The organism is Pseudomonas lactucae, assembly GCF_016937615.1.
Classification (GTDB): domain Bacteria; phylum Pseudomonadota; class Gammaproteobacteria; order Pseudomonadales; family Pseudomonadaceae; genus Aquipseudomonas; species Aquipseudomonas lactucae.
Window position 1 is genome coordinate 1 of sequence record NZ_JAFHKI010000132.1, and the last position, 56614, is coordinate 56614.

General features: G+C 60.7%; 46 protein-coding genes, 4 tRNA genes, 11 pseudogenes and 1 riboswitch (1 of these 62 cut by a window edge). Of the genes and pseudogenes, 39 read left to right on the forward strand and 22 right to left on the reverse strand.

Features of this window, described 5'->3' with window-relative positions; translation table 11 throughout:
• From JWR98_RS22250 to gbdR, 6 genes and pseudogenes are all read left to right on the forward strand, one after another.
• A pseudogene (locus JWR98_RS22250) lies at positions 1 to 830 on the forward strand (flavin reductase family protein); the annotation flags it as partial.
• Positions 831 to 974: 144 nt separating this feature from the next.
• The gene (locus tag JWR98_RS22255; RefSeq protein ID WP_078733970.1) at positions 975 to 1604 is read left to right on the forward strand and encodes a glutathione S-transferase family protein; all 630 of its coding nucleotides are present in this window, start codon (positions 975 to 977) and stop codon (positions 1602 to 1604) included.
• 25 nt (positions 1605 to 1629) lie between these two features.
• Positions 1630 to 2549 (forward strand): annotated as a pseudogene (locus tag JWR98_RS22260) (LysR family transcriptional regulator).
• Positions 2549 to 3448: a LysR substrate-binding domain-containing protein gene (locus JWR98_RS22265; RefSeq protein ID WP_205491214.1), complete on the forward strand. Its 900-nt coding sequence runs from the start codon at positions 2549 to 2551 to the stop codon at positions 3446 to 3448. Before JWR98_RS22260 ends, JWR98_RS22265 begins: the two are co-directional and overlap by 1 nt.
• 166 nt (positions 3449 to 3614) lie before the next feature.
• A complete protein-coding gene (gabP, locus tag JWR98_RS22270; RefSeq protein ID WP_078825479.1) occupies positions 3615 to 5021 on the forward strand; it encodes a GABA permease in 1407 nt (468 codons plus the stop codon).
• Positions 5022 to 5044: 23 nt separating this feature from the next.
• Positions 5045 to 6129 (forward strand): annotated as a pseudogene (gene gbdR / locus JWR98_RS22275) (choline metabolism transcriptional regulator GbdR).
• 98 nt (positions 6130 to 6227) lie between these two features.
• Here gbdR and JWR98_RS22280 read toward each other — a convergent pair.
• A complete protein-coding gene (locus JWR98_RS22280; RefSeq protein WP_078733964.1) occupies positions 6228 to 7994 on the reverse strand; it encodes a S8/S53 family peptidase in 1767 nt (588 codons plus the stop codon).
• Positions 7995 to 8123: 129 nt separating this feature from the next.
• On the opposite strand from JWR98_RS22280, the gene JWR98_RS22285 reads away from it, so the two are divergent.
• Positions 8124 to 9599: an MFS transporter gene (locus JWR98_RS22285; RefSeq protein WP_225908820.1), complete on the forward strand. Its 1476-nt coding sequence runs from the start codon at positions 8124 to 8126 to the stop codon at positions 9597 to 9599.
• Between the two features lie 23 nt (positions 9600 to 9622).
• On the opposite strand, the gene JWR98_RS22290 is transcribed toward JWR98_RS22285, so the two are convergent.
• The 3 genes and pseudogenes from JWR98_RS22290 to JWR98_RS22300 all read right to left on the reverse strand — a co-directional run bounded on the left by JWR98_RS22290 (position 9623) and on the right by JWR98_RS22300 (position 11003).
• On the reverse strand, positions 9623 to 10042 hold the full coding sequence (locus JWR98_RS22290) for a DUF6691 family protein (protein ID WP_003175147.1): 420 nt from the start codon (positions 10040 to 10042) through the stop codon (positions 9623 to 9625).
• Positions 10043 to 10044: 2 nt separating this feature from the next.
• Positions 10045 to 10475 (reverse strand): annotated as a pseudogene (locus JWR98_RS22295) (YeeE/YedE family protein).
• Positions 10476 to 10646: 171 nt separating this feature from the next.
• Positions 10647 to 11003, reverse strand: a complete 357-nt coding sequence (locus JWR98_RS22300) for a hypothetical protein (protein WP_205491215.1) — start codon at positions 11001 to 11003, stop codon at positions 10647 to 10649.
• Between the two features lie 420 nt (positions 11004 to 11423).
• Here JWR98_RS22300 and JWR98_RS22305 point away from each other — a divergent pair.
• Positions 11424 to 11534: pseudogene (locus JWR98_RS22305) on the forward strand (chloride channel protein); the annotation flags it as partial.
• 2 nt (positions 11535 to 11536) lie between these two features.
• Here the strand turns inward: JWR98_RS22305 and JWR98_RS22310 are convergent.
• A pseudogene (locus tag JWR98_RS22310) lies at positions 11537 to 13156 on the reverse strand (methyl-accepting chemotaxis protein).
• Positions 13157 to 13358: 202 nt separating this feature from the next.
• Between JWR98_RS22310 and JWR98_RS22315 the strand changes: the two are divergent.
• Positions 13359 to 13640: a hypothetical protein gene (locus JWR98_RS22315; protein WP_205491216.1), complete on the forward strand. Its 282-nt coding sequence runs from the start codon at positions 13359 to 13361 to the stop codon at positions 13638 to 13640.
• 116 nt (positions 13641 to 13756) lie between these two features.
• Here JWR98_RS22315 and JWR98_RS22320 read toward each other — a convergent pair whose 3' ends face one another.
• Positions 13757 to 14071, reverse strand: coding sequence for a hypothetical protein (locus JWR98_RS22320; protein WP_205491217.1), 315 nt, complete (start codon positions 14069 to 14071; stop codon positions 13757 to 13759).
• A 29-nt stretch (positions 14072 to 14100) separates the two neighbouring features.
• Positions 14101 to 14703 (reverse strand): hypothetical protein, encoded by a 603-nt coding sequence (locus JWR98_RS22325; protein ID WP_205491218.1) that lies wholly within the window; start codon positions 14701 to 14703, stop codon positions 14101 to 14103.
• Positions 14704 to 15080: 377 nt separating this feature from the next.
• Here JWR98_RS22325 and JWR98_RS22330 point away from each other — a divergent pair, with 377 nt between their 5' ends.
• Complete coding sequence (locus tag JWR98_RS22330; protein ID WP_143480886.1) at positions 15081 to 15758, forward strand: hypothetical protein; 678 nt, start codon at positions 15081 to 15083, stop codon at positions 15756 to 15758.
• A 141-nt stretch (positions 15759 to 15899) separates the two neighbouring features.
• The gene (locus JWR98_RS22335; RefSeq protein WP_078733956.1) at positions 15900 to 16904 is read left to right on the forward strand and encodes a tetratricopeptide repeat protein; all 1005 of its coding nucleotides are present in this window, start codon (positions 15900 to 15902) and stop codon (positions 16902 to 16904) included.
• A 104-nt stretch (positions 16905 to 17008) separates the two neighbouring features.
• Here the strand turns inward: JWR98_RS22335 and JWR98_RS22340 are convergent, their stop codons facing one another.
• Positions 17009 to 17950, reverse strand: coding sequence for a hypothetical protein (locus JWR98_RS22340; RefSeq protein ID WP_179119939.1), 942 nt, complete (start codon positions 17948 to 17950; stop codon positions 17009 to 17011).
• Between the two features lie 351 nt (positions 17951 to 18301).
• On the opposite strand from JWR98_RS22340, the gene JWR98_RS22345 reads away from it, so the two are divergent.
• Positions 18302 to 18877, forward strand: a complete 576-nt coding sequence (locus tag JWR98_RS22345; protein ID WP_078733954.1) for a hypothetical protein — start codon at positions 18302 to 18304, stop codon at positions 18875 to 18877.
• Between the two features lie 608 nt (positions 18878 to 19485).
• Here the strand turns inward: JWR98_RS22345 and JWR98_RS22350 are convergent.
• Positions 19486 to 19788, reverse strand: coding sequence for a hypothetical protein (locus tag JWR98_RS22350; protein WP_143480885.1), 303 nt, complete (start codon positions 19786 to 19788; stop codon positions 19486 to 19488).
• A gap of 808 nt (positions 19789 to 20596) precedes the next feature.
• On the opposite strand from JWR98_RS22350, the gene JWR98_RS22355 reads away from it, so the two are divergent.
• Entirely contained in the window at positions 20597 to 20830 is a 234-nt protein-coding gene (locus JWR98_RS22355) for a hypothetical protein (RefSeq protein ID WP_003175134.1), read from the forward strand.
• Between the two features lie 3 nt (positions 20831 to 20833).
• Here the strand turns inward: JWR98_RS22355 and JWR98_RS22360 are convergent, their stop codons facing one another.
• A complete protein-coding gene (locus tag JWR98_RS22360) occupies positions 20834 to 21073 on the reverse strand; it encodes a DUF6124 family protein (protein ID WP_017527807.1) in 240 nt (79 codons plus the stop codon).
• 379 nt (positions 21074 to 21452) lie between these two features.
• Between JWR98_RS22360 and JWR98_RS22365 the strand changes: the two genes are divergently transcribed.
• Positions 21453 to 22025 (forward strand): nucleotidyltransferase family protein, encoded by a 573-nt coding sequence (locus JWR98_RS22365; RefSeq protein ID WP_205491219.1) that lies wholly within the window; start codon positions 21453 to 21455, stop codon positions 22023 to 22025.
• A 121-nt stretch (positions 22026 to 22146) separates the two neighbouring features.
• Here the strand turns inward: JWR98_RS22365 and chrA are convergent.
• Positions 22147 to 23357: pseudogene (chrA, locus tag JWR98_RS22370) on the reverse strand (chromate efflux transporter).
• 133 nt (positions 23358 to 23490) lie between these two features.
• On the opposite strand from chrA, the gene tspO reads away from it, so the two are divergent.
• The 4 genes from tspO to JWR98_RS22390 all read left to right on the forward strand — a co-directional run bounded on the left by tspO (position 23491) and on the right by JWR98_RS22390 (position 25846).
• Complete coding sequence (gene tspO / locus JWR98_RS22375) at positions 23491 to 23931, forward strand: tryptophan-rich sensory protein TspO (protein ID WP_078733950.1); 441 nt, start codon at positions 23491 to 23493, stop codon at positions 23929 to 23931.
• The gene (locus JWR98_RS22380) at positions 23931 to 24893 is read left to right on the forward strand and encodes an alpha/beta hydrolase (RefSeq protein WP_205491220.1); all 963 of its coding nucleotides are present in this window, start codon (positions 23931 to 23933) and stop codon (positions 24891 to 24893) included. Before tspO ends, JWR98_RS22380 begins: the two co-directional genes overlap by 1 nt.
• A 103-nt stretch (positions 24894 to 24996) precedes the next feature.
• On the forward strand, positions 24997 to 25536 hold the full coding sequence (locus JWR98_RS22385) for a hypothetical protein (protein WP_205491222.1): 540 nt from the start codon (positions 24997 to 24999) through the stop codon (positions 25534 to 25536).
• Between the two features lie 85 nt (positions 25537 to 25621).
• Complete coding sequence (locus JWR98_RS22390) at positions 25622 to 25846, forward strand: hypothetical protein (protein ID WP_003175127.1); 225 nt, start codon at positions 25622 to 25624, stop codon at positions 25844 to 25846.
• Positions 25847 to 26012: 166 nt separating this feature from the next.
• Here JWR98_RS22390 and JWR98_RS22395 read toward each other — a convergent pair whose 3' ends face one another.
• Together JWR98_RS22395 and JWR98_RS22400 are read right to left on the reverse strand one after the other, a co-directional pair.
• Positions 26013 to 26645 (reverse strand): SMI1/KNR4 family protein, encoded by a 633-nt coding sequence (locus JWR98_RS22395; protein ID WP_205491224.1) that lies wholly within the window; start codon positions 26643 to 26645, stop codon positions 26013 to 26015.
• A complete protein-coding gene (locus JWR98_RS22400) occupies positions 26646 to 27095 on the reverse strand; it encodes a hypothetical protein (RefSeq protein WP_341869787.1) in 450 nt (149 codons plus the stop codon). It lies immediately after the preceding gene.
• 462 nt (positions 27096 to 27557) lie between these two features.
• Between JWR98_RS22400 and JWR98_RS29595 the strand changes: the two genes are divergently transcribed.
• Positions 27558 to 27713 carry an N-acetyltransferase gene (locus tag JWR98_RS29595; protein WP_225908822.1) on the forward strand — a complete coding sequence of 52 codons (156 nt, stop codon included), beginning with the start codon at positions 27558 to 27560 and terminating at the stop codon, positions 27711 to 27713.
• A gap of 79 nt (positions 27714 to 27792) precedes the next feature.
• Here JWR98_RS29595 and JWR98_RS22410 read toward each other — a convergent pair whose 3' ends face one another.
• The 4 genes and pseudogenes from JWR98_RS22410 to JWR98_RS22425 form a co-directional block, all read right to left on the reverse strand.
• The gene (locus JWR98_RS22410; RefSeq protein WP_205491226.1) at positions 27793 to 28557 is read right to left on the reverse strand and encodes an ABC transporter ATP-binding protein; all 765 of its coding nucleotides are present in this window, start codon (positions 28555 to 28557) and stop codon (positions 27793 to 27795) included.
• Positions 28554 to 29558 (reverse strand): FecCD family ABC transporter permease, encoded by a 1005-nt coding sequence (locus tag JWR98_RS22415; RefSeq protein WP_078733946.1) that lies wholly within the window; start codon positions 29556 to 29558, stop codon positions 28554 to 28556. The genes JWR98_RS22410 and JWR98_RS22415 overlap by 4 nt, the downstream gene beginning before the upstream one ends.
• Positions 29555 to 30565, reverse strand: a complete 1011-nt coding sequence (locus JWR98_RS22420; protein ID WP_078733945.1) for an ABC transporter substrate-binding protein — start codon at positions 30563 to 30565, stop codon at positions 29555 to 29557. The genes JWR98_RS22415 and JWR98_RS22420 overlap by 4 nt, the downstream gene beginning before the upstream one ends.
• Positions 30566 to 30679: 114 nt before the next feature.
• Positions 30680 to 30873, reverse strand: a riboswitch (cobalamin riboswitch).
• A 37-nt stretch (positions 30874 to 30910) separates the two neighbouring features.
• Positions 30911 to 31836, reverse strand: a pseudogene (locus JWR98_RS22425) (DNA/RNA non-specific endonuclease).
• 132 nt (positions 31837 to 31968) lie between these two features.
• Between JWR98_RS22425 and JWR98_RS22430 the strand changes: the two are divergent.
• Both JWR98_RS22430 and JWR98_RS22435 read left to right on the forward strand, forming a co-directional pair.
• On the forward strand, positions 31969 to 33030 hold the full coding sequence (locus JWR98_RS22430; protein ID WP_205491228.1) for a M4 family metallopeptidase: 1062 nt from the start codon (positions 31969 to 31971) through the stop codon (positions 33028 to 33030).
• Positions 33031 to 33058: 28 nt separating this feature from the next.
• Entirely contained in the window at positions 33059 to 33364 is a 306-nt protein-coding gene (locus JWR98_RS22435; protein WP_078733942.1) for a protealysin inhibitor emfourin, read from the forward strand.
• A gap of 42 nt (positions 33365 to 33406) precedes the next feature.
• On the opposite strand, the gene JWR98_RS22440 is transcribed toward JWR98_RS22435, so the two are convergent.
• Positions 33407 to 34798: an aldehyde dehydrogenase family protein gene (locus tag JWR98_RS22440; RefSeq protein WP_205491230.1), complete on the reverse strand. Its 1392-nt coding sequence runs from the start codon at positions 34796 to 34798 to the stop codon at positions 33407 to 33409.
• Positions 34799 to 34901: 103 nt separating this feature from the next.
• Here JWR98_RS22440 and ptrR point away from each other — a divergent pair, with 103 nt between their 5' ends.
• Positions 34902 to 35780 (forward strand): putrescine utilization regulator PtrR, encoded by an 879-nt coding sequence (gene ptrR / locus JWR98_RS22445; RefSeq protein ID WP_205491232.1) that lies wholly within the window; start codon positions 34902 to 34904, stop codon positions 35778 to 35780.
• A gap of 38 nt (positions 35781 to 35818) precedes the next feature.
• Here the strand turns inward: ptrR and JWR98_RS22450 are convergent, their stop codons facing one another.
• Together JWR98_RS22450 and JWR98_RS22455 are read right to left on the reverse strand one after the other, a co-directional pair.
• The gene (locus JWR98_RS22450; RefSeq protein WP_003175114.1) at positions 35819 to 36028 is read right to left on the reverse strand and encodes a hypothetical protein; all 210 of its coding nucleotides are present in this window, start codon (positions 36026 to 36028) and stop codon (positions 35819 to 35821) included.
• 99 nt (positions 36029 to 36127) lie between these two features.
• Positions 36128 to 37324 (reverse strand): amino acid aminotransferase, encoded by a 1197-nt coding sequence (locus tag JWR98_RS22455; protein ID WP_078733939.1) that lies wholly within the window; start codon positions 37322 to 37324, stop codon positions 36128 to 36130.
• Positions 37325 to 37667: 343 nt separating this feature from the next.
• On the opposite strand from JWR98_RS22455, the gene uvrB reads away from it, so the two are divergent.
• From uvrB to JWR98_RS22520, 13 genes and pseudogenes are all read left to right on the forward strand, one after another.
• Positions 37668 to 39683 carry an excinuclease ABC subunit UvrB gene (gene uvrB / locus JWR98_RS22460; RefSeq protein ID WP_078733938.1) on the forward strand — a complete coding sequence of 672 codons (2016 nt, stop codon included), beginning with the start codon at positions 37668 to 37670 and terminating at the stop codon, positions 39681 to 39683.
• A gap of 185 nt (positions 39684 to 39868) precedes the next feature.
• A complete protein-coding gene (gene gltX / locus JWR98_RS22465) occupies positions 39869 to 41350 on the forward strand; it encodes a glutamate--tRNA ligase (RefSeq protein ID WP_078733937.1) in 1482 nt (493 codons plus the stop codon).
• Between the two features lie 147 nt (positions 41351 to 41497).
• Positions 41498 to 41573: transfer RNA gene (locus tag JWR98_RS22470), tRNA-Ala, on the forward strand.
• Positions 41574 to 41652: 79 nt separating this feature from the next.
• Positions 41653 to 41728 (forward strand) — tRNA-Glu (locus tag JWR98_RS22475).
• A 50-nt stretch (positions 41729 to 41778) separates the two neighbouring features.
• Positions 41779 to 41854 (forward strand) — tRNA-Ala (locus JWR98_RS22480).
• Positions 41855 to 41932: 78 nt separating this feature from the next.
• Positions 41933 to 42008: transfer RNA gene (locus JWR98_RS22485), tRNA-Glu, on the forward strand.
• Positions 42009 to 42189: 181 nt separating this feature from the next.
• The gene (locus JWR98_RS22490; RefSeq protein ID WP_078733936.1) at positions 42190 to 42729 is read left to right on the forward strand and encodes a TetR/AcrR family transcriptional regulator; all 540 of its coding nucleotides are present in this window, start codon (positions 42190 to 42192) and stop codon (positions 42727 to 42729) included.
• A 14-nt stretch (positions 42730 to 42743) separates the two neighbouring features.
• Positions 42744 to 43575, forward strand: a pseudogene (locus tag JWR98_RS22495) (alpha/beta hydrolase).
• A 39-nt stretch (positions 43576 to 43614) separates the two neighbouring features.
• Positions 43615 to 44049, forward strand: a complete 435-nt coding sequence (locus JWR98_RS22500) for an acyl-CoA thioesterase (RefSeq protein ID WP_003175108.1) — start codon at positions 43615 to 43617, stop codon at positions 44047 to 44049.
• A 55-nt stretch (positions 44050 to 44104) separates the two neighbouring features.
• Positions 44105 to 45064 carry a tRNA dihydrouridine synthase gene (locus JWR98_RS22505; protein WP_205491233.1) on the forward strand — a complete coding sequence of 320 codons (960 nt, stop codon included), beginning with the start codon at positions 44105 to 44107 and terminating at the stop codon, positions 45062 to 45064.
• Between the two features lie 407 nt (positions 45065 to 45471).
• On the forward strand, positions 45472 to 46275 hold the full coding sequence (locus JWR98_RS22510; RefSeq protein ID WP_078733933.1) for a hypothetical protein: 804 nt from the start codon (positions 45472 to 45474) through the stop codon (positions 46273 to 46275).
• Between the two features lie 285 nt (positions 46276 to 46560).
• A pseudogene (locus tag JWR98_RS22515) lies at positions 46561 to 47315 on the forward strand (hypothetical protein).
• A 110-nt stretch (positions 47316 to 47425) separates the two neighbouring features.
• Positions 47426 to 48688, forward strand: a complete 1263-nt coding sequence (locus tag JWR98_RS22520) for a hypothetical protein (protein ID WP_205491234.1) — start codon at positions 47426 to 47428, stop codon at positions 48686 to 48688.
• On the opposite strand, the pseudogene JWR98_RS22525 reads toward JWR98_RS22520, so the two are convergent.
• Together JWR98_RS22525 and JWR98_RS22530 are read right to left on the reverse strand one after the other, a co-directional pair.
• Positions 48685 to 51962 (reverse strand): annotated as a pseudogene (locus JWR98_RS22525) (PAS domain S-box protein). The gene JWR98_RS22520 and the pseudogene JWR98_RS22525 sit on opposite strands and share 4 nt — an antisense overlap.
• 64 nt (positions 51963 to 52026) lie before the next feature.
• The gene (locus JWR98_RS22530) at positions 52027 to 52917 is read right to left on the reverse strand and encodes a LysR family transcriptional regulator (RefSeq protein ID WP_078733930.1); all 891 of its coding nucleotides are present in this window, start codon (positions 52915 to 52917) and stop codon (positions 52027 to 52029) included.
• Between the two features lie 139 nt (positions 52918 to 53056).
• On the opposite strand from JWR98_RS22530, the gene leuC reads away from it, so the two are divergent.
• The 4 genes from leuC to leuB form a co-directional block, all read left to right on the forward strand.
• Positions 53057 to 54475, forward strand: a complete 1419-nt coding sequence (leuC, locus tag JWR98_RS22535) for a 3-isopropylmalate dehydratase large subunit (protein WP_003175100.1) — start codon at positions 53057 to 53059, stop codon at positions 54473 to 54475.
• 10 nt (positions 54476 to 54485) lie between these two features.
• On the forward strand, positions 54486 to 55130 hold the full coding sequence (gene leuD, locus JWR98_RS22540) for a 3-isopropylmalate dehydratase small subunit (RefSeq protein WP_078733929.1): 645 nt from the start codon (positions 54486 to 54488) through the stop codon (positions 55128 to 55130).
• A 136-nt stretch (positions 55131 to 55266) separates the two neighbouring features.
• The gene (locus JWR98_RS22545; protein ID WP_078733928.1) at positions 55267 to 56031 is read left to right on the forward strand and encodes a class I SAM-dependent methyltransferase; all 765 of its coding nucleotides are present in this window, start codon (positions 55267 to 55269) and stop codon (positions 56029 to 56031) included.
• A 51-nt stretch (positions 56032 to 56082) separates the two neighbouring features.
• On the forward strand, positions 56083 to 56614 hold the beginning of the coding sequence (gene leuB / locus JWR98_RS22550) for a 3-isopropylmalate dehydrogenase (protein ID WP_078733927.1). The gene runs 551 nt beyond the window's last position; only the first 532 of its 1083 coding nucleotides appear in the window; its start codon is at positions 56083 to 56085; its stop codon lies off the right edge, out of view.

Genomic DNA, 56614 nt, shown 5'->3' on the forward strand with positions numbered 1-56614 from the left:
GTCGCACTTGCATGCGCAGCTTCAGGTCGGCGATCGGCTGGAGGCGCGGGCGCCCCCAGGGGCACTTCACGGTGCGGCCCGCCGAGCGCCGGCCGTTGGTGCTGCTGGGCGCGGGTGTGGGGATCACGCCGTTGCTGTCGATGCTGCGCGAGGTGGTGTACGAGGGCAAGCGCATCAACCGCATGCGCTCGACCTGGCTGATCCAAAGCGCCCGCACCCCTGAGGAACTGGCGTTCGCCGCTGAGCTAAAGGAGCTGGTGGCGCGGGCCGGCGACACGCTGCGCTGGCTGCGTGTCGTCAGTCAGGCGCCTGGTTCGGGGCCGGGGGAGGGCTACGACGCGGTGGGCAGGATCGACCTCGCGCTGCTCAAGTCAGTCCTGCCGTTGGACGACTACGACTATTACCTGTGCGGCCCCGGTACCTTCACCCAGGCGCTGTACGACGACCTGCGCGGGTTGCGTATCCCGGACGAGCGCATTCATGCGGAAACCTTCGGGCCGTCCACGCTGGTGCGCGATGCTGAGGTCAGCGTGACGGCACCGCCACAGCCGCCGGTGTCCGGCGAACCGGTGAAAGTGCTGTTTGCCACCTCCGGCAAGGAAGCGCGCTGGGAACCCGGTACCGGCACCTTGCTGGAGTTGGCCGAAGCCCGTGGCCTCACCCCGGAATTCAGTTGTCGCGGCGGCTCGTGCGGTACCTGCAAATCCACCTTGAGCCGTGGCCAGGTGCATTACCTCAACACCCCGGCCGAGCCTTTGGCGCACAACGAAGTGCTGATCTGCTGCGCCGTGCCGGCCCAGGGCAGTGAGCCGTTGGTGCTGGAGATCTGAACGCCCGCCGTGGCGAGCACTGTTGCGGATTCTGAAATGCTGAACTGTAAACCCTGGTTATTCCGCTGTTGAACGCCGTAGCTGAACATAGCGCCACCGACGCACAACGCGTCGTCAAACCCAACCTTGGTAATGGAGCACGTCATGTCCCTGAACGCGATCAAACTGTACCGCCACCCCCTGTCCGGCCACGCCCATCGGGTCGAGCTGATGCTGTCGTTGCTGGGCTTGCCCGTCGAGCTGATCTCGGTGGACCTGGCCAACGGCGCGCACAAAGCCCCCGAATTTCTGGCCCTCAATCGCTTCGGCCAGGTGCCGGTGATTGACGACAGCGGCACGGTGCTGGCCGATTCGAATGCGATCCTCGCCTACCTCGCCGTCAAATATGGCAACGGCCAATGGCTGCCCGCCGATGCGCTGGCGCAGGCCAAGGTGCAGCGCTGGTTGTCGGTAGCGGCCGGCCAGATCAGTGCGGGCCCTGCCACGGCGCGGTTGATCACAGTGTTCGGGGCAGCGTATAACGCCGAGGACGCGATCGCGCGCTCCCATGCCTTGCTCAAGGTCATGGAGCAAGAAGTGGGCGACAGTGCGTTCCTGGCCGGCGACAAGCCGACCATCGCCGATATCGCCGCCTACACTTACGTGTCCCACGCGCCGGAAGGCAATGTCGACTTGAGCGACTACCCGCAGGTGCGTGCGTGGCTGAGCAGCATCGAAGCGTTGCCCGGTTTTGTCGGCATGCAGCGCACCGCGATAGGCCTGCAACAGGCGTGATTCACACCACCACAACGGGTTTGCCATGGATCGCTTTCAAGAAATGCAGGTGTTTGTCAGCGTCGCGGAAGAAGAGGGTTTCGCCGCCGCGGCGCGTCGCCTGCATATTTCCGCGCCGAGCGTGACGCGGGCCATTGCGGCCATGGAGGAGCGCATCGGCACGCAGTTGCTGGCGCGAACCACGCGCAGCCTGCACCTGACCGAAGCCGGCCAGCGCTACCTGGAAGATTGTCGGCGTATCCTGAGTGAACTGGACGAGGCGGAGCAATCCGCCTCGGGCGGCTACTCGTTGCCGCGCGTCACCTCACGGTGACCGCGCCGGTGCTGTTCGGCGAACTCTACATCGCACCGTTGCTGACCGATTACCTCGACCTGTTCCCCGCCGTGCAGGTCAACGCCTTGCTGGTCGACCGGCTGGTGAACCTGTCGGATGAAGGGATCGATGTGGCCATCCGCATCGGCCATCTGCACGACAGCCAGCAACAGGCGATCAAGGTGGGCGAGGTGCGCCAGGTGATCTGCGGCGCGCCGGAATATTTCGCACGGCACGGCCGGCCCAGCCATCCACAGGATTTGAGCCGCGCCAACGTGGTGATGTCCAGCGCCAGCACGTTGTTGAGCGACTGGCACTTCAGCAGTGATGCCGGGCCACTGAGCGTGCGCGTGGAGCCGCGCTTGGTGGTCAGCGCCAACCAGGCGGCGATCCATGTCGCCCGTGAGGGCTGGGGGTTGACTCGGGTGTTGTCGTATCAAGTGGCGCAACGCGTGGCCGATGGCGAACTGGACCTGGTGCTCGAAGCGTTCGAGCCTGCCGCGTTGCCGATTCATGTGGTGTACCAGAACACCCCGAGGGTGCCGGCCAAGGTGCGAACCTGCGTGGATTTTCTGGTCGAGCGCCTGCGCGAAGATTTCAGGCTCAAACCTGTGAAGCCTGGCGCCGCTTGATGGACCGCTACCATGAGATGCGGATGTTCCGCGCCTTGTCGCAGCGCCCCAGCCTGGCCTCGGCGGCGCGCTTTCTGAATGTCTCCGGCCCGACGCTGGTGCGCGCCATCGCCCGTCTGGAGTCGCGGCTTGGCGTGCCGCTGGTGGTACGCAGCACACGGGGCGTTGCGCTGACCGAGGCCGGTGCGGCGTTCATGGCCGACTGTTCGCGCATCCTCGATGATATCGAGCAGGCCGAAGTCTGTGCCAAGGGCTTGCACGTGCAGGCACAAGGCAGTCTGCGGGTGCATCTGCCGTTGCTGTTCAGTCGTTATGTCATGGCGCCGATGCTGACACGCTACATGGACCTGTACCCGCAGGTACGGCTCTTTGCGCATTACCATGACCGCGTCGTCAACCTGCATGAGGAAGGCGTTGATGTGGCGGTGGTGATGGGCCATTTGCCCAGTTCCTCCTTGATCGCACGCCCGGTCGGGCAGGTGCGCTCGATCGTCTGCGCCAGCCCGGCGTACCTGGCCATCCATGGCGAGCCCCAGGTTCCGGAGGACCTGCTGCGGCATCGGCTGATCGCCGTGCAGGCCCATCAGGACAAGGTGCAGTGGCCGTTCCAGGCCGGTGCCGAGACCTGCTTGTTCAAGGCGCGCCCCCACCTCGGTTGCTCCACCGTCCAGGCAGCCATCAGTGCCGCCGCCCAGGGTGCCGGGCTGGTGCGGTGTGAAAGTTATCCACTGTACGACTATTTGCAGAGCGGGCGGCTGCGCCCTGTGTTGGGCGCCTACGAGACCGCGTCGCTGCCGGTGCAGGTGGTCTATCGCGAAGGCCTCAAGGCACCGATTCGTGTGCGCAGCCTGGTTGATTTCCTGGTCGAGCACCTGCGCGAGCACCCGGCGTTGCGCTAATGATCGTTCCCACGCTCTGCGTGGGAACGATTCGGCGCCTCCGAACGGCCCGAGCGCTTTGCCCCTGTGTCGACATCAAGCATGACAACGGCGCAACCAGGCTACTTGGGCATCGCCGAGCGCACTTAAGGTGGTGCGCATTCGGTCGCAGAGAACAACAAGAACAATGAATAGCTTGAACTCCATGGATTCCAACGCTCAGTTGGCGCAAGGCTTCAAGCCGCGCCACGTCACCATGCTGTCCATTGCCGGGATCATCGGCGCGGGGTTGTTCGTCGGGTCCGGGCACGCCATCGCGGCCGCCGGGCCGGCGGTGTTGCTGGCCTATCTGGCCTCCGGTTTGCTGGTGGTGCTGGTGATGCGCATGCTCGGCGAAATGGCCGTGGCGCGGCCCGACACCGGCTCGTTTTCCACCTACGCCGACCAGGCCATCGGCCCTTGGGCGGGGTTTACTATCGGTTGGTTGTATTGGTGGTTCTGGGTGTTGGTGATCCCGATCGAAGCACTGGCGGCGGGGCATGTGCTCACCCAGTGGTTCCCGCAGGTGGATGGTTGGCTGTTCGCCTTGTTGTCGATCATCCTGCTGGTGATCACCAACCTGTTCAGCGTGGCCAAGTACGGTGAGTTCGAGTTCTGGTTCGCGATGGCCAAGGTGGTCGCCATCATCGGGTTTATCGGCCTGGGGTTCAGCGTGTTGATGGGCTGGATTCCCGACCGCGAAGCCAGCGGTCTGAGCCGGTTGATGCAGGAGCACGGCGGTTTCGCCCCCAACGGCCTGTCGGCGGTGGTGGGCGCGTTCATTACGATCATGTTCAGTTTCATCGGCACCGAAGCGGTGACCATCGCTGCGGCCGAGTCGAGCAACCCGGCGCAGAACATCGCCAAGGCCACCCGTTCGGTGATCTGGCGTATCGGCATTTTTTACCTGTTGTCGATCTCCATCGTGATTTCCGTGGTGCCGTGGAACGACCCGCTGCTGGCGTCGGTGGGCTCCTATCAACGTGCGCTGGAGTTGATGAACATCCCCCATGCCAAGTTCATGGTTGACCTCGTGGTGTTGATCGCCGTGGCCAGTTGCATGAACTCCTCGATCTACATCTCGTCGCGCATGTTGTTCTCCCTGGGCAAACGCGGCGATGCGCCGCAAGCTCTCAAACGCACCTCGGCGGCGGGCGTGCCCAGGGCCGCGGTGATCGCCAGCACCATCATCGGCGCGGGCGTGACGTTGCTCAGTTACTTCATGCCGGCCGGGTTGTTCCAGTTCCTGCTGGCCAGTTCCGGCGCCATCGCGTTGCTGGTGTATCTGGTCATCGCTATCTCCCAACTGCGCATGCGTCGGTTGCTGCGGCGGCAAAACGTCGAGTTGAGCTTTCGCATGTGGCTGTTTCCCTGGCTGACCTACCTGGTGATCGTGTTCATCTGCCTGGCGCTGGGGGTGATGATGGTCACGCCGGAACACCGCACCGAAGTGTCGTCGACCATTGGCCTGGCGCTGGCGATTGCCTTGATCGGCCTGGTCACGGCACGCCAGCACGGCCCGGCGGCCGAAGCGGTTTCGCTGGGGCAATCCTGATCAGCCACCGGGGAGTATCGGCCATGGCTCCTGACGCGCCTGCCTGCCAGACCATCGGCTTTTTGCTGCTGGACCAGTTCACCCTGATTTCCCTGGCTTCGGCGGTCGAGCCCTTGCGCATGGCCAACCAATTGGCCGGCGAAGAGCTCTACCGCTGGCAAACCCTCAGCTTCAACGGCCAGCCGGTGTGGGCGAGCGATGGCGTGCCGGTCACGCCGGATGCCTCGACGCAGGCCCCGCACAGCTTCGACGCCGTGATCGTGTGCGGCGGCGTGGGGATCCACACGGCGGTGAAGCCCGAACACATCGCCTGGCTGCGCAACCAGGCCCGCGTGCATTGCAAACGCCTGGGCGCGGTGTGCACCGGCAGTTGGGCGCTGGCCAAGGCAGGCTTGCTCGACGGCTTCCAGTGCAGCGTGCATTGGGAGCTGATGGCGTCGATGCAGGAAGCCTTTGCACGGGTCACCGTCAGCTCCAGCGTGTTCACCCTCGACGGCAACCGCTTCACCAGCTCCGGCGGCACCGCGCCGCTGGACATGATGCTGCATCTGATCGGCCGCGATCACGGCCACGAACTGTCGGCGGCGATATCGCAGATGTTTGTGTACGAGCGCATCCGCAACGAACGCGACCACCAGCGCGTGCCGCTCAAACACCTGCTCGGCACGCAACAGCCGAAGCTGCAGGAAGTGGTGGCCTTGATGGAAGCCAACCTGGAAGAACCCATCGACCTCGACGACCTGGCGGCCTATGTGCAAGTGTCCAGGCGCCAATTGGAGCGGATGTTCCAGCGTTACCTGTACTGCACGCCGTCGCGTTATTACCTCAAGCTGCGCCTCACCCGTGCGCGCCAACTGCTGATGCAAACGCCCATTTCGATCGTGGAACTGGCGGTGATCTGCGGCTTCGTGTCCACGCCGCACTTTTCCAAATGCTATCGGGATTTCTTCGGCGTAGCGCCCAGTGACGAACGCTCCGACATGCGCCTGCACCCCCCGGTGGCGACTCGGCCGGTGGTGCATCCGCCTTCACCGGCCGGCCGAAGAACACCCTGGAACAGGCGCGCGATGAGCCTACGTTTGCGAGTGTGCAGATTCAACGACGTTGAGGCAGATGCCAGACCGCGGTGCCTGCATCGCAGCCTCGCTGGGGCTCGACAGCGCCTACAGTTGATCTCTGTATTATTCCTCGCCCTCGTTGCCTGCCTCAACGCACCCGCGTCCTGCTCTGCACCGCCAGGTCCAGGGCCTTTTGCATATCGAGCCGCGCCGAGCGCCCCACGTCCTTGTCATTGAGCTGATAGTTACGCTCCGACGGCAGGATCGGCGCGGTGAGGTCCTGGGCGTCGCTGCGTTCAAAGTCATGGTTGTCGCCAATAGCCATCGAACTGCGGCGCAACAGCGTGCGCAATTGCTCGGGTTGCAACTGCGGGTTGATCGACAGCATGGCCGCCAGCAGGCCCGCGACCATTGGCGTGGCGTAGGAGGTGCCGCAATGCACGGCGCCTTGCTCGCCAGCGTCGGGGGTGGATGCATGGGCGCAGGCGGCGGCGGTGATGTCGACGCGCATGTCGACGTTCGAGGAACTGCGCGTGACCGCATAGGCTGGGTCATCCACGGCGATACCGGCCTGCTCGCTGCGCTGGTGGCCGCCCACCACCAGCAACTGTTCGGTGATGAACGAGGAGGGCAGGCGGTAGTCGTCCGTGCCCGAAAACGCCGAGCCGTTGCCGGCGGAGTTCACCACGATCACGTCGGGATGCTCCTTGCGCAGCCACAGGAAGAATTCCTCCAGCAATTCTTCGTAGCCGCTCATGGCGATGCCCGAGCGCACCAGCGAGTCGACGTCCTGGCCGTTGACGTCCTTGGTGCCGACGCGATGAATGCCCCAGCTCCAGTTGAGCACGCGCACGCCATCTTCCACGAGGTTGACTGAGGCGGCGATGTTTGCGGTAATTCCTGCGTCGGAATTTCGCTCGGCGATCACGTCGAAGCCGCCGCTGGCCTTGTCCAGCCCACGCAGAAAACCGCTGTTGCCGCCGTCGTCCCAACGCGCTGCGAGGATGCCTGCGACGGTGGTGCCATGGCCGTCCGCCGCACCGGTGTCGCGTGCGTACACGCAGGTTCGCCTGGGCGCGCAGGCACCCAGATACTCGGCGAAGTCCGCCGTGTCGAAGTCGACGCCGCGCTCGATCACCCCCACGCGCACCGGTTGCGGCACGATCGGCGTGTGTTGCCCCGGGATGCGCCGCTGGTAGTAGGCCACCGCGTCGAGAAAACGGTTGGCGGCCCATTCATCGGAGTCGGGTGCCGGTTTTTTTGGTGCTTCACGGCGCGTGGCGGTTTGCTCGGTTTCTTCGGCGGCGGACTCTTCGATCACCACGGCGTCCACGCCGGTCTCGCTGCCCAGGCGCAGCACCAGCGCATCGCGTTGCGTCAGGTCCTTGGCCGGCAGGCGCAACTGGTAGACGTTCAGCGGCGCGATGCTGCCGACCACCGTCGCTCCGTACTTGCGCGCCAGGCGCTCAGCCTCCTGGCGACCGTTCTGGTCTTCTTCGATCAACACGCTGACCAGGTCCACATAGGTGGTCAGGCCGTCCATGTTTTTCGCCACTTCGCTGGGGCCGGCGGCCACCACATGGCTGTTGCGCAGTGTCAGCCAGGCCGCATTGCTGACGCGCGGGCCGTCTTCAAGCCACAGCGGGCCGCTCTGCTCGCGGGCGCTGTCCAGGCGCACGCGCAATTGGTCGCCCTGGTGCTCAACGGCGCTCGCCGGCAGTGTCTTGCCCGCCAGTTTCAGCTGCGGCGTGGTGGTGCCCAGCCCGCGCACGCTGAGGCACCAGTCCTGCTGGCGGCTGTCCAGCAGGTTGCCGCAGCGCTTGAGGTTTTCCAGGCGCAACGCGTCCTGAGCCGTAGCGGGTGTGGCGGCAGCCAATGTGAACAGCGTGGCGAGTGCAGCGAAGCGTAAGGGCATGAGCGCAGTTCCGTGCCGGGGCGTTTTGTTCCGACTGCGCCGGGGCACGCTTCGTTCAGCGTGAACGCCATGCAACAACCGTTGAACTCGCCCTGGCCAAGCTCACTCCTAACCGAAGAGGGACTGCACATGACGGATGTGACCATGACCCAGCAACACCCACACTGCGACGACGCCGGCGCGGTCTTTGAAACCGATTTGCCCGCGCGCCTGGACCGCTTGCCCTGGGGCCGCTTCCACACCTTGCTGGTGTTCGCCCTGGGCATCACCTGGCTGCTCGATGGCCTGGAAGTGACCCTCGCGGGCTCGGTGTCCGGCGCGCTGAAAGACAGCCCCGAGCTGCGCATGAGTAACGTCGACATCGGCCTGGCCGGCGGCGTGTACATTGCCGGAGCCGTGCTCGGCGCGCTGCTGTTCGGCTGGCTCACCGACCGCCTGGGCCGCCGTAAGTTGTTCTTCATCACCTTGTGGCTATACATCGGCGCCACTGCCGCCACGGCGTTCTCGTTCAGCCTGGAAAGTTTCCTGCTGTTTCGCTTCCTCACCGGCATGGGCATCGGCGGCGAATACACCGCCATCAACTCGACAATCCAGGAGTTCACCCCGGCGCGTTATCGCGGCTGGGTCGACCTCACCATCAACGGCACCTTCTGGCTTGGCGCAGCACTCGGCGCCGGCGGCGCCATCGTGTTGCTAGACCCGCAAGTGGTCGGTGGCGACCTCGGCTGGCGCCTGTGCTTCGGCATTGGCGCGGCGCTGGGCCTGATCATCCTGGTGATGCGCCTGTGGCTGCCGGAGAGCCCGCGCTGGCTGCTGATCCACGGCCAACACGATGAAGCCCGACGCATCGTCGAAGGCATCGAAGCGCGCCTGCGCGACCAGGGCCATGATTTGCCGCCCGTCACCAGCCCGCCCCTGCGTCTGCACGCCCGCGACCACACGCCGCTGGCCGAGATATTCCACACGCTGTTCGTCAGCTTCCGCCGCCGTGCGCTGGTAGGCATGACGCTGCTGACCGCCCAGGCCTTTTTCTACAACGCAATCTTCTTCACTTACGCCCTGGTGCTCACCGACTTCTACCAAGTGCCCGCCGAGCAGGTCGGCTGGTACGTCCTGCCGCTGGCCCTCGGCAATTTCTGTGGGCCGCTATTGCTGGGGCGTTTGTTTGATGTGATCGGCCGTCGCGTGATGATCAGTTTCACCTACGCCCTGTCCGGCGTGCTGCTGGCGTTGAGTGGCTATGCGTTCCAGCAGGGCTGGTTCGACGTGACCCAGCAGGCGCTGGCGTGGATGGTGATTTTCTTCTTTGCCTCGGCGGCGGCCAGCTCGGCGTACCTGACCGTGGCGGAGACGTTCCCGCTGGAGATTCGCGCGCTGGCGATTGCGGTGTTTTATGCGTTCGGCACGGGGTTGGGCGGGATCATCGGGCCGACGTTGTTTGGGCAACTGATCCAGACGCAGCAGCGCGGCAGTTTGTTGATCGGCTACCTGATTGGCGCGGCGCTGATGTGCGCGGCGGCGTTGGTGCAGGCGGTGTGGGGTGTGGCGGCGGAGCGCCAGGCATTGGAGCGGGTGGCGCGGCCGTTGTCCCAGGCCGCGGATTGAGGGGCTGGCGGTGGCCGTAATGTTCAGCGCTGCTTGCGTGATTCGAGACCTGCAAACACCAGCATGCCCGCCAGCATGGCCGCGGTGAACAGCACCGCCTGCCATCGCCCCGTCAGCAGCAAGGCCAAGGCCGGTCCGGGACAGAGCCCGGCAATCGCCCAGCCCATACCGAACACGATGCTGCCCAGCACCAGCCGGCGGTCGATGTTGCGCCGTATCGGCATCTGCATCGGCGCGCCGAGCAATGAGGTGTCACGCCGCCTGGCGAAGAAGAAAAACACGCTGCTCACCATCAACGCACCGAGCATGACCAAGGCCAACGAAGGGTCCCAGTCGCCAGCGAGGTCGAGAAAACCCAGCACCTTGGCCGGGTTTGTCATCCCGCTGAGGTACAGCCCCAGCCCGAAGATCAAGCCAGCAATCAACGCTGTGATTTTGCGCATGCTCAGGCCCCCAGTAGATGACGTAGCACGTAGACGCCGGCAAAGCCGCTGCCCATGAAACAACCCACCGCTACCAGCGAGCGCACCGACAACCGTGAAAGCCCGCAGATCCCATGCCCGCTGGTGCAGCCGGCGCCATAGCGCGTACCGATCCCCACCAACAACCCCGCCAGTACCAGCGCCACGCCACCGGCCTGGAACGAGGGCTGTGGCAACGGCGCGCCGAGTGACCAGATCAGGGGCGAGGCGATCAACCCCGCGACGAATACCAGCGCCTCCCCACGGCCATCGCCACGCCTGGACAGCAGGCTGCCGAGCAGACCGCTGATACCGGCAATGCGCCCGTTGAGCAGAATGAACAGGCCGGCGGACAAACCGATCAAGGCACGCCGAGCAGGGAGGTCCATGGGGTGAAATCGGCGGAGAAGCTCATGGTCGGGGCAGCCTTCGGGGATTGGAGGGGAGTGCATCGATAGCACAGTTTTAACCCGTATTGCGTGAAATGTCGGTGGTAGAGGGGGTGGCTCAAGCGATGGCGCGCAAGCACCGCTATGATGTTCGATTCCGGCGCGTAATTTTCCATGCGCTTCGCGATGCTCATCCGTCAGCGACGTGCCAACCGCGCGCGCCAGTCGCCGGCGTGCTTCAACTGGCATTCCTCTTCAGAATCAAACTGCACGCAGCGCGCCATGGGCAGGGGCGGCACGTCGGCCTTGTGCAGCGCAGCGGCGGTCAGCTCGCTCATGCGTTGATCTGCGCCGGCGGTGAGGGCTCGGTCCTTGTTGGCACGGGTGTCGAACACCCACGTCACGCGAAGGCTGTGGGGGAAGGCTGTGTAATCGACGGTGTGCGTCAGCCATTCGAACCCCTGGATTTCGGCTTTGGCGGTTTCGCAGGCGTCAGTCAGGGTGGCGATCAGTTGGCGTTCGAGGCGGGCGCTGTCGCGTTTGGTGGGCGGCATAGGGGGCTCCGGTTTCCGATGGGCTGTTGTGGTGAGCGGGCTTGTCCGCGCCGGGCTGCGCAGCAGCCCTAAAACCCTCACCTCGGTTAATCCTGACACACGGCGGTGATCTTATTGGGGCTGCTTCGCAGCCCAGCGCGGGACAAGCCCGCTCACCACAGGGAGGCTTTCCCGTTCTTAAAAACTGTGTAGCAAGGGCTGGAACAGGGTCGGCAGATAGCCGACCGTTTGTTTGGCGCAAGGACCGACGAGTAGCCTGATAAGGTCAGCGCAGCCTGCCAGCATTAACCGGGATGCAGATTAGCAGTGTCCACACGTTATGCCGAATCTGCCGGGCCCAGGGAGTCGCCGTCGTCCGTCCAGAACCGGGACGATTCAGTGGCTATGATTTTCCGACCCTACCGGTTGGACCTGACCGCCATCGCCTTGTGCATGGTGGTTTTTCTGGCGGCTGTCACGCAATCGCCGATCACCTGCGCGATCATCGTGATGGAGATGATTGACAGTCATGGGATGGTGATCAGCCTGATGTTTCAAACGACGAAGCGATTCACCATCCTATTAAGATCGACCGCCAACTTTGACATTTCTCCGCAGGCGCTGGCGGTTTGACTGGCGCCGGCAGAACTCTGCACGGCAAGCTCTCGAATACTCACAAGATTACGGTCAACTTCACGAGCGACATGTGCTTGTTCTTCAGATGCAGTGGCGATCAACGTGTTGCGCTCATTGATCTGCGTAATGGCCTTGGCGATCTGATCCAGCGAACTGCTGGCCTCTTGTGCAACATCGAGGGATTGGGTCGCCAGCTCTTTGCTTTTGCTCATGGCTTCCACCGCTTCGGCTGAGTCGCTCTGCATGGCGGAGATCATCTGTTCGATCTCTTGAGTGGAAGACTGCGTTCGGTGCGCCAACGCCCTGACCTCGTCCGCGACCACGGCAAAGCCGCGACCTTGCTCACCGGCCCTTGCGGCTTCAATGGCTGCGTTGAGAGCCAGAAGGTTGGTCTGCTCGGCGATGGCCCTGATCACTTCGACGACTTTGTTAATGCTTTGAGCGCGCTGTGACAACACCTGAATCTTGTCACTCGTGGTGTCAACGTTGCCGCTCAGTTTTTCAATGGACTTCAATGTTTGAGAGACGCGCTCCAGGCCGGTCTCCGTGAATCCCTGTGTACGACGCGACTCTTCGGAGGCCGACTCTGCATTGCGAGCCACCTCGTCAACCGCCGCGCTCATTTAGGTTACAGCGGTGGCCGCCTGGTTGACCTCATCATTTTGTGCAACAAGGCCTCGACTGGATTCCTCCGTGACCGCCGTCATTTCTTCTGCGGCCGAGGCCAGTTGCGTGGATGAATCACTGATCTGCATGATGGTTTTGCGCAGGTTTTCCTGCATCTGGGCCAGCGCTTTTAACAGGCGCGCGGCTTCATCTTTCCCGCTGACCTGCACTTCTTTGGACAGATCACTGCCGGCAATGCGTTCGGCCACGGACAAGGCTGTCCCTATCGGGGTGGTGATGCTCTTGGTCAGAAGGGTTGCCAGCGCGACAGTCAGCACCACGACACCTGCGATAAGGCCAATAATGACCCAGATGCCTTCGGCGTAAGTGACGGTTGCGTATTGCCCAGCAGCTGTCGCGCCATTGTCGTTGTAGTCAGTCAGGGCTTTGATCTCGCCTTCTAACCGATTCGTCAACGGGCGGATGCCTGTACTCACCTGGCTCACCGCTGCAGGTATGTCAGCGCGCGCCATTAAAGGTTCGAGAATGTCCAGCTGTTTAGCGTACGCATCGGCGGACGCTTTAACCACGAGATACAGGGTGCGTTCTTCGTTGCTCGCGATCAGACGCTCATACTGGGTTACCGCATCCGCCAAAGCCTTCCGGTAGCCTGCAAAGGATGCAACGGTCGACTGAAGTGTTGTAGGGTCAGCGAGTGCGCGCTGAGTTTCGAGCCTCAGGCGCATCACACCGGAGTTCATTAATGCTGTTTGCCTGATACTTGGCAGCCAGTTGGTTTCAATGTCTTTTTCTGCGTCCCTCAGTTTGCCCATCTGCACCGCAGCGACTGCGCCGAGCACAAAGACCAATGCGATGATCGAGGCGAAAAACAAGGAAGCTCGTGGAGCTACGTTAAGGTTTCTAAGGTTCATGTGAGCTTCCTAGCTACGAGGTGGGGAGCGGGTTAGTCAGGTTATCGACCTGACGTTGGGAAACTTAATCGGGCCGTTTTGGTTATTCGTGCCACGTCAACGCGCCAGCTGTTACGGTGACCACTCGTGGAGCCAAGGCCCGTAAGGCACTGTGCATCCAGAGTCCATACTTCTGCCGTTGAACCGTAAGAAAGGGATTTTCGTGAGAGCGTTTCTGATAGCAGGCCTGGGCATGCCCGAGAGCAACCGCCGGGTGGAGGCGAAAGGCCAAGCGCTGGCGCGTACCGAACTGAAGGTCCCGGCGGGTAAACCGTTCGCGATGAACTTCCAGAGTGAAGGCCACGTTTCCGCCGGCTATTCCTATAGCTGCCAACAAACCTTTCGTTTCACCCCAACGGCGCATCGGGACTATGAACTGATCCTGTTGGACAGTGGCCGGTGTCTGGTCGCGTTGCAGCGTTTGAGTCCGGGGGGGAACCTGTAAATGAGGCTGTTGAGAAGGCGGGGCTTTGTCGAGCGATGGATGTCTTTTAATGGCGTTCGTCTGTGCTAGTTGTAGCAAGGTCTCCAAAAACAACGGTTCATTGAGCAGCCGAGTTTCTATTCGGCATGTTTTGAACCGACTGCATCGCACAGCAGTTCCAACAACTCGTTCGCCAGGGCCGCCGCTTCTTGTCGATAGTCTGTGTTCCAGCGGTACGACCAGTTATCAGGCTTTCCCTCATCCTCCCATTGCGCCAATGCAAGCCCGTTGAGTATTTCCAGCTCGAACCAAATACGCTGCCAAGCGACAGCGTCCTGGACTGACGCCGCGTCTTGCCACAGGAATTCTGTTTGCGCGACGAATGCCGCCCATGCAAACAGATCCTCTGAGGCTCGCTCGCCGATCGTTCGGAAGTATTTTGCGCTAGCCAATCAACGATTCCTTGTAGTCGTTTACCTGTTTAGTAAACGTCTATCCCCGGATAGAGATCCGCGGGTGGACGATAATTGGGGGTCTCAAAGCGGCTGTTCTCGTAATGGGTTTTGGCCGTCGGTCCATCGCCGTTATAGGTCACCTGCGGGTTTGGCGTGAGATGCCAACCGTTTCCTTCCTTGTCGCGCTCGATCAGTGATGCATATAACCTACAGTTGCCTGATGAGCCGGATGTCAGCCTGAACTGGTAATAGCGTCCGGCTTGGGGCGTGAACTTCGTCGAGACATAGCAGGAACGAGTGCGTGTCCCCTCCCAGAATAGATCCACTTGCGTTTCGATACCGGGTCGGATCTGCGTTTCGTAATAGTCCCATGTAAGGTCTTGCCCTGCCTTTGGCATGCCCACGTCCTGTGTGTGGGTGAACGGCAGGGGGCCGGTGCGAACGGCGCCGCCCGAACGTTTGCCGTTTTCGTATTGGTAAATTTCGGCGTGCTGCGTGTAGTCGACGATACGTACCCAGGCAGGGTTGGGCTCGTTTTCGGGCGCGGTAAAGTAGTTGGTATGGGGCAAAAACTGGCAGCCTGCGAACAACGGCAATGCAACCAGGCAGAGCAGAGGGCGTATCGACATGAAGCCTTTCCTTTTGCGGAGTCAGAATTACAGACCGCAAAAGAGGAGGCGCATTGCGTAACGGCTGAAAATTCTGTGGCTGAGTCGTCGCAACGATATCGGTTTCAACCGGTCGCGAAAGGCAGAAATCGGCCAGACGCAGTCAGTTGTCAGCACCGAGAACTGCCTCAGCTAGCTGGTCATCGAAGTACTCCGTGTCATCGCGGGGCTCTGAATCCAATCGCCGCCTGGCCTCGGCCAACATTTGAGGAACTGCGATTCGCTGGTTCAGAAAAGTAGCGACCATGAGATCTGACAGCTCTTTAAAAGGCGTGTCCCAGGCATCTCGACAGTGCTGAAGTAACGTTGTGGGAGCCTCTCCTTTCCAAGGGCCAATGATGCTGGCTACTGTCGTCGGTTGGACCATTGGCATCAATTCGTGCTGGTTGGAAAAAGGGATTCTACCGACAGATCGCACGCAGTGCGAAGGGCCGCTTTGGCTCGAAAGCAATCATCCACGACCGGCACCCATCGACCCGGAGCTGCCCAAGTCAATGGAGCGCCTCATCAACTGCCACCATCGGTTAGAATCCGCAGCTTATTTCGACAATACTTGCTACAAACGAGGAAATTCAATGACAAGGATGGCCGTTGTTCTCACTTTACTGAGTTGCATGGCGTCGACCTCTGCATTGGCGGCGTCTGATTGTCCGTTTCCGCAGGGAATGCAGGCATCCATCGGTGCGTCGAAGGAAGCTATTGCGGCCAGGCAAGCGGGCGTCGCCAAGGATGATCTGCTCAACAAGATTTCCCCCGCGGCCAACGGGCAGATGTCCCAGATGCTAAAGAGTATCGTCGACGAGGTTTACGATTATCCGGTACTGCTGCCCGAGGTGTACGCCGCCTTCCGGTTCGAGCGCTGCTTTGTTTCGCAGCAGCACGCCGAACAGGTCGCGGCGATGAAATTTGCCGATGCCTATCCGCTGCTGAAGAAATGCGAACAGCTCGACCCCCAAGGGGCTCGACCGCCTTGTGCAATGCGCGTCGTGCATACAGTGACCGGAATTCCCGAGTAAACGATCCGTTAATGTGCTCGCGGAATGCATGCGGTGTTGCTGCGTCCTTAAATCGAGAGCGAGAGGTCGCCTCCATTCTTGTCCGCGTCGAAGCCCGCTTCATTACCTCAATTTAATGACAGCTTTGGACTGAAAACAGCCATGAGTCAGATATCCATTTCAAACCAAAAGACCTCCGTGCACATTCGTTGGCTGAAAGCTCTACGCCCGTTCTCATTGCTCCTCCTGATGTTCGGCGCTGAGGCCGCCCTGGGGGCCGTGAGCGACAAAGCGGTTAGCCTTTTCGCGGCAGGGCGGTATCAGGCGACGATTGAGGAAGCGGATCGCGTGCTTGCAACCGAGCCTGCCAACTCCGAGGCGTTGAATATCAAGGCGCTGGCAGTCTCCGTGCTGGGCGATGACCGTACTGCGGTCGTCCTGGTCACCCAGGCACTGGAGGCGGCTAAACAGAACGGACAGGCCTCCATTGCGCAACAGGCGACCTACTGGAACAGCCTCGGCTATTTTCACGAGCGACTACGCAATCTCGACATTGCCCTTGGCTACTATGAAAAATCCTTGAAAATGCGCCTTGCGGTACTCGGCACGGATGACCTGATGATTGCCGACAGCTACAACAACATCGGTACCGTGCAGAGCAAACTGGGCCGATATGAAGAGGCCTTCGAAAACCTGCGCAAAAATATCGCGTTGAGAAAGCGACTGCTGGGCGAACACGACGCTTCGGTAGCCGTCTCACTGAACAACTTGGGCAATGCCTATAACCTTCAGGGCAATCACGAGGCGGCACTGCCGCTTTTTCAACAGGCACTGGATATCGACATGGCCCTGCATGGTCCCCATCATCCGACGGTCGCCATTCGCTGGAACAACCTCGGCGACGCCTATCGTGGCCTGGGCCAGTACGACAAAGCGGAAGCCTTCCTGACGATGGCGCTGAACAGTGACCGCGCAACGTTTGGAGAGAACCACCCCAAAGTAATTTTGCGCCACTTCAACCTTGCAAGAGTCTACGAGGCTGAAGGCGACACCGCCAAGGCACGCGCCGCCTACACAAAGGCGCTTCAGATACTCAGGCAGGTCGACCCCGATGACTTGGCGCAAATCCGCTATTTCGAAGAAAAACTGCGGACACTGCAAGGCTAGTGCATGAGCATCGGTGGGCCATCTTTTTCATGCGGCCCACCTCATGCCGACGCTTGCGTCAGAACCCTTGGCTGACGCTGATGCCGCGCGTCGGCATCCTGCATTCAAGGATTGGCTTTCATCCGCCCCAGAACCGCCGTGCGCAGGCATTGCCAGGCGATAAACCCGATAATCAACACCTCGGCCACCCCCAAAAACACATTGAATGAAAACGCGACCGGTTGTTCGGCCCAGTAGAACGTCGTGTATCCCGATTTGCCGCTGAGCCGCAACCTCCCGCTGAGCACCGCCGGCACCAGTGCGACGATCTGATTCAACTCCAGCACCGCCAGAAAAGCGCCCACCAGCGTGAGCAGGGCGCGTGCGGGAATACTGAGTTGTTCGGTCGATTCAACCGTTGGCATGGGGCCTTGGGCTTTGCGCCGCCTGGCGATCTTCGCGGGTGTCGGAGTGGGCCGATAGGGTGCCGGCTGACCGACCGCGGAGCCAATGATGACCTCGGCTGGCACCGCCACGTTCAGGTAGTCCGCCAGCTCCCGCAGCCACAACTCGGTGCGTTTGCTGCCCGGCACCACCGGAACGTGATCGGTGGTCAAACGCTGCTCGCTGCCATCTCGCATCACCAGCCACAGCTGGGTATAGGCGGGCTCGGCCTGTTCGCGACGACGCAGCTCCAGGGCGCGCGGGTTATCGAGGTTGAATACCGACTTCACCTGCTCGCGACGCCCGAAAAAGTTCTGCATGCGGCGCTTGCCTTCCCCGTCGACGCGTGACAACAGCAACGACTCGCGCGAGCCCATGTACACCATCAGGGACAAGCCCAGGGCAGGCATCAGCAGCAGCGCCAATACTAACAGCAGGGTCGACAGGGGATTCAGGTCGGCCAGTTGCGCTTGCCATTCGGTAAGCCAGAACCCAATGCAGGCTACCGGCAGGATCAAGGCGATTGCGCCGGTCAGCAGCATAAATGCGCTTTGCACAAGGTTGCGTGAGTGGATGTGCAGGTCGCCGTTGGCGAGGTGTTCGAAGCGGTGGCCGATTAGCATGTGAAAATCCATAGGCGCCGGGGGGCAAGACCGCTTCGGGGGCCGAAAGGCTGGGGTCGAGGTTGATGCAGGGCAGAATACCTTATGCTGGGCACGTCGCGAGTTGAGGGTACGAGGGTGAGCGCTGGCAATTGAGCGCAGATGCAGCTGTTCTGCGTGGCGGGAATCGGCCAAAATCGGTCATCTTGTGAATACGAACCAAGGGGCAATTTATTTGTTCGGAGCAAACGTAGGTGTCAGGAAAGGCGTGCTATCCGGACGGTTACTTTGTTCTCGAGTACACTTCGGTTTCACTATTGGCGTTGCCATGACTATGCTGCCTGACACAACTGAGCCACACGGATATCAAGCATGGAAGGCATTATCAAACGCTACAGCAACGTTTGGGGTGATGACCCTAGCAGTCTGATCAAGCAGTATCACTTTCAGCCTGAGCTAACGGAGAAGCTTGATGCGTTGAACGCTAAAGATTTTGATCATCAAGCTTTGCTAGAGATCGTACTGTGGAAACTAAATAGATTCCCGCGATTGGAGCCCAGCCTACTGGCAGAGCTGAAACATATAGGCGATTGCAAGCCCAAGGCGCACAGGGAAGCAGATGCTGTGCTTCGCAAACTGCTCGCATCTCCAGGCATCCGTCTCCCTATGGCATCGACCATTCTCCGGTTTCTCAATCCTGAAGTGTTCCAAATCATCGATGACCGGGCTTATCGTGTACTTCGACCGGGCGAGCCCTTATACCCGAGCAAACCCGCGAACGGTGCGAGCCCTGATCGATACCTGGCAAATTCAGTCGATATTTATTTCAAGTACCTCGATGCGATGCACGAGATAGTATCGGAACGCCTGCCATTCAACTTGGCAGACCGAATTCTTTACCAGCTCGACATTGCGCTCGGGAACAAGATTGGTAGCCGAGAGTATTAAAGAAAGGGGGGCAAGTAAAAAAAGAAAGGGGCAGGTTCATTCAAAGCAAAAATAAATAAATCCGTCCCAAATGGCAGTCCCAAATGGCACTGCAAATGGCACTTATTGGAGGGGGCCTGGCCCAGCCTGATTCAATGGGAGCAGCCGGTGCACCCTGCGACGATGCTTGAAGATAAAGGTTGCTCATTGCAGATGTTCGATATTTTTCATCCTGTGCCGGAGAAAATTAGCCAGTTGCTTGACGCCATGAATTTCTCCGGGCCAGTTCGACTTCACAGGTGCGATAGCGTTGAGATGTCACGCTTGGTTTCTTGTATCGAAACCCCAAGTGATATCAGGAAGTTATAGGGTAAACCTCGCATGCGAGGATGAGCTGTATAGGTACTGGCGCAGAATGGTAATAGCCTAAGTTACTCGGTGTTTTTCGGGGGGGCGCCCTTGGTTTGATCCGATAAGGGGAACTGGATAAGGTGAATCAAATAAATTCGTCGCGATTTCGCGGTAAGACGTTAGGTGGGATGTAATTATGATTTCTAGGGCTTTTTTGCGAGGGAAGAGGTGGCGAACTTCTAATGAGTGCTTTTCTATTAATCGTCACCGATGGTTATTTAATTTTTTTTAAAAGGGTCAAGGTCAAAGTTGTAAGTTGTAAGCGTATTCGCTCTGTCCATCTCCTCAATGTATTCTTGTGTGTACGGATCACCTATTAGACTGATAATTTTGTCGATTTGAAGAGTGTCAGGTTGAGCTCTTGGATCTGTATGGCGAATAGTGAAGAAACCATTTTCGAGATCTAAATTCGTTAGCGTACCGCTTTTTGTTTGATAGTTTATCGCGCCAGGAAAATGCCCATCAACAGTAATGGACGTACCAATGGGTGTCGCTGCTAGGCGTTCCTTGAAACTACGCATTTTTTGCGTCCTCCGAATGTGACTGATGTACTACTATGAAAAAGTTAGCAGACGAAGCGGGAGGGTATATATTCTTTTCTAATAATTGTTGTGTTTTTTGGTTTGTTATAGGTCTGGCTTGAAAAGCCTATGCGGTGTCTGAGGGGAGGTGTGGGAATAAATAGCGATTGAAAACTGAAAAAAGGAACAGATTTATGTGCGCCAGGCAAAGCTTGGTCGCCTGGGACTGACGGCGCAAGTCGTCACGAAATGGCGTAAGAAACTCAGTGGGTATGAACCCCGCCCGGTAAAGGTTAGCCACCGACCGGAAGCGAGTCTTGCGTGGTGGCCGGGTAACCGGCGCTGCGAAGCGTAGACAGCGAGCGTATAGGCCGTGTGATTGAGCCTTGAAATGTCCGTGGCGTGGAAGCCGACGCTCTATAAATGGCGGAAGGCTGCATGGAAATGCAGCAATGGCTTGGCATCGAAGTTCCACCGGGGTCAGGGAGCAGGGCATGTGCGCATGAGGGTTTCCCAGGAACCTGGGAGGCCCGTTGCTTTCCTCCGCCCAACTACCGGTACCGGGAAGACCGGAGCCAAACTTTCCAGGCCTGCGGTGGCGATGTCGATCCGCTGCAGGAGGAAAAATAAATCCGTCCCCTTTTCGGTCTTCGGTCCGTCCCCTTTTCGGTCCTTTTCGGTCAAAGACGAGCTGTCTTGAATGACGGCTTCGGGTCCGAAAGCAACCCCTCTCCTCACAAACAGGTCTACTATGCCTCCCCCGGCAGTGGTTCCAAGCGCTACCGACTCAACTGTTAAAGGTATCGCAATGTCCATCGACCAAATCTCCCTCCCCAAAGGCGTTGGCCCTCACGCCACTAAGCTGCTTGACGCCATCACCGGCGCTGCCACCCATGAAGAGCTCAACCGCGCAGGCGGCAAGGCCGAGGGGTTTGTGCTCGGCCTTGAATCCACCAAGGCCATCAAAAGCCAGATCGCCGAGTCGCTGTATGTGGCCTACGACGACGCGGCGAGCAATCGGGCAAGTGAGTTGAAGGGCTGATCATCAGCCGGGGCAGGGCGCTTCGCGGTCCAGAAGTCTGGCGGTGAGGAGTACGCCCAGTTCGCTCAGTTGGTGAATGGCCAGGGCGATGTCGCGGTGTTTGCCGTTGAGGTCTTCGCACAGGTCGAGCAGCAGGGTGCTGACGCTGGTGAAGGTTTCATAGCTGTTGGTGATGAGGGTTTCGTTGCTGGCGTTGGGTGCGACGCTGAAAAGTGCGGCTGAATCTGGTGCGGCCTTATACATGTTTGAATTCCCGTCTAGGGCCGCCATCCTTTAGCTACTAAACAAAAGGGTGGCAGCTGTGCGCAGGTTAGTAGACCGGGGAATCCAAACGAAAGCCGGCGCGCCCGAAGGCGCCCTGCGCACAGCCACCATCAAGTACAGACTGGAATGTCTGGTTGATAACGCTTGTGCACTTTTGTCTGGATAAACCGTCAGGCTACTAAACCCGATCCCCGAGATGTCGGCGACCGAGCCACCTTAGAGACGGCTACCCAGGTGCACAAGTCGGCGGATTCTGACGCACGCGTAGGTAATGGAGCAAGTTGGAGTCGCTCGATTTTCGCCTGTGAGATCTTGTACAGTCGGCCCCTGGACAAGGACTGCTGACCAAGGGCGCACCATGACATTGACCGTCGACACCTTCCTCGAACTGGCCATGGCCAACCCCATCAACGTTGAAATCACTGCGCGTCTACCCGATCTCGGTGTGGAGCAGTGCATGCTCACGGCGGGCTGTCTGTTCCAGGCGGTGTGGAATCACCAGATGAAGCTGCCGGCCGATCACGGAGTGAAAGACTACGACGTCTTTTACTTCGATACCGACCTTTCCTACGAGGCGGAAGATGCGGTGATTCGCCGGGCTGAAGGGCTGTTCCAGGATCTGGGCGTGAATGTGGAGGTCAAGAACCAGGCGCGAGTGCACCTTTGGTATGGGCAGCGGTTTGGCCGGCCTTACCCGCAATTGCAATCGGCCCGGCAGGGCGTGGATCGTTATCTGGTGGCGGGGACGTGTATCGCGTTGGATATTGCTTCCGGCGAGGTGTACGCGCCGTATGGGCTCGCGGATGTGGAGCAAGGGGTGTTGCGGATCAATCCGTTGCATCCGGAGCCGGCGCTGTTTGCTGAAAAGGCCAGGAGCTATCAGGCGCGGTGGCCTTGGCTCACGATTGTGGAGCCGTCAGCCGGGCAATAGGCTTTAGTGAGGTTGCGATGCAGGTGCCTTGGCCATGCAAGTAGACGGAGGCGATCCCATCGCAGCCTCGCTGGGGCTCGACAGCTCCCACAGGTTAATCCCGCTGTGTCAGCGGCGTTTTTTATCCGGCAGTGAGGCTGAGCAGCCATCCCAGCCCGGCACTGGCCGCCACCACCAGCCACGGCGGCAACTTCCAGACCATCAACGCCACTAGTGCGAGCGCGGCCAAACCGAGGTCGTAGACGCTGAAGATCGCGCTGGTCCACACCGGGTGATACAGCGCGGCCAGCAGCAGGCCCACCACGCCGGCGTTCACGCCCGCCAGGGCGCTTGGGTGCGCGGGCTGCGGCGCAGGGTTTCCCAAAAGGGCAGGGCGCCGAACACCAACAGGAACGACGGGGCGAAGATAGCCAGCAGGCAGATCAGGCCGCCCAGCCAGCCGTTCGGGGCCGGCTGCATGGCGGCGCCGAGGAAGGCGGCGAAGGTGAACAGCGGGCCGGGCACGGCTTGGGCGGCGCCGTAGCCGGCGAGGAACAGGTCGTTGCTGATCCACTGCGGCGGCACCACTTCGGCCTGCAGCAACGGCAGCACCACGTGGCCGCCGCCGAACACCAGTGCGCCGGCGCGGTAGAAGGCGTCTATCAACGCCAGGCCTTGGTTGGGCAGGGTTTGCGCCAGCAGCGGCAAGGCCATCAGCAACAGCACAAACAGCAGTAACCACAGGGCTCCGGCGCGACGGCGGAGGGGCATGGGCAGTGCTTCGTGTTCGGCGTTTGGCGTGGGGGTTAAAAGCAGCAGGCCGATCACGCCGGCGACGACGATCACGCCCACCTGGCCCCAGGCCGTAGGCGCCAGCAGGGTCACGCACGCAGCGATCAGCATCAGCGTGATCCGGGTCGCGCCCTGGCACAGGTTGCGCGCCATGCCCCACACGGCTTGGGCGACGACGGCCACCGCGACGACTTTAAGACCGTGCAGCACGCCGAGCGGCAGGGCGTTGCTGTGGTGCGCAATGCCCAGGGCGAACAGCACCAGCAGCACGGCGGACGGCAAGGTGAACCCGGCCCACGCTGCCACGGCACCGCCGTAACCCGCCCGCGACAGGCCCAGCGCGATGCCGACCTGGCTGCTGGCCGGGCCGGGCAGGAATTGGCACAGCGCGACCAGGTCGGCATAGCTGCGCTCGCTGAGCCAGCGCCGCCGCGTTACGAACTCGGCGCGAAAGTAGCCAAGGTGCGCGATGGGCCCGCCGAACGAGGTGAGGCCCAGGCGCAGGAAGATCAGGAATACCGACCAGGGGGTGTTGGATTGATCGGCGCGGGTATTGGTCACGGCTGGGGTCTCTGATGGTGCTCAAAAAGGCTAGAAGAGTGCCATTTTTGCCGCCGTCATGGAATTTATTCGCGGTAGTTCGAGTCATTCAAGCATAGCGTTACTTTCTACCCCTCCACCTCAAGGATCGACCATGACCTTCTTCATCTTCCTGCTCGCCTGCGCCGCCGCCGCCAGCACCGGCATTATCTTCAAGCCCGGTGCCTGGTACGAATCGCTGGTCAAGCCCAGCTTCACCCCGCCCAATTGGCTGTTCCCGGTCGCGTGGACGATCATCTACCTGCTGCTGGCCTGGGCCGGTTATCGCCTGAGCCTCATGCCGGGCAGCGAAATGGTTCTGGCGCTGTGGGCCGCGCAAATCGCGTTGAACACGCTGTGGACGCCGGTGTTCTTCGGCGCGCATCGCTTGTTCGCCGGGATGGTGATCATTGTGCTGCTGTGGCTCACCGTCGCGGCGATGGTGGTGTTGGCGGTGCGCCTGGATCTGATTACCGGCTTGATCCTGTTCCCGTATCTGGCGTGGCTGTGTGTGGCGGCGGCGTTGAATTTCTCGATCCTGCGCAATAACCGCTGATGGCTCTCCAACCGTGGCCGGCGAGCGAGGCCGAGCTGGCCCAGATGCGCCGCTTCAATCAAAAACTTGCGTGGATGCCGCGCTTCAAAATCCGCAACCGCGTGACCCCGCGTTTGATCCAGGCGTTGCTGCGGGTCAGTCAAAAGGTCAAGAAAGCGCCTGCGGTTGAAACCCACCGAGTAGCGGGTGTGCCCGTGCGTATCCTGCGGCCGGAGGGGAAAATCAAAGGCGTGGTGCTGGATATCCACGGCGGCGGCTGGGTGATCGGCAATGCCCGGATGGATGACGACTTCAACCTGGGCATGATGCAGGAGTGCGGCGTGGCAGTGGTGTCGGTGGACTATCGGCTGGCAGTGGACACGCCGATTGAGGGGCTGATGGAGGACTGCCTGAATGCAGCACGCTGGCTGCTCAGCAGTGATGAATTTGCCGATTTGCCGGTGTTCGTCGTGGGTGAGTCTGCCGGTGGGCATCTGGCGGCGGCAACCTTGCTGGCGCTCAAGCAATGGCCTGAGTTGCTCAAGCGCGTGAGCGGTGCGGTGCTGTACTACGGCGTATACGACTTGACCGGCACACCGAGCGTGCGTACGGCGGGGCCGCAGACGTTGTTGCTGGACGGGCCGGGAATGGTCGACGCGCTACACATGCTGACGCCGGGCTTGAAGGATGAAGAACGTCGGCAGCCGCCGTTGTCACCGTTGCATGGCGACCTATCCGGCTTGCCGCCGGCGTTGATGTTTGTCGGCGAACTGGACCCGTTGCTGGACGACACACTGCAGATGGCCGAACGCTGGGGCGCGGCCGCGCAGGTTGAGGCGCACTTGTTGCCGGAATCGGCCCATGGGTTTATTCATTTTCCGGTGGCGATGGCGGATGGCGTACTTGCTTACAGTCGGCGGTGGATATCGGCCAGGATCCAGACTGTTCATCCCGCACTCGTCGAACGACTCCTTCCAGCGTAGAGTCCTGAAAAGTGAAGATATAGTCGACGATATCTTTCAGAATTTCCTACAGCCCGCGTAACCTCTGACACCCTGATTTTCAGATTCCTGCAAGGACGCACACATGACCATTTCCCATGCAGTTGTAGGGCTATCGGCATTTTTGCTGGTGGCAGGTGTTCAAGCCGCCGAATACGATTTCTCGTTTGATGTGCCCTACGGGCAGTACGAGAGGCAATTCAAGATGAGGACCCCAGGTGACGGCTCGTTGAGCTGCACGGTGTTCATCAAAAAAGAGTACCGGGGCGAGAAGTGGGTGCCGGCTGTGATTCTGGCGGCTGCCGAAGACGATGCCGAAGACGACACGCTGTTTCTATCCAGTTCTACCGAGCCAAACGGCGGGCCGCGCACGTTTAAACTTCGCACGTTCAACCAGGCGAAGCCGGTTATCGAAAAGGCGCTGTGGGAGGCCCCGGATGAGAAGGGCGTGTATAAGATGGCCGTGTCGTGGTATGCCAATGGCGCCATCGGTTATCAATACGGCATCTATGCGAGTTGGCAAGAAAAGCAGTTCGTCGAAAAACCAGGCTTTTCCACTCGCCATGTCAGCATTCATGCGTCGGGCGTGAAGGGCACTGCTTTTTGCTACGTGCATACCAAATGACACTGAACGAGTGGGTTGGGAACTTAAAAGCTGATCGATAAGTCAGGTTAATTAGTTGCTCCTCCCCCATCATCAGGACTGCACCATGCGCGAATACACCCTGAACTACCTGTTCAATGCCGAGCCCCGCACCCACGTGTTCGAACTCAAACAGCCGGAGTTGCCCATGCACGAGGCGGCGATACACCTGTTGCAGCTGCATTTTGGTGATGCGGAGAATGGCTTGATTCTGCCTGCTACGGATGCGACGCCAGAGCAGATTCTGGAACAGGCGCAGGTAATGGGTATTACGCAGATTGAGGTTGTATGAGCCAAAGATCCAGTACATCCACGAAGCATCGCCAATCAATGTGGGAGCTGGCATGCTCCCATCTTTGGATTGTGTGAAACCTTCCACCCACTCATCAGGTCTCCAATAGTGCCGTTGCCGAGTGAGTTTAAACGCCGACCTTTGCGTCTTGGCGGTCACTACTTCGTTAACGCATCCAATCCCGAAGCGCCGCAAACTCACGAGGCTTTGGGTTGCGAAGCTTTGCGATCAGCTGTCGCGCTTCATCCTGTGAAATGAAAGCCTCAACAGTCTTTTCTGGACTTTTCGACCCGGCCCGATAATTCATGGGCGTATGTGGCTTGGCAAACAAGGCCTGAAGAAGTTCGTAGTCCTGTGGACGCAATGCCGCCTGGATCAACGCTACCTCGGCGCTCAAAGCTGCACCGAAATCTGCCCGTAAAGGAAGGTTGGATAGATTGCTGGCCACGCGCACATATTCGCTGGCGACGAAAGTGGAAATATCGTCATAAGCCAGTGAGGTTAGTTGGCCAAAGTGCAGGATCTGCGCGACGCCGCAAGCCCGATCCTCCAGTCGAACCCAGCAGTAATGCTCGCCACCGCCGCTGCTGGCAAAAGGCATGAAGACCCGGCGTGGTTGGTCATCCGGGTTAAGCCATTCATCAATCTCCCGTTGGGCTTGCTCGGCGTCTATCCAGAAAAAATCCTCCAGGCTCTCTAGTGTCTCAGGGTGACTCTCGCTTATTTTCAAAAGGGTCGCCAAGCGCTCTGGGAGTTCGATGCCGATGTCGCCTGCCAAGCTTTGGAACGATAGATGCATTTAGCTTGCGTCCTTAACCCATTCAAACCATCGGTCCTTCGCTTCTTCTTCGCAAGCAAACAGCTGTATCTGCGGCGGCCAAAACTCGCCTTCGATCACCACACACTCCAGGGTCGAGTCTTGAAACGTGAACACATAGTGGGTGGCATCCTTCAAGAACAACGCGCGATCATGTCGCGGGTGCTTGGCATTTTGCTGCTCCAGTTCCGTAATCCAAGTTGAACGGTCGATGCGATTGACTTGATAAGGCCTGAGCCCCAACGCCGCCAGCGGATGGCTGCCCAGTGCCTCGTCGTTAGGTGAACCGAATTTGAATATTTTGACCAGTGGGAAACGAATCACCGCAAACGCTTGGTTGTCCGTGTGGTAGCGCAAACACAGCTGTGTTTCTGTGGCGAAAATAACGGCTTCGGGGGATGTAGTTGGCTGTGGCCAAGTAGTGAGCAACACAACTCTCGGAGATGGCATGGATGGACCTGACTCAAAAAATGCGGTAGCGCAGGTATATCACGGCAAGTGAGTCAACTGAATCTATCCCCTTTTTCCAGCCGGCTTAGTAGCCTCTCGTCTCACAGGTTCATCCATTCTTCCAAGGAATGCATGTGAAGGTTCTTCAAGGAGTACCAGGGCTGTCGGCCCTATATCTAAGACCGGCCACGGTTACCGATCTTCCATCGATCTATCGGGGCGAGCAGGCGTACATTCGGTGTTGGGAGCCTGACCACGAAACGGCGTGGCGGCTTCAATTGGAGTGCCACCTCACACGCTGGGTCGATAACTTTGACCGGTTGACGGTGGCGGAGCTGGACGGGCAGTTCGCAGGTTATTCGTTGTGGTTGCCCGAAGCTGGGTTCGCCGAGCTGTGCACGATCAACGTCAGCGAAATTTGCCGGCGCAAGGGCATTGGGCCGTGTGCTGCTGGATGCCTATGCGGTGATGGCTGGGCAGCGTGGTTTTGCGGATTTGAGCTTGAGCGTGCGTGCGGATAACCCGGCCCGATTGATGTATGAAACGGCTGGTTTTGTGTGCGTGGGAACAGCTGCCAACGGCTACTTGCGGTACGAGTGAGTGAGCCGAGGATGAATACCGGGCCGTTACCGCCACGCGTTTTTTATCGCGTAGCAGAGGGCTCTCGACCTGTGGCCGCTCAGTTAGAACGTAACCGCAATATCTGCGTCCCATCAAACGGGTCCGTCAGGTAATGCCCCCGCACCCCGAACGTCTCCTGCAACCGCTGCGATGTGAGCACGTCCATCGGTTTGCCCAGAGCCACCAATCGCCCGCGATCCAGCACCGCCAACCGATCGCAGGTCAGGGCCTGGTTAAGGTCGTGCAGCGCAATCAAAGTGCTCACTGGCAGCGCTTGCACGCCCTTCAGAATCGCTAGCTGGTGCTGGATGTCCAGATGGTTGGTGGGTTCATCCAGCAACAGTATCTGCGGCCGTTGCGCCAACGCGCGGGCGATATGCACGCGTTGGCGTTCGCCGCCGGAGAGGCTGCGCCAGGCGCGTTGGCTCAGGTGAGTGGCATCCACGTCGTGCAGGGCCTGGCGCACGATGGCATCGTCTTCGCCAGACCACGGGCTCAACGCCGACAGCCAGGGTGTGCGGCCCAGCGCCACGGCATCGAACACGCGGATGGCGTCGTCGGTGTCGGCCTGCTGCTCCACCACCGCCAACCGTTGTGCGATGGTGCGGCGCGAGAGGTCGCCCAGGCGTTGGCTGCCGAGCCGCACCTCGCCGCTGGCGGGCACACGCAAACCGGCGAGCAATTTGAGCAGGGTGGATTTGCCCGAGCCGTTCGGCCCGACAATCCCCAAGGTTTCTCCCTGTTGAACCTCCAGGTGGATATCGCGCAGTAACTCGGCGTCGCGCACCTTGAAGCACAGGCCGGTACAACTGAGCACCGTCATCGCGCGTTCCTCCGGCCAATCAGGATCAATGCAAACACCGGCGCGCCGACCAAGGCCGTGACTACACCGACGGGAATCACCTGGCCCTTGATCATGGTGCGCGACAGCACATCCGCGGCGATCAAGAACAACGCGCCACCCAGCGCACTGGCCGGCAGCAAGCGCGAATGCCCGGTGCCCAACATCAGGCGCACGGCGTGGGGAATCACCAGCCCGACAAAACCGATGGAGCCGACAATCGACACCATCACTGCCGTCACCAGCGCCGCGCAACCCACCAGCACAAACTGCACGCGCCGCACGGGGATGCCCAGCGAGGCAGCCGAGTCGGTGCCAAAGGTAAACGCATCCAGCGCACGCCGATGCCACAAACACACGGCCAAGCCGGCGACCGCCATTGGCACCGCCAGCCACACCGACGGCCAACGCACGCCGCTGAGGTTGCCCAGCAGCCAGAACATGATGCCGCGCGCCTGCTCGGAACTGGCGGACTTGGTGATCAAGAACGCGGTGAGGGCATTGAACAGCTGCGAACCGGCGATGCCGGCGAGGATGATCTGGCCGGTGCCGCCGGCTGAGCCGCTGGCCCGCGCCAATAAAATCACCAGTGCAAACGCCGCCATTGCGCCGACAAACGCGCCCGCCGACAGCGAAATCAGCCCGCCGCCCACGCCCATCAACGCCACCAGCACCGCGCCGGTCGAGGCGCCCGCGCTGATGCCCAGCAGGTACGGATCGGCCAACGGGTTGCGCAGCAATGACTGCAAAATCACCCCGCAGGTGGCCAGCCCGGCACCGCAGGCGGCGGCGACCAGGGCGCGGGTCAGGCGGTAATTCCACACCACGCCTTCGTCGATGGGATCCAGCACGTAGCCGGCGTTCCACAGTTTGTTGGCGAGCACCTGCAACACCACCTGCGGTTCGATGGCGGTTTCGCCGATGGCCACGCCGGCAAGGACGGCAGCCAGCAGCAGCGCGAGGGCGAGCAGGGTACGGATCATTTGGACAGGTCGTAGCCGTCGATGGCCCCGGCCAGTTGTTCAAGGCCATCAAAGGTGCGCAGGCTGGCCTGCAGCGCCAGGGCGTCGAGGATGATGATGCGGTTGTTTTTTACCGCGTCCATGTTGCGCGTGACCGGGTCGCTGCGCAGGAAGGCGAGTTTCTTTTCATGGTCGTCGGCGGGGTAGCGGCGGCGGTCCATGCGGGCGATCACCAGGAAGGTCGGGTTGGCCTTGGCGAGGGTTTCCCAGCCGACGGCGGGCCACTCTTCATCCGATTGCACCACGTTGTGCAAACCGAGGGTGTCGAGCATGAATTCGGGAACGCCCTTGTGGCCGGCCACGTACGGGTCGCTGGCCATCTCCGCGCTGGAGAACCACACCAGTGCGCTGGCCTGTTTCAAGCCCTTGCCTTGCGCGGTGGCGACGGACTTGGCCAGGCGTGCCTTGAGCGCCTCGTTTAGTTGTTCGCCGCGATCCTGGACGTCGAAGATCTGCGCCAATTGGTGGATGCTTTTGTAGATTGTCTCAATGTGGAACGGCTCCAGCCGCGTGCCGTCGGCGCCGACCAGGTTGTCCTTGCCTTCGCAGTCGGAGGGCAGCACGTAGGTGGGAATCTTCAGTTCATGGAATTGCTCGCGAGTGCCGACCACGCCTTGCGGGCCGACCACCCATTCCAGCTCGGCGGCCACCAATTGCGGGCGCTTGGCGATCACCGCTTCAAAGCTTGGCTCGTTGTTGGCCAGGCGTTCGATGCCGTCGTTTTGCGCCTTGAACTGCGCCAGCACGCTGTTGAACCACAGCGAGGTGCCGACCACGGTATTGCCCACGCCCAGGGCGTAAAGCATTTCGGTGGCGGCCTGGCCGATGGTCACGCTGCGTGTCGGGGCTTGCTGGAAGGTGACGCTGCTGCCGCAGTTTTCGACGGTCAGCGGGTAATGAGCGGGGGCCGCGTGGGCCAGGGCACAGAAGCCCAGCCCGGTGAGCAGGGCGGTAATGTGTGGCAGCATGGGGTGATCTCCGTGTGAACCGTACGTGAAGCAGGGGAGGTACGGCTCGGAAATACGCCCTCGAACGCTGCCGCTCGGGCAGGCGAGGATGTCCTTCCCGGACACCCCGCCGGTAGTGATGTTGCTGGGCCGGCAGGTCTCCTGACTGATGCGTCGTCGCCTCGCTCCAGCCTTCCCGGACGGTGTCCAGTGGCGTTGAGGAGCAGGCTCGGCACCTACAGTTGCGGGGGCAGTTTCGATTGGCGCCGCGGGCGGCGATTCGAATTCCCTATTAGTCCCGTGGGGGAACCGGCGGCGGTATGGTAGTTGATTCGGCGCGGGAGCGGGAGGTCGAAGTGAGCCCGGTCATACGCGAATATCTTCAGGCCCCCGGATCAGTGCTTCGATGCGCGTGCCGGTGGCGCGTTCTTCATTGCTGAACCCGTCATAGTCGGCCAGGTTGCCAAAGCGAAGGCCGGTCAAGCGTTCGATCTGGATCACGCTGCGCTGGTAGGTTCTGAGCTGCCCGAAGACCAGGTCGAGCTGACCCAGTTCACGGCTTTGGTCGATCATGTAGGCGCTGGCTGAAGGCTTGCCGTCGTCGCTCAGGTACGCGACGACTTTCCAGAATGCCTTGGGGATTTTGACGCCACGGTACAGGCGGTCGTCGTCGGCGAAGACCGGGCCGGTGAACACCGTGGCACGGGCTTTCCAGCGCTGGGTGTTGTCGAGGATATAGTCTTCGAGTTCGAGCCAGGTCTTCTGGTTGAAGCCGCTCATCTGCGGTGAGCAGTTGGTGAAATGGAAGGTGTCGAGGTTGGCGGTGGTTGCCTCGTCGCCCCAGTTGGGGTCCTGGCGCCGTACCAGATGGCCGCGGTCCAGGCCGTTGCCGGCGTAGAGGTCCTCGCCCACCTGGGCGTTGAGCGGCAGACGGCGTCGTAGGCCCAGCTGTCGTTGCTGCGCACGATGTCCACATGCCGTGCGCCGTCGATGTTGACACCCACATAGTGGGCCAGTCGTCGGGAGCGTGACATCGTGATGGAAAAGTGCGTGTAGTCCAGCCGTGGCTGCACATCAGCCGCCAACGTTTCGTTGACCGTAGGCCATGGCACCCCGAAGCTGCCGAGGAAGTCTTCAGCGTAACCGCTGCGGTTGTTCAGGTCCTTGGACGGCGTGGTGCGCGGCGTCGGGGCCCTGGCCTCCAGGAGTGTGGGAATGGGCGCGATCAACGGGCGCAGATCGGCGAGCCTGGGGCGGTGGTACAGGTCGACGTTGACTTTACGTGCGGGCATGGGCTGCTCCTTGCGGGCCTGAGATAAACATACTGCAACATAGGTTCATGACAATTTAGGCCAGGCATTGACAGCCGGACTATCCTGAAACGGGTATCCGGAGTTCACCACACGCCAGAATGGAGCCAGCTTATGTGTGTTCGCCACCACCGCAATCCGATTTTTTGCCTGATTCCGCCGTACATGCTCGATCAGATCGCCCGTCACGGTGACAAAGCCCAGCGTGAAATTGCGTTACGCACACGGGCCAAGGACAGCACATTCCGCTCGTTGCGCATGCTCGCCGTGCCTGCCCGAGGCCCGGCCCACTTGGCTCTGGCCATTGGTGTGGGCAAACGCCGCTCGATCTACAGCGCCGACGGCACCGACACCCTGCCCGGCAAACTGATCCGTGGCGAGGGGCAGCCCGCCAGTGGTGATGCTGCGGTAGACGAGGCCTATGACGGCCTGGGCGCGACCTTCGACTTTTTCGACGAGGTATTCGACCGCAATTCCATCGACGATGCCGGCATGGCGCTGGACGCCACCGTGCATTTTGGCAACGACTACAACAATGCCTTCTGGAACTCGACCCAGATGGTGTTTGGCGATGGCGACGGGCAGTTGTTCAACCGCTTCACCGTGGCCCTCGACGTGATTGGTCATGAGTTGGCCCATGGCGTGACCGAGGATGAGGCCAAGCTGATGTATTTCAACCAGTCCGGCGCGTTGAACGAGTCGCTGTCGGATGTGTTCGGCTCACTGATCAAGCAGTACGCGTTGCAGCAAAAGGCCGAAGACGCCGACTGGTTGATCGGCAAAGGGCTGTTTACCCAGAAAATCAAAGGCACCGCGCTGCGCTCGATGAAAGCGCCGGGCACTGCGTTTGACGACAAACTGCTGGGCAAGGACCCTCAACCCGGACACATGGATGATTTTGTGCAGACCTATGACGACAATGGCGGCGTGCATATCAATTCCGGTATTCCCAACCATGCGTTCTATCAGGTGGCTACGAAGATCGGCGGGTTTGCCTGGGAGCGCGCCGGTCGCATCTGGTACGACGCCTTGCGTGATGCGCGGCTGCGGCCGAACTCGGGCTTTTTGCGTTTTGCCCGTATCACTTACGATGTCGCAGGTCGGCTGTACGGCGTGAACAAGCATGAGCAGAAGGCGGTCAAGGACGGTTGGAAAGCGGTGGGCATCAATGTCTGACAAGCCGCCAGGGCGGCGAGGAACAGTCATGCGAATTTCAATCAAGGAAAACGGCGGCCCGGCGTTTTTTCCGGGCCTGGCCAAGCCTAACAGCGTCGAACTGGACGCGCTGCCCGAGCCCGAGCAGCAAGAGCTGCGGCAACTGGTCGAGGCGTCTGACTTCTTTCAGTTGCCGCAAAGTACCGCTCCAGAGCCGGGCAAACCCGGCCAGGTGCATTACACCCTGACGGTGACCGAGGGTGAGCGCGAGCACACGGTGTGTGTGCTCGCGCCGGTGAAATCCCAGGCGCTGGATGGGTTGGTGCAGTGTGTACGCCGGCATGTGCGCTGTTGAGGCATTGTTTAACGTCAAAACAGCGCCGCTCCCCAGGGCACGTTATTTGCGATCCAGCCACACGGTCTGTGCATTGCAGAACTCGCGCACGCCGAAGTGCGACAGTTCACGACCGAACCCGCTCTTTTTCACTCCACCAAACGCTACGCGTGGGTCGGACACGCTGAAGGCGTTGACGAAGATCCCGCCGGTTTCCAGCTGGTTGGCGATGTCCCGTGCTTTTGCCGAGTCGGTGGTGAAGATGCTCGCCGTCAAACCAAACTCACTGTCGTTGGCCAGCGCTACCGCGTGGTCGGCGTCGCGGGCGGTGATGATCGAGGCCACCGGGCCGAACAGTTCCTGTTTGAACGAGGTCATCTGGTCGGTGACGTTTGCCAGTACGGTCGGCTCGTAATAGTTGCCGGCACCGGCGACTTTATTGCCGCCGAGCAGCAAGGTCGCGCCTTCTTCCAAGGTTGCCTGGACCTGGTCATGCAGCTCATCACGCAGGTCGAAACGCGCCATCGGGCCGACGTAGGTGTCGGTCGAAGTCGGGTCGCCCATCACCAGGGCGCGGCTGGCCTCGACGAATTTAGCCGTGAAGGCTTCTGCCACACCGGCTTCGATGATCAGGCGCTTGGCGGCGGCGCAGACCTGGCCGCTGTTCTGAAAACGCCCGATTACGGCGGCCTGCACGGCGGCATCAAGGTCGGCGTCGTTAAGCACGATAAACGGGTCGGAGCCGCCCAGTTCCAGTACGCACTTTTTCAGCGCGGCGCCGGCCTGGGAGCCGATGGCGATGCCGGCACGCACGCTGCCGGTGAGGGTGACGGCGGCGATGCGTGGGTCGGCGATGGCGCTGGAGACGCCGTCGGTGGTCACATTGATCACTTCGAACAGGCCCTCGGCAAAACCGGCTTTCTGGAAGGCTTGCTGGATCAGGTAGGCGCTGCCCATCACGTTCGGTGCGTGTTTGAGCACGTAGGTATTGCCCGCGAGCATGGTTGGTACCGCGCCACGCAGTACCTGCCATACCGGGAAGTTCCATGGCATCACGGCGAGGATCGGCCCCAGCGGGCGGTATTCGATGTGGGCAGTGCCGTTGTCCACCAGGGTCGGCTCCGGCTCAAGCATGGCCGGGCCTTGGGCGGCGTACCATTCACTCAGTTGCGCGCATTTCTCGATTTCGGCACGGGCCTGGGCGATGGGTTTGCCCATTTCCAGGGTGATCATCTGTGCCATGGCTTCGGCTTGATCGCGCAATGCACTGGCCAGGGCCAGCAGCCGTTCGGCGCGCTGGCTCACCGGTTGGCGGCGCCAGGTGCGAAAGGCTGCGGTGGCGCGGTTGAGTGCGGCGTCCAGCTGCGAGGCGGTTTCGTAAGGGTAGCTGCCGACGGTTTCGCCATTGGCGGGGTTGATCGACAGGGCGTGGGTCTGGTGGGAAATCATGTTCATGGCACCGTCCGGCTGAAGGAGTGGAATGGGTTCAGCCTACGGGGCTGGCTCTTTTCCGGAAACTGAATAATATTAAGCAATATGTTCACGATTGGAGAATGACTTGGACCTGGTGCAACTGGAAATCTTCAAGGCCGTTGCCGAGCAAGGCAGCATCAGTGCCGCTGCGCAGTTGATTCATCGCGTGCCGTCGAACCTGACCACGCGCATCAAGCAACTGGAGCAGGACCTGGGTGTGGAATTGTTCATTCGCGAAAAGAGCCGTCTGCGCCTGTCGCCGGCCGGGTGGAATTTCCTCGGTTATGCGCGGCGCATTCTCGACCTGGTGCAAGAGGCCCGCGCCACGGTAGCGGGGGAGGAGCCCCAGGGGGCGTTCGCCCTGGGTTCGCTGGAAAGCACGGCGGCGGTGCGTATTCCGGCGTTGCTGGCGGCGTACAACCAGAAGCACACTAAGGTCGAACTGGACCTGAGTACCGGGCCGTCGGGCACGATGATCGAAGGCGTGCTGTCGGGGCGCCTGACGGCGGCGTTTGTCGATGGTCCGGTGCTGCACTCGACCCTGGAAGGCGTGGCCGTGTTCGAAGAAGAGATGGTAGTGATAGCGCCGCTGCATCACGCGCCGATCACGCGCGGGCAGGATGTGAATGGCGAGAACATCTACACGTTCCGCTCCAATTGCTCTTACCGGCACCACTTTGAGCGCTGGTTTTCACAGGATGGCGCGGTACCGGGCAAGATCTTCGAGATCGAGTCGTACCACGGCATGTTGGCGTGCGTCAGCGCCGGCGCCGGGCTGGCGCTGATGCCGCGCAGCATGCTGGAAAGCATGCCGGGGTGTGCGGCGGTGAGTGTGTGGCCGCTGGCCGATACATTCCGCTTCTTGAATACCTGGCTGATCTGGCGGCGAGGCACGGTGTCGCAGAGCTTGAACAGCTTTGTGAAGCTGCTGGAGGAACGCAATCTGAAAGCATCGATGTCTTAATGTGGGAGAGGGCTTGCCCCTCCCACATTGACCCGGTTTCAGCCGCCGAACTGGAAGGTGCCCATGGCCAGTTTGGCCATGATTGCCGTTGCACCCAACTGCACCAGCCATAACGCCAAGCCCCCCAGGAACACCCCCAGCGCCACTTGCAGCACCAGGCTTTTCTGGCGTTTGGCGTGCGGCGCGCGTGGGGTGTAGTCGTGCAGTTCGTCGCGGTCGGCACGCAGGTCCAGGTCATCGTTTCTCATAGGGCTCTCACAGCAAAGGGGCGATCAGGGTTCAGTCTAGGGGCTGGAGACGAAAAAGGGGAAGCCATCGGCTTCCCCTCTTGTGCCGCGCCAGCAGGCTTACAACACCTGGACGATGGCCTTTGTGACCGCAGCAATGTTTGCCTGGTTCAGCGCCGCAACGCAGATACGTCCGGTATCCAGCGCATAGATGCCAAACTCGCTGCGCAGGCGGCCGACTTGTTCAACGGTGAGGCCGGAGTAGGAGAACATCCCACGCTGGCGGCCGACGAAGCTGAAGTCGTGGCCCGGGGCCGCCTTGGCCAGTTCAGCCACCATCTGCTCGCGCATGCCACGGATGCGCAGGCGCATCTGCGCCAGTTCGGCTTCCCACTGGGCGCGCAGCTCAGGGTTGTTCAGCACGGCTGCCACAATCGCCGCGCCGTGGGTCGGCGGGTTGGAGTAGTTGGTGCGGATCACGCGCTTGACCTGGGACAGGATGCGCGCGCTTTCTTCCTTGGAGTCACCGACGATCGACAGCGCGCCCACACGTTCGCCATACAGCGAGAACGATTTGGAGAACGAGCTGGAGACGAAGAAGGTCAGGCCCGATTCCGCGAACAGACGCACCGCGGCGGCGTCTTCGTGGATGCCGTCGCCAAAGCCCTGGTAGGCCATGTCGAGGAAGGGTACGAGGTTCTTGGCCTTGACCACGTCCAACACGTTTTGCCAGTCGGCCGGGCTCAGGTCGACACCGGTCGGGTTGTGGCAGCAGGCGTGCAGTACCACGATGGACTGCGGCGGCAGGGCGTTGAGGTCTTCGAGCAGGCCGGCACGGTTCACGTCGTGGGTGGCCGCGTCGTAGTAGCGATAGTTCTGCACCGGGAAACCGGCGGTTTCGAACAGCGCGCGGTGGTTTTCCCAGCTTGGGTCGCTGATGGCGACGACCGCGTCGGGCAGCAGTTGCTTGAGGAAGTCCGCGCCCAGTTTCAGCGCGCCGGTGCCACCGACGGCTTGCACAGTGACCACGCGGCCGGCTTGCAGCAGTGGCGACGCGTCACCGAACAGCAGGGTTTGCACGGCCTTGTCGTACGCGGCGATGCCGTCGATCGGCAGGTAGCCACGGGCGGCATGTTGCGCCACGCGAATGGCTTCCGCTTCGGCAACGGCACGCAAGAGTGGAATCTTCCCCTCCTCGTCGCAGTAAACGCCGACGCCAAGGTTGACCTTGGTGGTTCGTGTATCGGCGTTGAATGCTTCGTTGAGGCCCAGGATAGGATCGCGTGGTGCCATTTCGACAGCGGAGAACAGGCTCATTTTTGCGGCAGCTCTATGGGGGAAGGGAGGGACGTGTCGCGCTCCAGCCGAATGCACTAGAGCGGTGCACAAACGGGGAGCTAGTATAGAGGCCATCACCGCTGAGGGCGACCACCGAAACGGCTTTTCGGCCAAGTTTTTCGGTTTATTTGCCGACCGTTAGTCTTATTGCAACAACGCTGCTGCATGGCTGGGAGGGCGATTGCCTTGAAACCCGTCACATTCGCCACCACTTCTACAGCTATCATGGTTTTTTCCTGCAGCCTGCGACGACTATTCGCGGGTTGCTGAGCTATTTCGTCCCTGGCGGTTTCGAGTCTGGGGTGACTTCACGAGGTACGTTATGTCGGATTTCCAGCTCGTCACCCGCTTTGAACCCGCCGGCGATCAACCGGAAGCCATTCGCCAGATGGTCGAAGGCATCGAAGCCGGCCTGGCGCACCAGACGCTGCTCGGGGTGACCGGTTCAGGCAAGACCTTCAGCATCGCCAACGTGATCGCGCAGATCAATCGCCCGACGCTGGTGCTGGCGCCGAACAAAACCCTCGCCGCGCAGTTGTACGGTGAGTTCAAGGCGTTCTTCCCGAACAACGCGGTGGAGTACTTCGTTTCCTACTACGACTACTACCAGCCCGAAGCCTATGTGCCGTCGTCCGATACCTTTATCGAGAAAGATGCGTCGATCAACGACCATATCGAGCAGATGCGTCTGTCGGCGACCAAGGCGCTGCTGGAGCGCAAGGACGCGATCATTGTCACCACCGTGTCGTGCATCTACGGCCTGGGCAGCCCGGAAACCTATTTGAAGATGGTGCTGCACGTCGACCGCGGCGACAAACTCGACCAGCGCGAATTGCTGCGCCGCCTGACAAGCCTGCAATACACCCGCAACGACATGGATTTTGCCCGCGCCACTTTCCGCGTGCGCGGCGATGTGATCGACATCTACCCGGCCGAATCCGACCTGGAAGCGATCCGCATCGAACTGTTCGACGATGAAGTCGAGAGCCTCTCGGCCTTCGACCCGTTGACCGGCGAGGTAATCCGCAAGCTGCCGCGCTTCACGTTCTATCCGAAAAGCCACTATGTGACCCCGCGTGAAACCCTGATGGGCGCCATCGAGGGCATCAAGGTGGAATTGGCCGAGCGCCTGGACTACCTGCGCGCCAACAACAAGCTGGTAGAGGCCCAGCGCCTGGAGCAACGCACCCGGTTCGACCTGGAGATGATCCTGGAGCTGGGTTACTGCAACGGCATCGAAAACTACTCACGCTACCTCTCGGGCCGTGAATCCGGCGCGCCGCCGCCGACGCTCTATGACTACCTGCCGGACGATGCGTTGCTGGTGATCGACGAATCCCACGTCAGCGTGCCGCAAGTGGGCGCGATGTATAAGGGCGACCGTTCGCGCAAGGAAACCCTGGTGGAATACGGTTTCCGTCTGCCGTCGGCGCTGGATAACCGGCCGATGCGTTTCGACGAATGGGAGGCCATCAGCCCGCAGACGATATTTGTCTCGGCCACGCCGGGCAACTACGAGGCCGAACATGCAGGCCGCGTGATCGAGCAACTGGTGCGTCCGACCGGCCTGGTCGACCCTGAGATCGAGATCCGTCCGGCGCTGACCCAGGTCGACGACCTGCTCTCGGAAATCAACAAGCGCGTGGCCCTGGAAGAGCGCGTACTGGTCACCACGCTGACCAAGCGCATGTCCGAAGACTTGACCGATTACCTGGCCGACCACGGCGTGCGGGTGCGCTACTTGCACTCGGACATCGATACGGTGGAGCGCGTGGAGATCATCCGCGACCTGCGCCTGGGCACCTTTGACGTGCTGGTGGGCATCAACCTGCTGCGCGAAGGTCTGGACATGCCGGAGGTGTCACTGGTGGCGATCCTCGATGCCGACAAGGAAGGCTTCCTGCGCTCCGAGCGCTCGTTGATCCAGACCATCGGCCGTGCGGCGCGTAACCTCAATGGCCGTGCGATTCTGTACGCGGACCGCATCACCGGCTCCATGGAGCGGGCGATTGGTGAGACCCAGCGGCGTCGCGACAAGCAGATCGCGTTCAACCTGGAAAACGGCATCACCCCCAAGGGGGTGTTCAAGGACGTCGCCGACATCATGGAAGGCGCCACCGTGCCCGGTTCGCGTAGCAAGAAGCGCAAGGGCATGGCCAAGGCCGCCGAGGAAAGTGCCAAGTACGAGAACGAACTGCGCTCGCCGAGTGAGATCACCAAGCGCATTCGACAACTGGAAGAGAAGATGTACCAGTTGGCGCGAGATCTGGAGTTTGAGGCGGCGGCGCAGACGCGCGATGAGATCGGCAAGTTGCGTGAGCGTTTGTTGGCTGTTTGATTTGCGATGGCTTCACCGGCCTCATCGGGGGCAAGCCCCCTCCCACACTCTTATGTGTGAACCCGGTCAAATGTGGGAGGGGGCTTGCCCCCGATGGCCGCACCTCGTTTTCCAGAAAACCCCCAGGCTGTTACCATTCGCCCCTTGTTTCAATTTTCAGCTTTATCGCCCATTCGAGACCCGCCATGACCACCGTCCGCACGCGCATCGCGCCATCGCCCACTGGGGATCCCCACGTCGGCACTGCCTACATCGCCTTGTTCAACTACTGCTTTGCCAAGCAGCATGGCGGTGAATTCATCCTGCGGATCGAAGACACCGATCAACTGCGCTCCACCCGCGAGTCGGAACAGCAGATTTTCGACGCCCTGCGCTGGTTGGGCATCACCTGGGCCGAAGGCCCGGATGTCGGCGGCCCGCACGGTCCGTATCGCCAGAGCGAGCGCAGCGACATCTATAAGCAGTACACCCAGCAACTGGTCGACATGGGCCATGCGTTCCCGTGCTTCTGCACCGCCGAAGAACTCGATCAGATGCGCGCCGAGCAACAGGCCCGTGGCGAGACCCCGCGCTACGACGGCCGCGCGCTGCTGCTGTCCAAGGAAGAAGTGGCGCGCCGCCTGGCCGCCGGCGAGCCCCATGTGATCCGCATGAAGGTGCCGAACGAAGGCGTGTGCGTGGTGCCCGACATGCTGCGCGGCGACGTCGAAATCCCGTGGGACCGCATGGACATGCAGGTGCTGATGAAGACCGATGGCCTGCCGACGTACTTCCTGGCCAACGTGGTCGACGACCACCTGATGGGTATCACCCACGTGCTGCGCGGTGAAGAGTGGCTGCCGTCGGCGCCCAAGCTGATCCTGCTCTACGAATACTTCGGCTGGGAGCAGCCGCAGCTGTGCTACATGCCGCTGCTGCGTAACCCGGACAAGAGCAAGCTGTCCAAGCGCAAGAACCCGACCTCGGTGACTTTTTACGAGCGCATGGGCTTTATGCCTGAGGCCATGCTCAACTACCTGGGCCGCATGGGCTGGTCGATGCCGGACGAGCGCGAGAAGTTCTCGCTGCAGGAAATGGTCGACAATTTCGACCTTTCCCGTGTTTCGCTGGGCGGGCCGATCTTTGATATCGAAAAGCTGTCGTGGCTCAATGGCCAGTGGCTGCGTGATCTGCCGGTGGAAGAATTCGCCAGCCGCGTGCAGCAGTGGGCGTTGAACCCCGAGTACATGATGAAGATCGCGCCGCTGGTGCAGGGCAGGGTGGAAACGTTCAGCCAGGTCGCACCGTTGGCAAGTTTCTTCTTTGCGGGCGGCGTTAACCCTGATCCGAAGCTGTTCGAGTCCAAGAAGCTCTCGGGCGACCAGGTTCGTCAGTTGATGCAGTTGATCCTGTGGAAGCTTGAAAGCCTGCGCCAGTGGGAGAAGGACGCCATCACCGCGACGATCCAGGCAGTGGTGGAATCCCTGGAGTTGAAGCTGCGCGATGCCATGCCGCTGATGTTTGCCGCGATCACCGGGCAGGCCAGTTCGGTGTCGGTGCTTGATGCGATGGAAATCCTCGGTCCGGACCTCACGCGTTTCCGTCTGCGCCAAGCCCTTGATTTGCTTGGTGGTGTGTCGAAGAAAGAAAACAAAGAGTGGGAAAAGCTGCTGGGCGCTATCGCTTAAGCAGGGCGCTGTAGCGACGAAACCCCGGTTTTCCGGGGTTTCGTCGGTAAGTGATTGTTATCCCGGCAAAAAATTTTGGAAATTGTTGAAAATAAATTTGACACACTTCCAAACGGCCATTAAGATTCGCCCCGTCCTCACCGATGAGGGGCTATAGCTCAGCTGGGAGAGCGCTTGCATGGCATGCAAGAGGTCAACGGTTCGATCCCGTTTAGCTCCACCAATTTACAGGTTCAAGGTCTGGCCACACCGTCCTTGAATCGATCAGGTCTCAGCTCTGATCATGTTGTACAGAAGGTTTTGTCCCCTTCGTCTAGTGGCCTAGGACACCGCCCTTTCACGGCGGTAACAGGGGTTCGAGTCCCCTAGGGGACGCCAGTTTCAACAAGCGGTTCGAAAGGTCTGCTGCGTCGCGAGACGAAAAATCCGGGGCTATAGCTCAGCTGGGAGAGCGCTTGCATGGCATGCAAGAGGTCAACGGTTCGATCCCGTTTAGCTCCACCAATTTACAGGTTCAAGGTTTTGGCCACTCCATCCTTGAATCGACCGTTCTCAGCGCGGTCAGTTGTATAGAAGGTTTGTGTCCCCTTCGTCTAGTGGCCTAGGACACCGCCCTTTCACGGCGGTAACAGGGGTTCGAGTCCCCTAGGGGACGCCACGATTACCCGCTCTGCGGGATTTTTAAGGGTCATTCAATTATTGAATGGCCCTTTTGTTTGTCTGGCGTTTGGCCAATTCCCTTTCAATGCTCTTCCTGTGTTCTGACCAGTGGTCGTGGCGGTCGCTTGCTAAATATTATTATGGTAATAATATCCTACCCATGAAAGTCGGAGGCTTCGATGAGCGATAAAAAAGCACAAACCCGCGAACGCATTCTGCAAGCCGCCAGCGCTGCGTTGATCCAGCGTGGCCCGGCCGAGCCGAGTGTCGGTGAAGTCATGGGCGCGGCGGGGCTGACCGTCGGTGGTTTTTATGCGCACTTTGAAAGCAAGGACGCGCTGATGCTGGAGGCGTTCAGCCAATTGCTGGCGCAACGCCGCGCCTCCATCGACGACATCGACACTCAGCTCACCGGCGAAGAGCGTCGGGCGCTGGTGGCGGCCTTCTATCTGTCGCGCAAACACCGTGACTCCACCACTCAGGCGTGCCCGTTGCCGGCCACAGTGGGCGAAATGGGCCGTTTGCCGGACGCGTTTCGCGAGGTATTGAGCGAGCATGTCGAGTTGATGGTCGCGCAATTGGCCGGCTGCCCGGAAGACACCGACAAGGCCCTGGCAGACATGGCCTTGATGGTGGGTGGCCTGACCCTGGCGCGAGCGTTGGGGCCGGGCGAGTTGTCGGATCGCGTGATACGTGCGGCCAAGTCGGCGGTGCGCTGAAGAGGGGGAGCATCATGGGCGCCTTCACCTGGATTCGTGGTTTCAATGGCACCGTTGGCCGCCTGGCACCGCGCATGGTTGCCGGCAGGATGCGTCGCACCTTCATGACCCCGCGCGACCTGCCGCCACGTGACTGGGAACTGCCGTTGTTGGCGCAATCGGAGCGCATCACCTTGCGCTTCGGTTTGTCGGCCCTGCGCTGGGGCCAGGGGCCGACGGTGTTGCTGATGCATGGTTGGGAAGGGCGCGACCCAGTTTTCCAGCTTGATCACGGCATTGGTCGACACCGGCTATTCGGTGATTGCACTGGACGGTCCCGCCCACGGTCGTTCGCCGGGGCGTGAAGCCCATGTATTGCTGTTTGCCCGCGCGATGCTGGAAGCGGCGGCCGAATTGCCACCGCTGCACGCGGTGATTGGTCATTCCATGGGCGGTGCCAGTGCAATGCTCGCGGTGCAACTGGGCTTGCGTACCGGGGCGTTGGTCAGTATTGCCGCACCGTCACGTTTTCTTGATGTCCTGCGCGGCTTCACCCAGATGGTCGGCTTGCCGCCACGGGCGCGTTCGGCGTTTATCCAGGAGGTTGAGCACACGTTCGGCATGCCGCTCAAGCACCTGGATGTGGCCCACTATCAGATGAACCTTCCCGGCCTGATCGTGCATGCCGAAGACGATACCTTCGTGCCCGTCAAGGCCTCTCAAGCCATTCACGATGCCTGGTTCGACAGTCGCCTGCTGCGCCTGGAGCAGGGCGGTCACCAGAAAGTGCTGGCCGACACGCGGGTGATCGACGGCGTGCTGGCGCTGTTGGCGGGCTGCGGTTTACAGGAGCGCAAGAGCGCCTGATACACTGCCCGGCCGACATTAATCGACTGGGAGCAAGGCATGGGCTGGGACTTGGCAACGCCGTTTATCATTGACCTGCAGGTTTTCCCTGAAGACATCGACGGCCTGGGGCACGCCAATAACGCGGTGTACGTCTCCTGGCTCGAGCGCTGCGCCTGGCGCCACTCCCAGCGGCTGGGGCTGGACCTTACCGAATACCGCCGCCTGGATCGAGCCATGGCCGTGGTACGCCATGAGATCGACTACCTGGCCGCCGGCTATGAAGGCGACGAGCTGCAACTGGCCACCTGGATTGTCGATTGGGATCAGCGCCTGAAAATGACCCGCCGGTTTCAACTGGTACGTCCGTGCGACGGCGCAACCCTGCTGCGCGCGCAAACCACTTTCGTATGCATCGAACTCTCCAGCGGCAAGCCCAAGCGCATGCCGGCCGAGTTTATCGAAGGCTATGGCCCCGCCCTGACAGGGGGTTAACGGTTGGCGTAGGAAACCCAGTAAACTGCGCCACGATTTTTGTTGAGTGTTTCCCATGCAAATTGCTTTGGCACCCATGGAGGGGTTGGTCGACAACATCCTGCGTGACGTGTTGACCCGCGTGGGCGGTATTGACTGGTGCGTGACCGAGTTCATTCGCGTCAACGACCGCCTGCTCACCCCTGCCTATTTCCACAAACTCGCTCCGGAGTTGCTGCACGGTGCGCATACCGCTGCCGGCGTGCCCCTGCGTGTGCAATTGCTCGGTTCCGACCCGGTGTGCCTGGCCGAGAACGCTGCCTTGGCCTGCGAGTTGGGCTCGCAAGTGATCGACCTGAACTTCGGCTGCCCGGCCAAGACCGTCAACAAGTCCCGTGGCGGTGCGGTGCTGCTCAAGGAGCCGGAGCTGCTCAACCAGATCGTCGAGCATGTGCGTCGCGCCGTGCCGGCCCATATTCCGGTAACCGCCAAGATGCGCCTGGGCTTCGACAGCCCGGACGGTGCGTTGGTGTGCGCCACGGCCCTGGCCGAAGGCGGTGCGGCGCATATCGTGGTGCATGCGCGCACCAAGACCGATGGCTACAAGCCGCCGGCCCACTGGGAATGGATCCCGCGTGTGCAGGACGTGGTCAAGGTGCCGGTGTTCGCCAATGGTGACATCTGGAGTGTCGAAGACTGGAAGCGTTGTCGCGAAATCAGTGGTGCCGAAGACATCATGCTTGGTCGCGGCCTGGTGGCGCGCCCGGACCTGGCGCGGCAGATTGCTGCGGCACGTGCGGGTGAGGAGGTGGTGGAAATGACCTGGGCGCAAATGCAGCCCATGCTCCAGGATTTCTGGACCCAGTCCGTCGCTCAATTGACCGAAAAGCAAGCGCCGGGCCGCTTGAAGCAGTGGCTGGCGATGCTGACGCGCAATTATCCGCAGGCGGTGGAACTGTTCACGATGATGCGTCGCGAGACGGATTTGCAGCAGGTCAGTCGTCTGCTGGGGATGGCCCATCCGGTCGCCGCCTGAGCGGTTGAGGGTGACCGTCACTCGGCACCCCCCCCTGTGGCCTGAAGCACCTCATCTGAAAAGAGCGCCCTTGGCGCTCTTTTTTTTGCGCGCGCGAATTAGCACAAAAATTCGGCCGGCGGGCACTTGAATGTTATCGATCAATTGCTTGTCCGCAGTTTATTAGCGCGTGTGACGGTTCTTCAGCTTTATCCGCGGCTTGCTGCAAGGTCTTAGGGCGAGTGTCCATGGGGCAAAGTCTGATAATGCCTTTTGGTTTCCTTATATGAATGACGATTTCAGGAACTCGATAGCCTAACTTTCCACGAACATAGCGACTGTGAAGCGTTGTTGTCTCCAGTTGGTCAAAACATTTCTCTTTTATGATCCTTTATTGGATTCAGGTTTATGAACTAAGGAATTTGCTAATGTCTGTATCGTTTAATAATCGGCCACACGTGAATGTTGAACAGTTTTCGCTGGGGAATAAGTCTGTAGCGCCAGCAAAAAGCACCGGTAATTCTAATGTGCAGTCCAGCGGTATAGTCACCAGCCAGGCGGGGGTGCGTGATGAAAAACTTCCGGTTCTCAACAATCAAGTCATGGTGCCTGGTGCTGCGTTCACTAAGTTATTCGACATGCTTGAACAGATTTTCAGCGCCATGCGCGAAATGTTCATGGGGCCGAAAACTGCGCCTGTCATAGTGCCGGAGTCGAACAAGTCAGTGGTGACACCGGATGCACATCAGCATTCCGGGAAGCCGGATGCAAACAAACTCGAAGTGAAGCTACAGCCCAGTGTTCCCGTGCCTGCGAAGTCAGAGTCGCCGATACAGAACCTGAAGGTTGGCCTGTCGCAAGGGCCAAAACCCGAGATCATCGTAACCCATGATGCTAAGTCGAATATGCATGTGAACGTCAGTGTGGGTCATTGTCATTGCCCTGAGTCTGCGGACAGTGACGCGAAGTCGAAGATGCGGCTGGATAATAAGGCCCGCATACAGGTGGGCCCCGATGTGAACGCTGAGGACAAGGTCGAGGTCAAGGCAGAGGTGACGCCCGGTGTGACGCCTGACACCAAGCCTCAACCAATGCCCACTGTTATACCGGATGCCACGCCGAAGCCATCGCCCGATGTGCCTGACCAGGAGCTGACCAGCCCGGCCCCTGCCGAAGTCCAACTTAACTCTAGAAACTGGCGGTTAAACGTACGCAACTCGTACAGATCCTGAGTTAACTTTCCGGCTTTAATTTTTAAAGTTGTGCAGGTGCCTTCACGCATATAAAGCATCGCGAAAGCGCCTGCCTATGGGGGACGCATGTCTGTTCTTTCAGTGAAAAATATTGTTCGTGTCACAGATGTTGGGCCGGTAATGGGGGGTGGTTCACTTAATACCCGTAATGAACCTTATGCTCGGCATATACCGGTACATAAGGAATATGGGCGTGGTATTTGTGCCTGTTCAGATGCTGTGCAAGTAAAAACAAAAGAAGAGGAAAATGAAGCGCAAGCACTCATGTTGATGCAGGCTTCATTGAACTCTTTTTTTACCCGGTTTTTTAATTTGCTGGCAAAGCAAAACAATAAAGTTCCCGATGAAAAAGCTGTGCTGCCCAAGATCATCCCGTCAGTTCTGCCTCGGCGCGTAGTGCCCACCCCCGACCGCTCGAGGGATATTCCTCGCCTGTCCAGCAAACGCAACGGTGCCAAGGCGGACAATATCTGGAGCGGATTTCGCCAGGGGCCTGATGGTAACTGCGTGACGGTGTCGGCCATCAAGGCGGCGATGCATCGATTTGGTCAGAGCCCTATGGATATCTACAAAGAGGTCAAGCGCGTTGACGGAGGGTATTGGGTCACCATGCGTGACGACTTCCAACTCACCCTCACTGACCGTGAACTGGCTGAAGGCGTCCGCGGTTCGCGGTTTGTCGGGCAAGACAAAGGCATGCTCAAGGATGCGCATTTTCTGTTTGCAGTCAGTGCCAAGCGCGCGCAGATGGAGAACAACGATGGTACGGCGAGAAGGAGTTTCCAGGCGGCCATTCGCAGTTTGAACAATGGCGAGGATGAACGCGGGCCGGGGGAAGGATTCAAGCGGCTGGGGCTGAAGGCACACATGAAGCGTGTGTCCGTACGCGATCTTGCGCGCGGGCAGGTGGGGATGTGCAACCGCACCGGCATTCGGTGGCGGTCATCAATGGCCGTGAAGAAATGTGGGGGCGCAAGGGCGCGCCTCCCACCTTCGGTGACGCGGTAGCGTTGATGTGAGCATGGACGAGCGCGATAAAACGTAAGTGTGGCCAGGACGCGGTTCCAACCGGACCGTCGCCTCTGGTTGCTTGTTGGTCAATTTTTTCAGGTAATCAGGAAACCAGTCGATGAGTATCTCAGTGTGCGCCCCGTCGGTGTTGCCGGTGACAGGTCCGAGCGGCTTGTTTTCGGAGGTAGGGGAAAAACGCAAGCAGGTTTCCCCGTTGTTCGATATCGCCCAGAGGCGTTTTGGCGAGCACTTCGACGTCAGCACTCATGGCGCCGTGATCAAGATGATGATGATGATACTGGGCGCCACGCCGGCGGACATGTTCAATCAAGTCACGCCTTCCGGTTGGGGCTATGGCGTGACGATGAAGGACGAATTCAAGGTCCATGTCAGCCATGACGAGCTGAGGCAAGTCACGCAGGCGTCGAGGTTCAGTGGTCATGACGCCGAAGCCGTCAAGGCGGCCAATTTTGCGCTGGCTGTCTTTGTAAAACGCAAACAGGCCGTGGGCGGGTACGCCAGTTTTGACCAGGCCCTGGCAAAAAGCCTGCAAGGCGAAACCACCCTCAGGTGTTTGCAGGGCATGGGTGTGCAGGGCCTTACCCAATACGTTACGCCGAGCGAGATGGTGGCTGAGGGCGTGGTGGCGGTGGTGGATAGCCATAGCCTGGGCAGCAGCCTGGTAGTGAATGGGGTCGCGCATCACTATGCCGACCGGCGCACGGTTGGCAATCGCTACGGCTATCGCTTGTTCCCTGATAAGTCGCGATACGAGCCGCCTGCGCACAAGGCACCCGTGAAGCCAAAGCCCAAGGATATCTGGGGAGGCTTTTACCAGGGGTACCAGGGTAATTGCGTGACGGTTTCGGCGATCAAGGCGGCCATGATGCGGTTCGGGCAAAGTCCGGCTGACATTTACCGAGCGGTGACAGCCACTCCCGCAGGTTATGAGGTGGTCATGCGGGATGGCTTCACCCTGACGCTCACTCGGGAAGAGCTGGATAAGGCCAGACAAGGCTCTCACTTGCGCGGCAGCGCCCCGGCACTGTTGGAGGATGCCAATTTCCTGTACGCCGTGAGTGCCAAGCGTGCCCAGTTGGACAACAACGACTTTCGGGCCGGGGAAAGTTTCGAGGCCGCCATGGGCACCCTGAACGATGGTGAATACCCGGGGCAAGCCTTGCGCCGGCTGGGGCTGTTGGGCTACCTGAGGGAAAGCAATGTGACCGAACTGGCCAATGGCGCCATCGGTACCTTGGCCGATAACGACCATTCGGTCGCGGTCATCGAGGGCGCTCTCGATTATTACGGATCGAAGTACAGCCTGCGCTCGTCATCGCCTTGGATGAATCGGGGGTTCAGGGCCCTCAAGCTCATTTAACCCAACAACCGCCTGAACCCCTCGATCGGCAACGGCCGGCTATGCAGATAGCCCTGGAACAAATGGCACCCCAGCTGTTGCAGGAACGCCAGTTGTTCCAGGGTCTCCACGCCTTCGGCGATCACCTCCAGGTTGAGGCTGCGGGCCATGGCCACGATGGCACGGATGATTTCGGCGTCGTTGGGGTCGTGGGTTGCGTCGCGTACAAACGACTGGTCGATCTTCAGCGCATCCACCGGCAGGCGCTTGAGGTAGGTCAGCGACGAGTAGCCGGTGCCGAAGTCATCCATGGCAAAGCTCACGCCGAGTTTTTTCAGGCGGCGCATCTTGCTGATGGTGTCATCCAGGTTCTGAATCACGATGCCTTCGGTGATTTCCAGTTTCAGCAGGCTATAGGGCAGTGAGTGCTGGTTGAGGCTGTGCTCCACCTTTTCCACGAAGTCATTCTGACGAAACTGGCGGGGGCTGATGTTGACGCACAGGCTGAAATTCAGCGGGTCGACTTTGCCTTCCTTGATCAGTTGTTCGAAGGCGGCGCACGCCTCGTCGAGGATCCAGGTGCCCACTTCGAGGATCAGGCCGCTGTCTTCCAGCACCTTGATGAATTCGGACGGTGATTGCGCGCCCAACTCCGGGTGTTGCCAGCGCACCAGCGCTTCGGCACCGATGATCTTGTTGCCGCGCGCATCCACCTGGGGTTGGTAATGCACGCTGAACTCGCCTCGCGACAGGGCCAGGCGCAGGTCGGTTTCCATGCGCAGGCGTTCGCTGGCGGTTCTTTGCATGCTGTTGTGGAACATTTGCGTGGTATTGCGTCCCGAGTCCTTGGCGCGGTAAAGCGCGATGTCGGCGCGCTTGAGCAGGTCGGCCGGGGTCGAACCATGGTCGGGGATCAGCGCCACGCCGATACTGGGCGTGACCTGCAGGCGCTGGCCGTCGAGGAACATCGGCTCCGAGAGCAATTCGCGCAGGGTGTCGGCCAGTGCCTGCACCTGCTTGCTGACTTGCGTGCGTGAGCCGTCCAGGCCGCTGAGCAGCACCACGAATTCATCCCCGCCCAGGCGCGCCACGGTGTCTTCCATGCGCACACTGGCCTCCAGGCGCGCGGTGACGATCTTCAGTACGGTGTCGCCCACCGGATGGCCGAGGGAATCGTTGATGTGCTTGAAGTGGTCGAGGTCCAGGAACAGCAGCGCACCGCGCAAGTCGTGACGCTTGAGCAAGGCGATCTGCTGGCTCAGGCGGTCCATCAGCAGCGCACGGTTGGGCAGGTTGGTCAGCGGATCGTGGTAGGCCAGGTGGCGGATCTGCGCCTGGGCATTTTTCAACAGGCTCACATCCCGGGCGGTCAGCAGCAGGCACGGGGTTTCGTTGAGGGTGATGGGCTCCACCGACACTTCCACCGCCAGCAAGTCACCGCGCTTGTTGTGCCAAATCATCTCCATGTGATGAATGCGGCCCTTGATCTGCAGCTCGGCCAGCAATGCCGAGCGCTGGTTCTCGTCGGCCCAGATGCCGATCTGGTATAGGGTGAGGCCAATCGCTTCTTCGGCGCGGTAACCGGTCAGGCGACAGAAACCGTCGTTGACCTCTACATAACGGCCGGTCTCGCGCTCGGTGATGGAGATCGCGTCGGGGCTGGAGTGGAAGGCCTTGGCGAATTTCTCTTCGCTGGCCTTCAGGGCGGCCTCCGAACGCTGCTGCTGGGTGATATCACGCAGCGTGGTGACGATGCACGGTTGATCGCCGACCTTGATCAAGCGGCTGGAAATGACGCAGGTCAGGCTCTGACCATTCTTGTGATGCACCACCACGGCCACATTGCTCAACGCCTGGTCACGAATCACCCGCTCGATACGCTGCACGCGCTGGTTCGAGTCGTCCCACAGGCCAATCTGGTCGGCGCTTTTGTCGATCACCTCGGCGGCGGTCCAGCCAAACGTCTGGGTAAACGCCGGGTTGATTTCGACAAAGGCGCCGCTGTCCAGGCCGGTGACGCAGATCGGGTCGGGGCTGGCCTGGAACAGGCTGGCGAATTTCTCTTCGGAGGCACTCAGGCGTTGTTCGCGCTCGACCTGATCGGTGATGTCCAGCAAGGTGCCGGCCATGCGCAGGGGCGCGCCGCGCTCATCGCGGTACAGGCGGGCGCGGCTTTCCAGGTAGCGCGAAGTGCCGTCTTCCATGGGCACGCGGTAGGTCAGTTGATAGTTGCCGGCCGGGCCTTCGCGCAGGGTGCGGTAGGCGCTGCGCATGTTGTCGCGTTCTTCGTCGGGCATGCCCTCGAAGAATGCATCGAAGGATTCATGGAAGGGTTCGGGCGGCAGTCCATGCAGTTGGGCGCGCGCGCCGAGCCATAGAGCATGCCGGTGGGGATGTGCCAGTCCCAGGTGCCCAGTTGGGCGGAGTCCAGGGCCAGATCGAGACGTTCCTGGCTGTCCTTGAGGGCTTGTTCGGCGTTTTTGCGTTCGGTGGTGTCGAGGAAGGTGCTGATCAGGTACGCCTCACCCTCCAGCTCGACCTTCTGCGCGCTGAGGGTGCCATCGTGGATCTGGCCGTTACTGGCGCAAAACTGCACCTCCATGGTGATGGGCTCGCCCTTGCGTTGGGTGGCCTTGACCAGTTGCACGCGCTGTTCGGGGTGGTGCCACAGGCCCAGGTCCAGGGTGGTGCGGCCGATGGCGTCGGCCACCGGCCAGCCGAACAGCATCTCGAAATACTGGTTGGCCTCACTGATCAGACCATCGGACTGGCGCGTCAGCAGGACCATGTTGGGGCACAGATGAAACAGCGTGGCGAAGCGTTTTTCGGAATGGCTGAGGGCGGCTTCACGCTCGCGCTGGTGGGTGATCTCGCGGATCACCCCGATCATGCGCCGCCGGCCGGCCTTGTCCGGCAGCAGGCTGCCATTGATTTCCAGCCAGTGCTGGCTGCCATCCGGCCAGCGGATGCGATGGTGCATGGCCTGCTCGAACGGCTCGCCGGCCAATACTGCGTGGAACGCACGGATCACACGGGCGCGATCCTCCGGCGCCAGCAGATCCAGGTATTCCAGGTCCTTGGGCAACGGCTGCCGGGGGTCAAAGCCAAACAGCGCCTGGGTGCCTCGCGACCAGCTGATTTTTCCGCTGTCGATTTCCCAGTACCAGGCACCCAGCCGGGCGGCATTGAGCGCGGCCAGCAATTGCGGAGCGCTGTCCCAGCTCTGTTCCGCCTCTTGCGGGTCGAGGGCGTAGATGCGGGGCAAGGGTGGCACAGAGTCGACGGGGTTGCGCATTATCAAAGGGCCTTGGCTCGATGGACTGACAGCGCGGGGTACTCATGCCTGAAGCTGCAGCGGCTCATGCCGGTATTCCTGGCAGATCCGTTTGTGCGTCCAGCAGGCTCATGAACGCCCGCGCAGCGTTCGACAGCGTCCTTTCGGTGTGCACGATATAGCCTAGCTGGCGACTGAGTTGTATGCCCGGCAAAGCGATGCTCGCCACCTGATCATCCAGCATGGTGCGTGGCAGCACGCTCCAGGCCAGGCCGATGGACACCATCATCTTGATCGTTTCCAGATAGTTAGTGCTCATCGCGATGTTCGGCGTCAGGCCCTGGGCTTCGAACAGTCGGCTGACAATATGGTGAGTAAAGGTGTTGCCGCCAGGGAAAACCGCCGGATGGCGAGCAATATCCGCCAGGCTGATGGTGCCGTTGCCGGCCAGGCTGTGTTCGAGCGCCACGACGAAATCCAGCGGGTCGTCCCACACCGGGGTGGCGCGCACCAGGTGATGGGGATCGGGCGCCAGGGTGATCACCGCCACTTCGGCGCGGCCATGCAGGATTTCTTCGTAGGCCACTTCCGAGTCGAGAAACTGAATATCCAGCGCGACGTTCGGGTATTCCCGAGTGAAGGTGCGCAGCACCGGCGGCAGGCGGTGCAGGCCGATGTGATGGCTGGTGGCCAAGGTGAGGCGGCCGCTGACTTCGCCGGTGAGGTTGGTGAGCGCGCGACGGGTGTCGTCCAGCACGTTGAGAATCTGATAAGCGCGCGGCAGCAGGGCCCGGCCGGCTTCGGTCAGGCCGACTTCGCGACCCAGGCGGTCGAACAGGCGCACCTTGAGTTGTTGCTCAAGCCCGGCAATGCGTTTGCTGACGGCCGGTTGGGTCAGGTGCAAGCGCTCGCCCGCCCCGGAGAAGCTGCCGGTCTCGGCGATGGCGATAAAGGCATTGAGGTTGGCCAGGTCCATGGTGGTATTCCAGTTGGTAATCCAAAGCATAAAAAATATGAATTTGAGTTATTTAATGTAGCGCCATACCATCAGCCTCACAAGCCAAAGGGTTATTGAAAAGCCCGGCGCATGAAACACCGCTGATGAGGACCGACTGATGGCCGGCAAAACGCTTTACGACAAGCTTTGGGATTCCCATGAAGTGAAACGGCGCGATGATGGGTCGTCGCTGATCTACATCGACCGTCACATCATCCATGAAGTGACCTCGCCCCAAGCGTTCGAAGGCCTGCGACTGGCCGGGCGCAAGCCTTGGCGCGTCGACTCGATCATCGCCACCCCGGACCACAACGTCCCGACCACCCCGGAGCGCAAGGGCGGCATCGACGCTATTGTCGACACCGTATCGCGTTTGCAGGTGCAGACCCTCGACGATTACTGCGATGAATATGGCATCACCGAATTCAAGATGAATGACGTGCGTCAAGGCATAGTGCACGTGATCGGCCCGGAGCAGGGCGCCACTTTGCCGGGCATGACCGTGGTCTGCGGCGACTCGCACACCTCCACCCACGGAGCCTTTGGCGCCCTGGCCCATGGCATCGGCACGTCCGAGGTGGAACATGTGTTCGCCACCCAGTGCCTGGTCGCCAAGAAGATGAAGAACATGTTGGTCCGCGTCGAAGGCACTTTGCCGTTCGGCGTGACCGCCAAGGACATCGTCCTCGCCGTGATCGGCAAGATCGGCACCGCCGGCGGTAACGGCCACGCCATCGAATTCGCCGGCAGCGCCATTCGCGATTTGTCCATCGAAGGCCGCATGACCATCTGCAACATGTCCATCGAAGCCGGTGCGCGTGTGGGCATGGTAGCGGCGGATGAGAAAACCGTTGAATACGTCAAAGGTCGCCCATTCGCGCCAAGCGGCGCCGATTGGGACGCTGCGGTCGAAGCCTGGAAAGACCTGGTGTCCGACGCCGACGCAGTGTTCGATACCGTGGTCGAGCTCGACGCCGCGCAGATCAAGCCGCAAGTCAGCTGGGGCACCTCGCCGGAAATGGTCCTGGCCGTCGACCAGAATGTGCCGGACCCGGCCCGCGAGGCCGACCTGGTCAAGCGCGGTTCCATCGAGCGCGCGTTGAAGTACATGGGCTTGAAAGCCAACCAGGCGATCACCGACATCCAGTTGGACCGCGTATTCATCGGCTCCTGCACCAACTCGCGGATCGAAGACCTGCGCGCCGCGGCGGTGATCGCCAAGGGCCGCAAAGTCGCCTCGACCATCAAGCAAGCCATCGTGGTGCCGGGCTCGGGCCTGGTCAAAGCGCAAGCCGAAGCCGAAGGCCTGGACAAGATCTTCCTCGAGGCCGGTTTTGAATGGCGCGAGCCGGGCTGCTCGATGTGCCTGGCGATGAACCCGGACCGTTTGGAGTCGGGCGAGCATTGCGCGTCCACCTCCAACCGTAACTTCGAAGGGCGCCAGGGCGCCGGCGGGCGGACCCACCTGGTCAGCCCGGCCATGGCCGCCGCCGCTGCCGTCAACGGTCGTTTCATCGACGTTCGCGAATTGATCTGAGGAATACCCGATGAAAGCTTTTACCCAACACACAGGTCTTGTCGCGCCGTTGGACCGTGCCAACGTGGACACCGACCAGATCATCCCCAAGCAGTTCTTGAAGTCGATCAAGCGCACCGGTTTCGGCCCTAACCTGTTCGACGAATGGCGCTACCTGGATGTGGGCTACGCCTACCAGGACAACGCCAAGCGCCCGCTGAACAAGGACTTCGTGCTCAACGCCGAACGTTATCAGGGCGCCAGTGTATTGCTGGCCCGGGAAAACTTCGGTTGCGGTTCCAGCCGTGAACATGCGCCCTGGGCCCTGGAAGAGTATGGCTTTCGCAGCATCATTGCGCCGAGCTACGCCGACATCTTCTTCAACAACAGCTTCAAGAACGGCCTGTTGCCGATCATCTTGACCGACGCAGAAGTCGACGAGCTGTTCAAGCAGGTTGAAGCCGAGGTGGGCTACCAACTGACCGTGGATCTGGCCGCGCAAACCGTGACCCGCCCGGACGGCAAGGTGTACCACTTTGAAGTGGATGCGTTCCGTAAGCACTGCCTGATCAACGGTTTGGATGATATCGGCCTGACCCTCCAGGATGGCGATGCGATTGCGGCGTTTGAAGCCAAACACCGGGCGAGTCAGCCTTGGTTGTTTCGCGACGCCTGATTTGCTGTAGGCAGGACTGCCGCCATCGGGAGCAAGCCCCCCCCCACATTTTGATTCGTGAATGCAGTCAAAGGTGGGAGGGGGCTTGCCCCCGATAGGGCCAGTGTTAACAACACACCACCCAAGGAGAGCCACCATGACCACCACCGCCCACACCCAAGTCGTGCAAAAACAATTCGGCGAGCAGGCTGCGGCCTACCTGAGCAGTGCCGTGCACGCCCAAGGCACCGAATTCGCGCTGCTCCAGGCCGAACTGGCCGGGCAGGGCAGCGCACGCCTGCTGGACCTGGGCTGCGGCGCCGGTCATGTCAGCTTTCATGTGGCACCATTGGTTAAAGAGGTAGTGGCCTACGACCTGTCCCAGCAGATGCTCGACGTGGTCGCCGCTGCTGCGCAAGAGCGTGGTTTGACCAATATCAGCACCGTAAACGGCGCCGCCGAACGCCTGCCGTTCGCCGATGGCGAATTCGACTTCGTGTTCAGCCGCTACTCGGCCCACCATTGGAGCGACCTCGGCCTGGCCCTGCGTGAAGTGCGCCGCGTGCTCAAGCCCGGCGGCGTGGTGGCCTTCGTGGATGTGTTGTCACCGGGCAGCCCGCTGTTGGACACTTACCTGCAAACCGTCGAAGTGCTGCGCGACACCAGCCACGTGCGCGATTACTCCGCCGCCGAGTGGATGCGCCAGCTCAGCGAAGCCGGCTTGCATGTACGTAACAGCAGCCGTCAGCGTCTGCGCCTGGAATACACCTCGTGGGTCGAGCGCATGCGCACGCCCCAGGCCTTGCGCGCGGCAATCCTTGAACTGCAGCAGGCGATGGGGCAGGAAGTGCGCGATTACTATGAAATTCAAGCCGACGGCACCTTCAGCACTGACGTGCTGGTGGTGTGGGCCGAACGCTGATCAATTTTCCGACCTGCCCCCGGGCAGGTCGCTCGATGAAATGAGGAACCCATGAGCAAGCAGATTCTGATTCTCCCAGGCGACGGTATTGGTCCGGAAATCATGGCCGAAGCGGTCAAGGTCCTGACACTGGCCAACAGCAAATACAGCCTGGGCTTCGAGCTGAGCCACGACGTGATCGGCGGCGCGGCCATCGACAAGCACGGTGTGCCCCTGGCCGACGAGACCCTGGAGCGCGCCCGTGCCGCCGATGCTGTGCTGCTCGGCGCGGTGGGTGGCCCGAAATGGGACAAGATCGAGCGTGACATCCGCCCTGAACGCGGCCTGCTGAAAATCCGCGCGCAACTGGGCCTGTTCGGCAACCTGCGCCCGGCAATCCTCTACCCGCAACTGGCCGAGGCGTCGAGCCTCAAGCCGGAAGTGGTCGCGGGGCTGGACATCCTCATCGTGCGTGAGCTGACCGGCGGTATCTATTTCGGCTCGCCACGCGGTGTGCGTGAGCTTGCCAATGGTGAGCGCCAGGCCTACGACACCCTGCCGTACAGCGAGAGCGAAATCCGCCGTATCGCCCGTGTCGGCTTCG

Bases quoted from the DNA above. Each gene is read 5' to 3' on its own strand.
- JWR98_RS22255 (WP_078733970.1), top strand. From the start codon at position 975: ATGTCCCTGAACGCGATCAAACTGTACCGCCACCCCCTGTCCGGCCAC.
- JWR98_RS22265 (WP_205491214.1), top strand. From the start codon at position 2,549: ATGGACCGCTACCATGAGATGCGGATGTTCCGCGCCTTGTCGCAGCGC.
- gabP (WP_078825479.1), top strand. From the start codon at position 3,615: ATGAATAGCTTGAACTCCATGGATTCCAACGCTCAGTTGGCGCAAGGC.
- JWR98_RS22280 (WP_078733964.1), bottom strand. From the start codon at position 7,994: ATGCCCTTACGCTTCGCTGCACTCGCCACGCTGTTCACATTGGCTGCC.
- JWR98_RS22285 (WP_225908820.1), top strand. From the start codon at position 8,124: ATGACGGATGTGACCATGACCCAGCAACACCCACACTGCGACGACGCC.
- JWR98_RS22290 (WP_003175147.1), bottom strand. From the start codon at position 10,042: ATGCGCAAAATCACAGCGTTGATTGCTGGCTTGATCTTCGGGCTGGGG.
- JWR98_RS22300 (WP_205491215.1), bottom strand. From the start codon at position 11,003: ATGCCGCCCACCAAACGCGACAGCGCCCGCCTCGAACGCCAACTGATC.
- JWR98_RS22325 (WP_205491218.1), bottom strand. From the start codon at position 14,703: ATGTCGATACGCCCTCTGCTCTGCCTGGTTGCATTGCCGTTGTTCGCA.
- JWR98_RS22330 (WP_143480886.1), top strand. From the start codon at position 15,081: ATGCTGGCTACTGTCGTCGGTTGGACCATTGGCATCAATTCGTGCTGG.
- JWR98_RS22335 (WP_078733956.1), top strand. From the start codon at position 15,900: ATGAGTCAGATATCCATTTCAAACCAAAAGACCTCCGTGCACATTCGT.
- JWR98_RS22340 (WP_179119939.1), bottom strand. From the start codon at position 17,950: ATGCTAATCGGCCACCGCTTCGAACACCTCGCCAACGGCGACCTGCAC.
- JWR98_RS22345 (WP_078733954.1), top strand. From the start codon at position 18,302: ATGGAAGGCATTATCAAACGCTACAGCAACGTTTGGGGTGATGACCCT.
- JWR98_RS22350 (WP_143480885.1), bottom strand. From the start codon at position 19,788: ATGCGTAGTTTCAAGGAACGCCTAGCAGCGACACCCATTGGTACGTCC.
- JWR98_RS22355 (WP_003175134.1), top strand. From the start codon at position 20,597: ATGTCCATCGACCAAATCTCCCTCCCCAAAGGCGTTGGCCCTCACGCC.
- JWR98_RS22360 (WP_017527807.1), bottom strand. From the start codon at position 21,073: ATGTATAAGGCCGCACCAGATTCAGCCGCACTTTTCAGCGTCGCACCC.
- JWR98_RS22365 (WP_205491219.1), top strand. From the start codon at position 21,453: ATGACATTGACCGTCGACACCTTCCTCGAACTGGCCATGGCCAACCCC.
- tspO (WP_078733950.1), top strand. From the start codon at position 23,491: ATGACCTTCTTCATCTTCCTGCTCGCCTGCGCCGCCGCCGCCAGCACC.
- JWR98_RS22380 (WP_205491220.1), top strand. From the start codon at position 23,931: ATGGCTCTCCAACCGTGGCCGGCGAGCGAGGCCGAGCTGGCCCAGATG.
- JWR98_RS22385 (WP_205491222.1), top strand. From the start codon at position 24,997: ATGACCATTTCCCATGCAGTTGTAGGGCTATCGGCATTTTTGCTGGTG.
- JWR98_RS22390 (WP_003175127.1), top strand. From the start codon at position 25,622: ATGCGCGAATACACCCTGAACTACCTGTTCAATGCCGAGCCCCGCACC.
- JWR98_RS22395 (WP_205491224.1), bottom strand. From the start codon at position 26,645: ATGCATCTATCGTTCCAAAGCTTGGCAGGCGACATCGGCATCGAACTC.
- JWR98_RS22410 (WP_205491226.1), bottom strand. From the start codon at position 28,557: ATGACGGTGCTCAGTTGTACCGGCCTGTGCTTCAAGGTGCGCGACGCC.
- JWR98_RS22415 (WP_078733946.1), bottom strand. From the start codon at position 29,558: ATGATCCGTACCCTGCTCGCCCTCGCGCTGCTGCTGGCTGCCGTCCTT.
- JWR98_RS22420 (WP_078733945.1), bottom strand. From the start codon at position 30,565: ATGCTGCCACACATTACCGCCCTGCTCACCGGGCTGGGCTTCTGTGCC.
- JWR98_RS22430 (WP_205491228.1), top strand. From the start codon at position 31,969: ATGTGTGTTCGCCACCACCGCAATCCGATTTTTTGCCTGATTCCGCCG.
- JWR98_RS22435 (WP_078733942.1), top strand. From the start codon at position 33,059: ATGCGAATTTCAATCAAGGAAAACGGCGGCCCGGCGTTTTTTCCGGGC.
- JWR98_RS22440 (WP_205491230.1), bottom strand. From the start codon at position 34,798: ATGAACATGATTTCCCACCAGACCCACGCCCTGTCGATCAACCCCGCC.
- JWR98_RS22450 (WP_003175114.1), bottom strand. From the start codon at position 36,028: ATGAGAAACGATGACCTGGACCTGCGTGCCGACCGCGACGAACTGCAC.
- JWR98_RS22455 (WP_078733939.1), bottom strand. From the start codon at position 37,324: ATGAGCCTGTTCTCCGCTGTCGAAATGGCACCACGCGATCCTATCCTG.
- uvrB (WP_078733938.1), top strand. From the start codon at position 37,668: ATGTCGGATTTCCAGCTCGTCACCCGCTTTGAACCCGCCGGCGATCAA.
- gltX (WP_078733937.1), top strand. From the start codon at position 39,869: ATGACCACCGTCCGCACGCGCATCGCGCCATCGCCCACTGGGGATCCC.
- JWR98_RS22490 (WP_078733936.1), top strand. From the start codon at position 42,190: ATGAGCGATAAAAAAGCACAAACCCGCGAACGCATTCTGCAAGCCGCC.
- JWR98_RS22500 (WP_003175108.1), top strand. From the start codon at position 43,615: ATGGGCTGGGACTTGGCAACGCCGTTTATCATTGACCTGCAGGTTTTC.
- JWR98_RS22505 (WP_205491233.1), top strand. From the start codon at position 44,105: ATGCAAATTGCTTTGGCACCCATGGAGGGGTTGGTCGACAACATCCTG.
- JWR98_RS22510 (WP_078733933.1), top strand. From the start codon at position 45,472: ATGTCTGTATCGTTTAATAATCGGCCACACGTGAATGTTGAACAGTTT.
- JWR98_RS22520 (WP_205491234.1), top strand. From the start codon at position 47,426: ATGAGTATCTCAGTGTGCGCCCCGTCGGTGTTGCCGGTGACAGGTCCG.
- JWR98_RS22530 (WP_078733930.1), bottom strand. From the start codon at position 52,917: ATGGACCTGGCCAACCTCAATGCCTTTATCGCCATCGCCGAGACCGGC.
- leuC (WP_003175100.1), top strand. From the start codon at position 53,057: ATGGCCGGCAAAACGCTTTACGACAAGCTTTGGGATTCCCATGAAGTG.
- leuD (WP_078733929.1), top strand. From the start codon at position 54,486: ATGAAAGCTTTTACCCAACACACAGGTCTTGTCGCGCCGTTGGACCGT.
- JWR98_RS22545 (WP_078733928.1), top strand. From the start codon at position 55,267: ATGACCACCACCGCCCACACCCAAGTCGTGCAAAAACAATTCGGCGAG.